The organism is Campylobacter sp. IFREMER_LSEM_CL2151, from assembly GCF_025771725.1.
Taxonomy (GTDB): domain Bacteria; phylum Campylobacterota; class Campylobacteria; order Campylobacterales; family Campylobacteraceae; genus Campylobacter_D; species Campylobacter_D lari_C.
Map to the genome: position 1 here is coordinate 1 of NZ_JAKMQT010000004.1, position 57,671 is coordinate 57,671.

Genomic DNA, 57,671 nt, shown 5'->3' on the forward strand with positions numbered 1-57,671 from the left:
AAATCTGCTTTGTCTGCGGTAAATTGATTCCATTTTGAAATTTCTTTAAAAACTTATATAAAAAGTAAATATAAAATTATTAAAATTAAATATAAAAGATAATAATAAATACTATAAACTAAAAAATATCCATAAAATGTCTTATATTTAGAAAATGAATATCAATATTCTAGCTTATTTTATATATTTTTATTGAAATTTAAAAAATTTAGAAAAATTTATGAAACTTTTATAAAAAATTGTTATATAATACTCATTAAGTTTATAAACAAAACTTAAATAAAACCCACAAGGAGTACATCATGGGAACAAGAAAAGAACACGACTTTATTGGTGAGTTGGAAATTTCTGACGAAGTTTATTATGGAGTGCAAACTTTTAGAGCACTAGAAAACTTCCATATGAGTGGTAGAAGATTACAAGATTATCCATATTTTGTAAAAGCTTTCGCTCAAGTTAAAAAAGCAGCTGCTCTTGCTAACAAAGAAGTTGGAGTTCTTGATGCTGACAAAGCTGATGCTATTGCTAAAGCTTGCGACAGATTAATTGCTGGTGAATTTTTAGATCAATTTGTAGTAGATATGATCCAAGGTGGTGCTGGTACTAGTACAAATATGAATACTAATGAGGTTATCACTAACATTGCTCTTGAAAGCATGGGGCACAAAAAAGGTGAATACCAATACCTTCATCCAAACGATCATACAAACTTAGGTCAATCTACAAATGATACTTATCCAAGTTCAATCAAAGTAGCAACCTATGCAAAACTTACTGATCTTTTAAAAGCTATGGAACTTTTAAAAACTGAATTAGAAGTTAAAGCTAAAGAATACAAAGATATCATCAAAATGGGTAGAACAGAGCTTGAAGATGCGGTTCCTACAACTTTAGGAAATACTTTCAACGCTTTTGCTAGCTATATTAAAAGTGATATTGAAAAAATCACAGCAGCTCGTGAGTCAATGAGTTATTTAAATCTTGGTGCAACAGCTATTGGTACAGGAATTAACTGCCACCCTGATTATAAATTTGTGGTTGAGAAAAAATTAAAAGAAATTACTGGTGTTGAATTTAAACCAGCTGAAGATTTTATTGCTGCTACTCAAGATACAGCTGATTTTGTACATGTAAGCGGTGCTTTAAAAACTGCAGCTGTAAGACTATCAAAAATCGCAAATGACTTAAGATTAATGAATTCAGGCCCAAGATGTGGTTTAGGCGAAATTAATCTACCAAAAATGCAACCAGGTAGCTCTATCATGCCAGGTAAAGTAAATCCAGTAATATGCGAAGCAGTAGGTGAAGCTTGCTATGAAGTTATAGGAAATGATGTTACTATCATGCTTTGCTCTGAAAGAGGAGAATTTGAACTTAATGCATTTGAACCAGGTATTGCTTATGGATTATTCAACTCTATAGTTTTACTTGAAAATGCAATGAAATCTCTAGCTGAAAAAGCTGTAAGAGGCTTAACAGCAAATCCTGAAGCATGCAAACAATCTGTACTTAACTCAATCGGTATTGTTACAGCATTTAACCCTGTTTTAGGATATGAAAAATCTGCAAGTATTGCTAAAGAAGCTTTAGAAACTGGTAAAGCAGTTGGCGATATTTGTCTTGAAAGAGGATATCTTCCAAAAGAAGAAATTGAAAGAATTTTAACACCAGAAAATATGTTAAATCCTCACATGACAGAAAAAAGAAAAGCGTAGTTTTTAGGAGTTTAAATCATGGATATTATGATTATTTTACAACTTGTTGTCTTTCTTGGGGCAATATTCATAGGTATCCGCCTTGGCGGCATAGCAATAGGCTATGCCGGAGGTTTGGGTGTTGTTATTTTAGGTCTTGTTTTAGGTATGAAGCCAGGTAATATTCCTTGGGATGTTATCTTAATCATCGCTGCAGCTATTGCTGCGATTTCTGCTATGCAACAAGCAGGTGGTTTGGATTATATGGTAAAAGTTACTGAAAGAATTTTACGTAAACATCCAAGATTTATCAATTACCTTGCACCAGCTTGCGGTTGGTTACTTACTATTTTAGCAGGTACTGGTAATGCAGTATTTTCATTAATGCCTGTTGTTATTGATGTTGCAAAATCACAAAACATTAAACCATCAGCTCCACTTTCATTAATGGTTGTTGCTTCACAAATTGGTATTACAGCTTCTCCAGTTAGTGCTGCTGTTGTTTATATGACTGGTGTATTAGAACCGCTTGGTTGGAATTATCCTGCATTAATTGGTATTTGGATTGTAACTACTTTTGCTGCTTGTATGATTACAGCTTTCATTGTAAGTTTAATCACTCCAATGGATCTTAGCAAAGACCCTGTATATCAAGAACGCTTAAAAGCTGGTCTTGTAAAAAGTGCTTCTGATGTTTTACAGAGCGAAGACAAACCAGGTGCGAAACTTTCAGTTGCTATTTTCTTATTCACAGTATTAGCAGTTGTTCTTTATGCTACAGCAATTTCTAACAATATCAAATGGATTGATCCAGTAGTTATCCCAAGAGATGCTGCGATTATGAGTTTCTTATTAACTGCTGCAACTTTAATCACAATCTTTTGTAAAGTTGAGCCTGCTAAAATTTTAGATACAAGTGTATTTAAATCAGGTATGACAGCTTGTGTGTGTGTATTTGGTGTTGCTTGGCTTGGAAATACTTTCGTTGCAGGTCATGAGGCAGGTATTAAAGAAGTAGCAGGTGAATGGGTTAAACAAACTCCAGCTATGCTTGCAGTTGCATTCTTCTTTGCTAGTATGCTTTTATACTCTCAGGCAGCTACTGCAAAAGCTATTGTTCCAGTTATCATTGCTGCATTAGGAATTTCAGCTACAAATCCTGCAGATTCTTATATGCTAGTTGCTTGTTTTGCTGCTGTTTCAGCACTTTTCGTTCTTCCAACTTACCCTACTTTATTAGGTGCGGTTCAAATGGATGATACAGGTACAACAAGAATTGGAAAATTCATATTTAACCACGCATTCTTTATTCCGGGTGTATTAGCTATAGTTATAGCTGTTGCTCTAGGTTTCTTAGCAGTAGGAATGCTTTAATACTCTAACTTTCCACTTTAAAAGTGGAAAGTTTTCTTCTTTATTTATTAACTAATTTTAAGTAGAATGTTTTTTTAATTTCAAAGAATCAAAATGACAAAATTAACTTTAGATAGAAAAAATATAAGAATTTTATTTATAGGTTATATTCTAGTAGCGCTTTTTGGCACTTTTATTCTAATGCTTCCTATTATGCACACTAAACCCATATCTTTTTTAGATGCATTTTTTACTAGTGCTTCAGCTGTAAGTATGACAGGACTTATTGTATTAAATACTTCATTAGATTTTAGCTTTTATGGACAACTTGTTATTTTATTGCTTATTCAAATAGGTGGCTTGGGCTATATGAGTATAGCTATGGCTTTGTATATTTTAGTACGCAAAAAAATGAGTTTTGGAGAAAAAAATCTTTTAAGAGAATCCTTGATTTATCCTGGCGCTGATGGGCTTGTAGGATTTTTAAAAAAGGTTTTATTTTTTGTATTTGCTATTGAGCTTATAGGTGCGGTATTATTATTTCTAAGGTTTAAGCTTGATATGAATTTAAGCGAGGCTCTATGGGCTAGTATTTTTCACTCTATTTCTGCTTTTAATAATGCAGGTTTTAGTATATTTGAAAGTGGTTTAATGCCTTATAGAGAAGATTTTTGGATTAATTTTATTATCACCTCTTTGATTATCATTGGAGGCTTGGGGTATTTTGTATTATTAGAATTATACTTTTTTTCTAAAAAGCGTTTTGCTAGTCTAAGTCTGCATACAAAACTTGTTTTAATTTCTACTATTATATTGATTATTTTTGCAAGCTTAGTGGTTTTTTTATTTGAATACCATAACCCAAAAAGCATAGGAGAATTTTCACTTTTTGATAAAATTATGAGTGCTTATTTTACAGCGGTAAATTACCGAACCGCAGGGTTTAACACTCTTGATCTTAGCACCTTTAAAGATGCAAGTTTATTTTTTGGATCTTTGTTTATGATTATAGGTGGTGCGCCTGGTGGAACTGCTGGGGGTATTAAGGTAACTACTATTGCTGTATTGTTAATCTATGCTTACTGGAGTATCAAAGATAGTAATGCAAGAATTTTTAACTTTGAAATTCCTACAGAAACTATTAATAAAGCTTTCATTATAGCGGTAAGTTCCATTGTATATATCATCACTTGTGTATTGCTTTTATCTTTAATCGAAGATGATAAAAGCTTTTTGCCTTTGCTTTTTGAAACAAGTTCAGCTTTTGCTACAGTAGGGGTTTCAGTAGGTGATGGTGGGACTTTATCGCTTAGCGCGCTTTTTAATTCTGAAAGTAAGTTAATTATCATTTTACTTATGCTTAGTGGTAGAGTGGGTGTGCTTGCATTTTTATTTAGTATATTTTTTAAAGAAAAAGAAAAATATTTAAATTATCCAAAAGGAAAAATCATACTATGAAAAAAGAAACTTATGGTATTATAGGACTTGGAAGGTTTGGTTCGGTTTTAGCAAAAGAGCTTATTGATCAAGGTAAAAGAGTTATTGTTTCAGATATTGATGAAGAAGCGGTTAAGGAATTACAAGATCATGCAGATTTTGCTTATATTTTAGATTCTACTCATACTATAGCTTTAAAAGAAGCAGGTTATGCAAATGCTGATGTTGTCATACTCAGTATAGGTGAAAATTTAGAATCAAGCATACTCACTTTCATGGCTTTAAAAGAAATAGGGGTAAAAAATATCATTGCCAAAGCAAATTCTTCTACACATGGACAAATTCTTTCAAAACTTGGGGTTAATAAAGTTATCTATCCTGAAAAAGAATCCGCAAAGCGTTTGGCTAAAATTCTTATTACTAACCCAAATTTTGAAATCATAGATCTTTCAGCTAATACCATCAAAGTAGCAAAACTTTTAATAGATGAAAATTTAGCAGGAAAAACTTTGCAATCCATTGGACAAAATTTAAAAGTTATTGCGCATAAACAGCACGATACTTGGAGTATTATGCCAAATTTAGAAACCACTGCTTATCTAAATGATATACTAATGCTACTTGGCACTCAAGAAGAACTAAATCAATACGAATATTAAAAAATCTAAAGCTTATTTTTAAGCTTTAGCCTTATATTTAAATCACCTTTCATTTTCCATTAAATATTTTATGTATTATTTTACCTATTGCCTAATTTATAAAAACACATAAACTATAATTAAATATATTTTTTTAATAAGTTATTTTAAGATTATAACAACTATTATCAAATTTATATAAAAACTCTATGTTTTAATTATCTAAAGAGCATAATAAGACATTTATACCCTTTATTTATTACCATATATAAGCTTAGTATTTATTATTTATATACTAAATATAACAAATACACTTTATATTCTTATATAAATACTATTTTACCATATCTACACATATATTAAACAAAACAACAAAGCATAAATATAAAAGATATCAAAGTCTATTTTTACATTATTTTAAAAAAGTAAATAAAAGTAATTTTTGATGATATGTAAATAATAATAAATCTATATGTATTTTTTTAATAAAAAATAAAAGTAATTTTGATTATAGTTTATAAATAATTATTATATTTGATAGTTTTTTGTCTATTTTTCAATATTTTTATAACTTTTTTATCACTTTTGTATTTTTTGTGTTATCATATTCTCATCACAAATCAAACTTTATGAAAGGATTTTGGAGGGAGGATATGAAAAAAACGCTTTTATTTGTTTTGCTCATTCACACTTTTCTTTTTTCTCAAATAATGATTTTAAAAAATCAAGATAAAATTGTTATTGAGAATAATCAAACAGCTACTGCTAAAAATAATGCAAGTTATGTTAAAAAACGTAGCAATATTGATCCAAGAGTTAAAAAGCTATTGGAGGAAAAACCAAATAAAGATTCTAATCTTAGTAAAGAAGATGAAGAATTATCTAATAAGGTTATTAGTGTTATTCAAACCATAGGTAATACATACAATGCCAAAGATGGCAAAGAAAGAGATGAGATTGTTAGAGATTTAGCAAGTAATTATTTAAGCCTACAAGCTAATACTTTAATCCAAGAATATTTACACTCTCTTAATCACTCTATCAACAGTGAGTTTAATTTAAACTATAAAAATACACTGGATGGAAAGGCTAAAGTTCTTATACCATTTACAGATAAAGATAATCCAAAAATATCTTATTTTTTACAAAGCGGTATAGGTGGATATGATAACAATAGAATCATAGGTCATTTTGGCGGCGGTATAAGATATTATCCTAATGCGCTAGCATTAGATAATTCAGGTAATATCATGCTAGGGTTAAATTTAGTTTATGATCATGATTTTAGTAGAGAACATAAAAGAATGTCTTTGGGCTTTGAAAGCATGTTGGATACACTCACTTTCCATGCTAATATTTATCAAAGATTAAGTGATTGGATTGATAGTTATGATTTTAAAAATACTAACAATGAAATAACTTTTCTAGAACGCCCTGCTAATGGTTGGGACATGGGTATTAAATATGCTTTCCCTGCTATGAACAATGTGGCTGTTTTTGCTAATATGAATAAATGGTATGGAGAAAAAGTAGCTCCATTTGGTAATGTAAGTTGCTATGAAGATTTAGAAAAAAATCCTTTAGTATATGAAGGAGGTATTACTTATTCACCTTGTCCAGCATTAAACTTTTCATTAAGCTACAAACAAAGCAATGAAAGTAACAAACAAGGCGCAAATATAGCTATGAATTTTAATATACCTTTAGATAAAGATGGATTTAAACATGCTTTTGATACAAAATTAGCAGGTATAAGTAATACCATTGAAGGATCTAGAACTAATTTTATAGATAGAGATTATTCTATGGTGCTTGAATACAAAGCTATTAATAACGCTTATCATATTTCTTATTGTGGAAATTTAGGAGATAATACTCATTGTATTATGCTTAAAAATGGTTTAAACCAAGCAGTTAAAAATGTTGCTATAAGCATAACTCCTGAACAAAAAAGTGTAATCTTAAAAGATGGGAATCATTATATTACTAATGATAGTGGAAAAGTTTTTGTTAAAATAGCCCACGCTTATGGAGTCCATCAAACTAATTTAATTGCAAAAGCAGGCAATGCTCAAGAAAGTTTTCCTATTACCATTATAGTTCCAAAAGGAGATTTTAAAGTATTTGCCAAACCTTCTAATATACAAAGACACGAGCAAACATTAATTACATTTGATGGTAGTGATTTAGCAAATGATTTAGATATAAATTGGAAGCTAAACGGCAAAGGAAGTTTGGAAAAAGTCCCAAATTCAGATAAAACCGATAAAGATGGAATTTCAAACATCATCTATAAGCCTGATACAAGCATGAAAGATAAAGAAAAGGCTGAAATTATTGCTAATGTATTAGGAATGACTTTAAAAACCTTTGTTCAAATAGCAGTTTATGGAGACAGTGATATTATCTTAGATAAAACCACTATAGGTAATAAAGAAAAAGCTCATGCAAGTTATAAAAACTTAAAAGCTAATTCTACAAAAGTTAAATGGAGTATACAAGGAGATAATGCTTTATTTATTGATAAAGATAAAACTACCAAAGAGCTTAATTTAATAGCTGATAAAAACGGTGAGAGCAATGTAGAAATCATAGGACTTAATGGAAATGAAAAAGTAAAAATCATTGCTAAGAATATGAGTGATGAATTAGTAAAAGAAAGAAGTAAAGATTTAGAGATCAAAAATTATACAGCTACTATGGAGCTTCCTACTGGAAAAGATCCTATTACTCATCAAGACTTTGAAAAAGGAATGATTGATTATAAAAGTGACTTTGAAGTAAAACTTAAAGGTTTAATACCAAAAACAAAAGTTTTATGGAAGGCTAAAGATATACAAAGCAATAAAACTTTAAGAATTAGCAATGATAAAGAAAGTATAGCTGATGATAAAGGTGAGAGCAAGGTAGTGTTTGAAGGTGTAGAAGATTTTAATATTAAAAAATTACAAATCATTGCCACTTATAATCAAAGCGCAGCTAATACTCAAGAAGTAAGCGGAGAAATCAAACTCCACCAATATACCCCAAGTATTAATCTTAGCAAAGATACTATCTATGCCTATGAAAGCGAAAACGATGATTATAGATTATTAAAAGATCCAAAGCCTGATCATGTTGAAGTAACTTTAAAAGACGGTAAACCTAATTCAAAAATAGAATGGAGTATAAGCGGAGATGCTAGCTTAAGCAATCAAGAAGCAGTATTTAATGATAATGGTGAAGCTAGAGCAACTATTACTTCTAAAGCTCCATTTAAAGCTAATCCTGTAATTAATATAAATGCTTTAGGCCAAAAGGTAGGTAAAGAGTTGCCTTATGATGTTAAAACTTACACCCCTAAAATAGAATATCCAAGATTTAGAGCTGAAGCAAAGTTAATTGAGTATGAAAAACCTTACGAAATTAAAGTAAGTAATCTTTTACCAAATTCAGTCATTGATGGAATTAGCGGAAGCAAAGGAGTAAAAGCAAAAAAAGATAGCTTTAGTGTTAATGATAGAGGGGAGGCTGTTTTAGAATTTGATGGTATTAGTGATTATAGTGTTAAAAATATTACTATCAAGTTTAATTATATTCAAAAGGGCAGTCAAAAAGCAGAATTAACCTTAGAGCCTATTTCGGTTTTTGATGAATATGATTTAATAATTGTGGGATATCCATTTACCATAAAAGCTATACCTAATGATAGTGTAGATGTTGCTTTAATACAAGGCCATCCTGGCTCAAAAGTAGAATGGAGTATAAGCGGAGATGCTACTTTAAGCAATCAAGACACAGTATTTAATGATGATGGTAAGGCTAGAGCAACTATTACTTCTAAAGCTCCATTTAAAACTGATCCTGTAATTAGTGTAAATGCCTTGGGTAGAAATCTAAGTGAAAAATTTTCTTACGAAACTGTTTACACCCCTGAAGTAGATTATCCTAGTCTTGAAGGACATGAAAAAATGGTTGACATTTTAGATGATTTTAACATAATAGTAAGAGGCTTGATGCCAAATTCAGAAATTAGTGATATTGTCGGATTTGCAGATTTGATAAAACCTGCACAAGAAAAATTTAAAGTTGATAATAAAGGTGAAGTTATTATAACAATGAAAGGAGTTGATATAGAAGATTATTATTCAGTGCCTCATGTAAATCTTCATTTTAGCTATATGAAAACAAAAACTATAAGAGAAAATTTTAATGCACTTGAAATATCTAAAAAGGAATATAAGCCAGAAGTTACTTGTGATAAAGATGCAATATATAATATGCCAGGTCAAGTAACTTGCAAAATAAAAGGAGGAAAAGCTAAATCTCTTATAAAATATGATCTTTCAGAAAAAGGAGATTTTACAGTACAAGCGGATGATCATTTTAATGATAATGGAGAGGCCACAATTAACATTCAAACACAAGCTCCATATGAAAAGAATTTTAACATGAAAATAACAGCAGCGACTGTTAATCCATTTCTACTGCATGGAAATGTATTTATTCGCTACGATCACTATGATCTTAATCCAAAAATGATGAATCCTCCAAGTTTTAAAGGACAAGAGAACACTATAGATTATGAAAGCGATGTTAATGGTATACAATTTTGTGGGTTCTGGCCTAATTCTACGGTAGTTTTTGATCAAGATCCTAGTCATTTAAGGGCAAAACAACTAGAACACAAAACAGACTCAGAAGGTTGTTTTACTGCTGATTTTTTTGGCTATCAAGTTTATTCTGAAAAGGAAGATCCTAAGGCTGAATTTAGATATACATATAATGATAGAACTGGAAAAAAAGATGTCATTGACCACTTTAACTTATATAAATATCATCCAGAAATGCATCTTAGCAAAGAAAAAAGCAGAAGAAATAAAAAAGAAGAAATTGTTGTTGCTATAGAAAATGGAAGACCACATTCTAAAGTTGAATGGGAAATAAATGGAGATTATCAACTTTTAGGCAAAGAGGATATGTTTAATGAAGATGGAAAAGCTCAACTTACCTTAATGACAAAAGAACCTTATCAAAATGATATTTTAATTAGCGCTACTACTTTAGGTCAAAAGTTTATAGGAAAAGTACATTATCTTGATGATACGGTTTATAAACCAGAATTTGATCTTCCTTTTACTGTTGATCCAAATGGCAAGATACGCTATCATTCAGCCTTATATCCTGAACCAGGCAAATATTTTCAAATATTTGAGTTACGTCCAAATTCTAAAATAAAAGTAGAGCCAAGTGATAATAGTATTTTTGTCGATGATGATACCCAAGTAGATGAAGAAGGTTGTATTAAAATTCATTTTATGACTAATAACCCCAAACCTAGGTTTTTTTATTTTACAATAACTTATGAATACCAAGAAGGCGAATTTACAACTATTCAAACACCTTCTATAGAACTAGTTTTTCCTCCAGTAGAACTTCAACATGAAGTTACCGCTTCTGGTTTTGGTGAAACATCAAACAGAATTTGGACAAAAATAAACTATAATGGAGACCCAAAAGGAAAATGTGTTCTAAAAAGCTTCAAACAAATTGAAGGACCGGCATTAACGGTTAAAAGTGGTGGTGGGATAGGTGACACTTATATCATATTTGCTTCTTCTAATATTTATGATAAAAAAGTCCATCTTGTTTTTTCGTGTTATGATGATGCAATGGAATATTCGACTGATTTTAAATTTGATGATTTTGGATGATTTTAAAACGAAAGACTATATAGTTTAAAAAATTAATTGAATTTTGATGGTGGGATGGGTGGGGGAGATAGATTATCATCAAACTAAAAAACTATGATTTCATGAGTAAATAAGCCAGATGGTGTCAAGGGGGAGACTTGAACTCCCGACCTCCGGCTTATGAGACCAGCGCTCTAGCCAGCTGAGCTACCCTGACATAAAAAGAAGTTAAAATTATACTTTATTTTGCTTAACATTTCATAAAATACTTATTTTGTAAATTTTATATATTTTTCAACTTTTTTGTGCTACAAATATAAAACTATATTAAAAAAGGATTTTAATGCAAATTAGCTCAAGTTATAGCAATGCCTTTTACACACAAAATCCTTATCAAAACAAAGACAAAGAACAAGCTAAAGAAAACATTTCAGAAAAAGAAAATCCACAGCAAACAAAAGAAAATAAAAACGATCAAGAAAAAGATGAAAAAACTCAAAAAGTCAATGGTAAAGACTTAAGCAACGAGGAAGTAAAACAAGTACGAGAACTTGAAAAAATCGACAGAGAAGTAAGAGCTCATGAGGCAGCCCACCAAGCAGCAGGTGGAGCTTTAGCCGGTGCTGCAAGTTTTGGTTATACAAGAGGCCCTGATAATAAAATGTATGCAGTTGAAGGAGAAGTGCCTATAAGAATGCAAAAAGGCAATACTCCAGAAGAAACTATAGCAAATGCTATGCAAGTAATTGCTGCAGCTATGGCACCAGCTGATCCTAGTCCGCAAGATTACAAAGTAGCGGCTAATGCTATGCAAATGCAAAATGACGCACGCGCCGAACAAGCTAAAATAAAAGCAGAAGAGCTAAAAGCACAAAATGAAAAAAGCGAAAATGAGAATGAGGAAAAAACAAATTCAAATTCCAAAGCCATAAAATCATACACACAAAATACATCACAAAATTACATAGGAAGTCAGTATAACAAAAGCGCATAGTGGCAGAGAGGAAGGGATTCGAACCCTCGGTGAGTTGCCCCACACACGCGTTCCAGGCGTGCTCCTTCGACCGCTCGGACACCTCTCTAAAAATGAAAATTATAACTTATTTTTTTAAATTTACACTAAAAAGGGAATTTATGAAGCTTTTTTACTCTTGTTTTTATTTTTTTATTTTACTTTTTTTAAGTGCTTGTTCAAATCATGCTAATGTTAATTTATCTTATGAAAAAGCCTTTATAAACAAACAATGCGATGAAAATACCCTAGCTTTAAAAAACGCAGATAAAGACACCATATATACAGGATTAAATTTAGCCTCTTTAGCAAGAGTTTGTAAAAACTATGAAAAAAGTAATGCATTTTTTGATAAAGCAGAAGAAGCTTATAAATATGATGTAGATTTACAAAACGAGCTTCAAAAAGCCACTAAAAATTTTAGTGAAATTTTACTTAATGATACCATCAATGACTATCAAGGTTATTTTTATGAAAGGATTATGCTAAATACTTACAAAGGTTTAAATTATATGAGCTTGGGTGATTTTGAAAACGCAAGAGTGGAATTTAACCGAGCTTTATACAGACAAGATAGAATGAAAGAATATTTTTATGATTATATACAAAAAGCTCAAGAAGAATACCAAAAAGAACTTCAAAAAGATAAAAAAATATATACAAGTTTTCAGCAAAATTTAAACCCTATCTATAAACAATATGACAATCTTCTTAGTGCATTTAACGCAAATAAAAACTATACTAATATCTATGCTAGCTATCTTAGTGCTTTATTTTTCTTTTTTGACAAAGATTATATTAAAGCTTATGATCTTTTAAAAGAAGTAGCCTTAAGCGATGTGAAAAACAAACAACTTCAAAAACAATTTCAAGTATTTGAAAAATTCACTCATTTAAAAACAACTTTCCCTCAACAAAAATACATTTTTATCATTTATGAAGATGGTTTTAGTGTTACAAAAGAAGAATTTAATCTTACTTTGCCATTTGTTTTTAATGATAATCTTGCAAATATTAGCGTAGCTTTTGCTTATTTAAAATCAAGAAATGCTTCTTATAAATTCTTGCAAAGCCAAGATGAAAAAACCCAAAATTTAATTTATTTTGATGATATTATAGCAAGTGAGTTTAAAACTCTTTTGCCTTCTATGGTGATGAAAACCTTAGCCTCAAGTGCGCTTAAAACTTCAATTAATTTAGCCATAGCTAATAATGATTCAAGTGGTTTTTTATCATTTATTAGCACTGTTAGTACTGCTTTAATTAACAAAGCAGATCTTAGAATGTGGCAAGCTTTACCAAAAAGTGCTAGTATTTTAATGCTAAAAAATGAAGGCTTAGTTAAAATTTATGATGATAAAGAAAAAATGATTTTTGAAGATGAGTTGGAAAAAGATAAAAATTATATTGTGCTTATAAGATCTTTTGCGCCAAATTCAAATATTATTTATAAAATCAAAGAACAATAAGGAGATAAAATGAAAAAAAGTTTATTTTTTATGGTTTTTGCGCTTTTAGTTTTCAGTGCTTGCTCTTCACAACCAAAATACACTGATGGTAAAGCTTCTCAAAAAGTTCAAGGCGATGCACTTACTTTGGGACTTGATAGAGAAGACTTTGAAAAAACCGCTGAAGATATGATACAAAGCTTACTTAGTGATTCTGCTTTTGCAAATTTAAATAGCTCTAATAGAAAAGTTGTTGCCATAGGAAAAATCATCAATGACACCCCGCAAAGAATAGACACAGACAAACTCACTTCAAAAATTACCATAGCATTAAGAAAATCTGGCAAATTTATACTAACAACCGCTGTGGCAGCAGGTGGAGCAAAAGATAGCTTATCTCATGATGTAAGAGATTTAAGAGACAATGAAGAATTTAATCAAAACTCCATAGCTAAAAAAGGCACACTTTTAGCCCCAAATTTCTCACTTTCTGGTAAAATCAGACAAGATACTGTTAAACTTTACAATGGCAAAATTCAAACCGAATATTTTTTTCATTTAATTCTTACGGATTTAACTAGTGGCTTAGCCTTTTGGGAAGATGAAAAAACCATCAACAAAACAGGCAAAGGCAAAAGTGTAACATGGTAAAAAAACTACTAATTCTTTTTTTAACCCTCTTTTGTCTTTGTCAAGCACAAAGTGCTTTAAACAAAGAAAGCTATGGCGAGGGTTTTGGAAATACAAGAAGCGAAGCAATAAAAAATGCCATCAATGAAGCTCTTGGGAAAATGGAAGGCTTAAAACAAGTTAAGCTTAAAAAATTTGAGTTTAATTTTAATGGAAATTTCAATATAGGCTATGATGAGGAAATTGATTTTGTTAGTAATGGGGTTTTTAATAGCTATGATATTAAATCTTTAACCCAAACAAATCAAAACGAATTTCATGCAAAAGTTGTAATTTATAAAAAACTCTATAGTGAAAAAAACCTTGAGGATAAAAGTTCGCTAATTATCATCAACAAAGTTAAAGATGAACTCTCAGCTAAATTTGAACAAGAACTTTTAAGTGTTTTACTCCAAAGTAAAAAATTTAGAATTTTAGATAGAGCAAATCTTGATCTTTATAATCAAGAAAAATCTTTACTTATAAAAAATGCAAGCGATGATGAACTCATTAAGCTTTACAATGTTTTAGGTGCTGATTTTTTACTCATTTTAAATCCTAAAATAGAACAAACTCAAAATGAAATTAGCACTCAAACTTATAATATTAACATTGATTATCGTTTGATAGAATTTGCTACAACTCAAATCAAAGCCTCTAATACTTTAGAGTTTAAAATGAGTTCTACAAGCAATTCAAGCAAACAAAAAGCTCTTAGGGGTATTGCTACAAAAATTACAGAAGATATTTTTAAACATTCTAAAGACGATCAAGAAGAAGAAACAGAGCAAGGTTTAGACGCAAACTATCAAATCAACAATGAAGGTGGGGTTAATTTAGGTTTTTAGCCTCTAAAAACTCACACCTTTTGCAAAGCTCGGCTTTTAAAATTCCTTGCTTAAATCCTTCTTTTAATTCCATATATAAAGACGAATTTAAAAGCTCATTAAAATCTTTTTCAAAACAATTTCCTAGTTTTATATCCCCTTTAGTATCCAAACAACAAGGCACTAAAGTTCCATCACTTAAAATAGCAATTTGCCCATTTAAAGCATGACAAAACCCCTTCTCTCTAACAACCTCATCTTTCAAAGAAGGCCATTTAAAAAGTTTAGCCTGATGTAAGATAATATGCCTTTCTAAGCGATTTTTAGCTTTTTGCTTTTGGATTTTTACTTTAAAAATTTGCTCTAAAAAATCATAGATTTTTTCATTTTCAAAAGGTGGGTTGAAATTTTTATCTAAATTCCAAAGTCTTAGGTTGATAAAAGAATTATTTTTATTTTCTAAGTATAAAAAAATAAGCTTCAAAATAGGCTCAAAGTATTCTTTTAAACTCATTCTACTTTGGGATAAAAAAGCACCTAAGGAAATATTAATTTGTCGGACGTTTTTAGAGTCTAAAATGAGTTTTATCTTCTCATCATTAAAATAAAACCCACTCGTAGTAAGCTCTATTTGCATATTAAATTTTAAAGCTATTTCTAAATATTCTTTTAAATTTAAAACCCTTAAAGGATCTCCAAGCACATGGAAAGTAAAAAGTTTGGCATGATTATGCACGATTTTGCAAATTTTTTCAAAGTTTTCAAGGCTCATTTGTCTTCTTTGGGCTTTTTGGCTAGGACAAAAATCACATTTTAGCCCACAAATATCACTTAATTCTATATAAATTTTCTCAAAATGCATAATCACTCTTTTTAAAAAGCTCAAATGCCTTTAAAGCAAGTTTTGAAAGCGTGATATACTCTAATTCTTTATAAGCAAAAGCTTTAGCTTGAAAGTCTTCAAAATCATCATCTTTTAAAAAATATACCTTAGCATTGATTTTGTACTTGGTATAAGAATGCTTAAATTCTCCTATAAATTTTGCTTTTTTTTGGTTTTTGTATTCTAAAAAATTATATAAATTAAAATACAACTTTTCTTGACTCTTAATGAGTAAAAACTGCTCGTTTTTTTGCACTATAAGTATTTTTAAAATAGTATTTTCGTATTGAATTTTTTTAGTTGGATTGAATTTTTCATATTCATTTTTTCCACTACAAAAGCTTTCTAAAGGACAAAGCTCACATTTTGCATTTTTAGGTAAGCAAACCAAAGCCCCTATATCTAGCAAAGCTTGATTGTGATCAAATGCATTATCATAGTTTAAAAATTCTCTTGCCTTTTGTGTTAAAAGTTTAGAGCTTGGATTTTGCAAACTATAAAATCTACTCAAAACTCTTTTTATATTTGCATCCACAAAAGACTTAGCTTGCAAAAAACCAAAGCAAGCTATAGCGCCAGCTGTATATTCTCCAATACCAGGAAGTTTTTGAAGCTCTTTAATATCAAATGGTAATTTTGCATTAAATTTTTGCACACAAATTTTTGCGCATTTGTGCATATTTCTCGCCCTAGTATAATACCCAAGCCCTTGCCAAGCTTTTAAAACCTCATCTTCACTTGCCATAGAAAGTGCTTTTAAAGAAGGAAATTTAGCTAAAAACTGAAAATAATAATTTTGCAAAACACTCTTTACCTGAGTTTGCTGAAGCATAATCTCACTAACATAAACAGCATAAGCAATATCAATATTTTTTAATTTTTCTAAATCATCTGCTTTAGCGTATTTTTTCCACTCATCATGCAAAATACGCCAAGGAAGACTTTTCCTACCATTTTGATCATACCATTTCAAAATATTTTCATGAATTTTTTGCATTAAAACTTTCTTTATTTTTAAAAAAATTATACAATCTATTCTTAAAGGCTTTATGTTAAAATAAAAAAATATTTTTAAAAAGGAGTAAAAATGAAAAGTTTTTTAAAAGGTTTAGGTTTAGGATTACTTTGTTTAGTATTATTTGTACTAGGAGTGGTTTTTAACACTGAATTTTTAGGCTTAAAAAATCATAATAAACAAAATATAGAATTTTCAAGAAATATAGAAGTATCCAATGAAATTATGCCAAATATCTTCAATGCTACTTTAAATTTTAGCGCTAGTGAAGAACTTAGTAAAAAAACCATTGTTTCTAGTGAAGAAAAAAATCATATTGCAAAAACATTTAAAGAAATCTCAGATCGTATTGCTAAAGAAAATTATTGCAAAGGCGGAAGTTATACTTTAGAGCCAAATTATAATTATTACCAAGGGGTAAAAACACTTAATGGATACAGATTGCACTCTAATTTTACTTGTCAAATTCCACAAAATAAAAGTAAAGACTATGAAAATCTTATAAAAGATATAGAAAATATTAGCGCTACTAATACTTTTATCTCTTTTAATACCAAAGCCTTGCAAGCTGGTTTTGATGAGGCTATTTTAGAAGCAAATAAAGAAGATTTATATGATCTTGCATTTAAAAAAGCTTTTGAAAAGGCTCAATATTATTCTAAAACTTTAGCAAAAACTTGCGTGATAAAAAACATTCATTTTGATAGTTGCAACATCAAACACAATGCTCCAAGTTTAGCAGCTAGTGCAGATAGTGTTGTATTGCCTATTATTAAAAGTGAAAAACAAAATTTAAGAGCTAATGTGCTTTTTATTTGTCAATAAATTTCATTTTGGCTTTATTTTGAGCTTTTATAATTTCTCATCATTAATTTAAAGGAGAAACAATGAAAAAAATTATAAGTTTATTTATCGTAAGTTCTTTGGCTGCTTCATTTGCTCTAGGAGCTGATTTTTCCAAAAAAAGCAATGATGAGATTTTAAATCTTGCAAAAACTGTTAGCGCACAAGATCAAGCTGATTTGGTTATAGAAATGAAAAAAAGAATGAATGAGATGAAATACAAAGACGCAAAAGTTTTTCATCAACAATTTAAAACTAATTTACGCGAAAACATCTCTAAGCTTTCTATACAAGAAAGAAACCAAAGAAGAGCTATCGTTCAAGAAGATATGCAAAATTTAACCGATGAAATGAGTGGTAAAGAAATAAGAGAATTAAATTTACATCAACATGGTAAAAATCCACATAGAATGCACAAAATGGATCATCAAAACCATGCAAATTGTCCAATGAGATAAAATGGCAGCAAAAATTCTGCTCTTAGAAGATGATTTAAGTTTAAATGAAATTATAAATGAAGCCTTAAGCGATGAAGGCTTTAAAGTCTCTTGTGTATATGATGCACAAGAGGCACTAGAAAAAGCTTATGAAGAAAATTTTGATCTTTGGATTTTTGATGTTAAAGTCCCAAAAGGCAACGGCTTTGAAGTTTTAAAAGAATTAAGAGAAAGTGCTAAAAACACCCCTGCTATATTTTTAACTTCTTTATCCATGCTTGATGATGTAAAACAAGGATTTTTATCAGGTTGTGATGATTATATTAAAAAGCCTTTTGATATAGATGAATTAATTATCCGTGTAAAAAATATCATTAAAAGAAATTTTAGCCACCAAAAAGAAGATTTGATTTTACTTAGCTCTTCAAAAAACATTTCTTTTGATCCGCTTAATAAAACCCTTTATCAAAATAAAACAATCATCAATCTTACCAACAAAGAAAAAGAACTCTTAGCCTTACTTTTAAAAAAACGTCCACATTTTGTAAGCATAGAAACCATTTTTGATGAAATTTGGAATTTAGATGAAGAGCCTGTAATTATGAGCCTTAGAGTTTATATAAAAAATTTAAGGAAAATTCTTGGCAAAGATCTTATTATCAATCAAAGAAATATAGGCTATGCCATTAGGCTAGAAAATGAAAAGTGAAAATTTTAATAATACTATTTTTAAAATTCTAGCCCTTTATATCATCACAAGTGGTGTATTTTTAACGATTTTTTTTATCACTTTTTATCAAAAAGAAGCTAGCTATATACGCTTAAATCAATTAACTCATATGTATACACACCATAATTACATCTTGCAAAATATTATAGAATCAAAACATAGTCAAATTGCATTAGAAAAAATCAACTTTGCAGAAATTTCTAACAAACTCAACACTTCCTTTGCTATTATCTTAGATCAAAAAGTAATTTTTAGCAATCTTTCATTTGACGCTATTAATATTTTAAGACACTTAGAACAAAATGACTTTATCTATAGTAGAAACAAAAGGCTATTCATAGAATTTTTAAAAATTCGCAATCTAGATGCTTATATAGATAGAACTGATATGAAAAAACCTAGACATTATTTTAAATTTTTAAAACACAGAAATATTCACATCATCATGGAAACTGATGATCTTGGTTTTAAAAAAGAACAATACCGTAAAGATAATTATAACAATCTAGATATCAACGATTTTTCCCACGAGCTTTGGAAATTAAAATTAAAAACTATTTTTTACACTCTTATATGTATTTTACTACTTGCTATAGTTGCTTATATACTCATTTTGCTTGTCTTTAAAAATATCAAAGAGCAATTTAAAGCACTTAATGATTTTATCAAAGATACCACGCATGAAATTAATACGCCTTTGAGCGTGATTTTAGCTAGTATTAAAAAATTTGATGATACAAATTTAAATCCAAATAATATAAAAAAACTAAATCATATCAAACTAGCAAGTAAAAATTTAAACCATATCTATCAAAATCTCATAGCCTTAAATTTTTTCTTGCAAAAAGAAAATACAAAAGAAGATATCAACCTAAAAGAGCTTTTAGAGCAAAGACTAGAATACTTTGAAACTTTAATCGCACAAAAAAATCTCATCATTGAAAAAAATCTTTTAGAGCAAGACTTTTATGCTAATAAAGAAGAAATGCAAATTTTAATCGATAATCTTTTAAGCAATGCCATAAAATACACCGATGCTCATAAAAAAATCTATATTTGCTTAAAAGAAAAAACACTTAGCATTAAAGATGAAGGTCAAGGAATGAGTGCTAAAGAAATAGCTCAAATTTTTACACGCTATAAGCGCTTTAATCAAGACCAAGGGGGTTTTGGCATAGGTTTAAACTTAGTCAAGCAAATAGCTGATAAAAACAATATCAATATTAAAGTTTTAAGCAAAGAAAATGAAGGAAGTGAGTTTATACTTTCTTGGTAAGGATAAAAATGGATATTTGTTTAGAAAAAATAAAAATGGAACAAACTTGGAAAGAATTTTTAAAAGATGAGTTTTTAAAACCTTATTTTTTAGAGATAAAAACTCATTATATCAACGCCTTAAACGAAGGAAAAACTATATATCCACCAGCAAATTTAATCTTTAATGCATTTAATCTAGCTCCCTTGCAAGATTTAAAAATCATACTTTTAGGACAAGATCCCTACCACAATCCTCATCAAGCTATGGGTTTAAGCTTTAGTGTGCCAATGGGAGTTAGAACTCCCCCATCTTTACTTAATATCTACAAAGAATTACAAGATGATTTAAATATCCCTATAGCAAAACATGGTGATTTAAGCAAATGGGCTAAACAAGGGATTTTACTTTTAAACTCTATATTAAGTGTAGAAGCAAACAAACCTGCTTCACACGCACATTTTGGTTGGCAAAAATTTACTGATGCGGTTATATCAAAACTTAGCAATGAAAAAGAAGGTTTGGTGTTTTTGCTTTGGGGAAATTATGCTAAAAACAAAAAGGTTTTAATCAATCCCCAAAAACACTTTATCCTAGAAGCAGCACATCCTTCACCTCTAGCAAGGAATGCTTTTTTAGGGTGCAAACATTTTTCAAAAAGCAATGAAATTTTATTAAAACTTGGCAAAAGTCCTATTGATTGGAACTTAAACTCATAATTTACTTTAAACCTATATACTTTAGGAAAATTTTTATAAAGGATAAATATGAATTGCCCAGTTTGTGCAAACACAGCTTTATTAATGAGTGAAAGAAATGGAGTTGAGATTGATTATTGTCCAAAATGCCGCGGTGTTTGGCTTGATCGTGGTGAACTTGATAAAATCATAGAAAGAAGCACCTCTCAAAGCGTACCACAACCATCTCATCAACAAAACTATAACCAACAAGCAAACTATCATCACAACAGTGGCTATAAATACAAGAAAAAAGAAAGTTGGCTTGGAGAATTATTTGACTTTTAAGCCAAGAGGCTTAAAAGTTTTACTTAAACTCTCATTTTTATTTCTATCTTCTTTTTATTTACAAAAAAACACTTTTTATTAATAATATATGTTACAATAAAATAATTTTTAACAAAAGGAGAGAAAATGAAAAAAATCATTCTAGGTTCTTTACTAGCATCAAGTTTTTTAATTGGAGCAAATTTGGAAAATTTTGATCCAAAAGCACAAAAAGATCATTTAGTTATCAAAATGGAAATTCTTGATAAAAATGCCAACAAAAACGCAGGTGAAGTTGTAGCAGTACAAACTCCTTATGGAGTAGCATTTTACCCAAATCTTCAAGGTTTAGAAAGTGGAATTCATGGTTTTCATGTTCATGCAAACGCTGATTGTGGAGCAACTGATAAAGGTTTAGGTATGAAAGCAGGTGGTCACTGGGATCCTGAAAAAACCGACGCACACTCAAGCCCATGGGATGATAAAGGCCACAGAGGTGATTTACCACCACTTTATGTAGAAAAAGACGGTAAAGCAACTAATCCTGTATTAGCGCCAAAAATCAAAACACTTAATGAACTTAAAAACCACTCTTTAATGATACATTTTGGAGGAGACAATCATAGCGATCATCCTGCAGCACTTGGCGGTGGCGGTGCTAGAATGGCTTGTGGGGTAATTAAATAAAACACATACTAAAGGCTTTTTGCCTTTAGTATTATTTAAAAAGCTTAGTAAAATCTAAATCATTCATAAAATCATGACTTGATCCGCCAAAACTTTGGCTAGGACTATAAGTAGCAATAGCCACTGCAAGCTCACTAAGCATAGAAGCTATTTCTTCCCTTTTATCTACTATATAAGCTTTCATACCCTCATAATCACTAGTTTCTAAAATTTTTAAAGGGTTATAAATTTCAAAAGCAAAAGCCTTTGAGCCTACATTTACATTATAATTATTATCAAATAAAGCATTGCCTAAAAATGAGCAATTATCTACTATTTTCAAACTTTCGCTTGCAATTAATACCTTATCTTGCACATCTTCATAATTTTTATCTTCTAAAAGTTTTGAAATTTTTTTCAACGAAGAATCTAAAATTTGTAAAGCACCAACAAAATCGTTTGCATCGGTAATATCTTCACTAAATTTTTGTGTTTGGTGTTTTAAATTCGCACCATCTATACTTAAACCTACTTGTCCTAAATGTTTTTGTAAGATTTCTAATTCATCTCTCATAATACACCTTCCTTGTTATTGCTATAACAAGAAAAGCATTTTTTATTCCAAATTTCGATCTATCCAAACTCTAAAATCTTTAGCAAAAAGCAAAAAAACCTCATCATAGTTTTGGATTAAAATTTTAGGATTATTATCATTTAATTCTTTTTCATAGTAAAAATACTTACTTGCTATAAGTTTTTTAGGGTTTATTTGCACTAAATTTAAATTAATGCCTAATTTTATTTTAGAATGCATCTCATCGCTAAAATCTTGCTCTAATACATCTACTTTGCTTTCTAAAACATAATCAGCACTAGCTAGACTATCTTGGTTTAAAACCGCTTTAAATGCTTCTAAATCTTGCAAATGAAATTCCAAAAAAGTTTTAATCATCAAAGCAGGATTTTCTTTCCAAAAATGATAAGCATAAGCATCAACAACATGATCTTTTTTATAAAAAATTTCATTAGTATAAGCCAAGCCCTTAGGCAAAGAAACTATAATAGTTGCGTTTTTTTTATTTTGACTTTGCTCTAGCTTTTCTAAATTAATACTAAAATATTTATTTGCAGGTAAAGTTTGACTTGGACTAATCAAAGAACAAGCACTAAAAAAAATAGCTACTAAACTAATATATAAAAATTTCATTTTATTCTCCTGGAGCATATTGAATGGCTTTATCTTTATAAATTACATCGGAAGGATTTTGCTTTAAATTTTTTAATAATTGCGTAAAATCTAAAAACAAAACTCTTAAAATATCTAAATTTTCATTCAAAAGCATTCTGCTTTTATTAAGCTCGTTAAGTTGGCCATTAGCATTGTTTAAAAAATTTGAAAAATCATCTGAACTTTTACCAAGTTTAGAGCTTGTTTTGTTTAAATTTTCTAAAAATGCTGGTGTATTAGCATTTAAATGTGCAAAAAGCTCTGATGAATTTTGTAAAATTTGCTCGATACTTTTTAAATTTTTATCACTTAAAAGATTTTCTAGTTTAAGCTTTGAGACATTAATAAGCTCTAAAAGATTATTTGCTTGCTTATCTATACTCGTAAAAAAACTTTCCTTTGATTTTATGATAGGATAAACATCATCATCTGCTTTTAAAACACTAGCTTCCTCACTACCCCCTGCAAGCTGAATAAACTTAAATCCTGTTATACCTTGAATTTGCAAGCTTGCATAAGTATCTGTTTTAACCGCTAAATTAGAATCAAGCTTGACTAAAATTTTTACCCTTAATTGATTGCTTGAACTATCTATGCTGATATTTTCAACACTTCCAACATCAACTCCTAAAAATTTAACCGGAGCTTTGACGCTAAGCCCTGCAACTGATTCTTCCATATAAATTTCATAATATTTAAAAGATTTCTCATCTTTTAAATTCCCATACCACACTATAAAAAACAAGCTGATAAAAAATAACACACAAACAAAAATTCCGATCAAAATATAATTTGCTTTATTTTCCATTATTGCATAAACCTCTCATAAAGTCTTGGATTTTGCTCTTGCAAAGCCTCAACATTTCCCAAAAAACCAACTTTTTTATTCTCTATAATCAAAAAGCGATTTAATACATTTTTCATACTTTCTTTATCATGAGTAATTAAAATCACACATAATTTAAAGCTTTGTTTTAAACTCAAAAGCAACTCATCAAATTCTCTTGAACTATAAGGATCAAGCCCTGAAGTTGGCTCATCTAAAAAAAGCAATTTAGAATCAAGTGCCAAAGCTCTAGCTATAGCCACTCTTTTTTTCATACCTCCGCTTAATTCACTTGGATAAAGCTTAGCTACACTCTCATCAAGCCCCACCATCTTAAGCTTCATCATGGCTATTTCTTTGATATCGTTTTTGCTAAGTTTTGTATATTCAACCAAAGGTATGCTAATGTTTTCAAGTATATTAAAAAAGCTAAATAATGCTCCATATTGAAAAACAACACCCCATTGTTTTTGCAAAAACAAAGCATCTTCATCGCTTATATTTTTTAATCTCTTGCCTAAAATTTCATACTCGCCCTTATCAAAATGCTCAAGCATTAGCATTTGTCTTAAAAGTACAGATTTACCACTACCACTGCCACCTAAAATGCCAAAAATTTCATTATCTTGTACTTCAAAACTAATATCCTCATGCACACATTTACTTCCAAAATAAGTGCTGATATTTTTAGCCTTTATAATCAAAGTCCAGCCTTTGTTAAAAATACAGAAAAAATCGCATCAAAAGCTATCACCCAAAAAATAGCATTTACCACGCTTTTTGTCGTGTAAACACCTATACTTTCGGTAGTTTTTTGCACAAAAAATCCTCTAAAACAAGCAATAGAAGCAATCAAAAACCCAAAAATAGGTGCCTTTATAAGCCCTATGATGATATGTTTTAACTCCACTGCTTCTTTAAAGCGACTCATAAACTCACTCATGCTAATTTCTAAACTAAACCAAGCAACTACAATTCCACCTATAATGCTTAAAATATCCGCCACTATTACCACCAAAGGCATGGCAAGTGCTAAGGCTAAAACTCTAGGTAAAATGATAAACTCACTTTCTTTAAAACCCATAGTTTTCATCGCATCAATTTCATCAGTGAGCTTCATTACTCCAATTTGAGCTGTATAAGAACTCGCACTCCTACCAGCTATAACAATAGCACTAATTAATGGTGCAAGTTCTCTAGTAGCAGAAATTCCCATTAAATCGACAATGTAAATATTAGCTCCAAATTGTGCAAGCTGATACGCAGCTTGATAAGCAAGCACTACACCCACAAGCAATGAAGTTAGCATAATAATAGGCAAAGCATTAATAGCACTATTTTCTACATGATATAAAAATGCCTTAAAGCGAAGTTTTTTAGGATTTAAAAGTGTTTTAAAACAAGTATAAATAATAAGTCCTATGAAATTTAAAAACTGTACCAAAAGCGTAAAAGATTCAACAACCTTTTTTCCTAAATTTTCAAAAAAATCTTTAAGTGTTTTTTTATTTTCATGAGAATTATGAAAACTTTTATAGTGTTTTTGACAAAGTTCAAAAAGCTTAGCATGTTCGCTTTTAAGATTTATCCTACTAAACTCAAAACCTTTTTGCTTAAGTTCATTTTCTAAAGCTAGAAAATACCTAATCCCAGCAGTGTCTATAAAATCTAAATTTGCAAAATCAAAAATAATATTTTTTTGAGTAGGAAAATCTAATTTTTCTAATTTTCCTACGCTAGTTTTATCCCATATACCAAAAACACTAAAAACACATTCTTGGTTTTTAATGTCTTTGATGATTTTATTTTTCATTACATAAACTTAAAACATATGAGCTTAATTTTTCCTCACTAAATCCAAAATGCTCAAATACATCTTTATCTTTACCACTCTCACCAAAACTTTCTATACCATAAAGCTCATCACAAATTCTATAAAGCTCGTTTGAATTTGCAGCTTCCACGCCTATAACCTTACCTTGTAAAATTCTTTCTTTATAAGATTTTTCTTGAGCGATAAATAGTTCATAACAAGGCATAGAAACTACATTAGCAATCACACCTTTTTCTTTTAAAATCTTAGCTACTTTTAAACACAATGACACTTCACTACCACTTGCTAAAAGTGTAAATTGCGCATTTGCGTTTTCTTCTAATAAATAAGCCCCATTTTCCACATCTCCAAAAACAGGCTCACTTAAAGCGCTTAATTTTTGACGCGATAAAACAAAAACACTTGGCATATTAGTTTTAAGTGCAATCTGCCATGCTTTGACATTTTCAACCCCATCAGCTACTCTAAATGTTAATGAATTTGGCATAGCTCTAAAAGTGCTAAGTTGCTCTATAGGTTGGTGTGTTGGACCATCTTCGCCCACACCTATGCTATCATGAGTAAAAATGAAAAAATGTTTAGCCCTCATCAAAGCTGCTATTCTTGCAGCAGGTTTTAAATACTCACTAAATATAAAAAAGGTAGCACAATAAGGCAAAAACAAACCATATCTAGCAAAAGCATTTGATATAGCAGCCATTGCATGCTCTCTTATGCCATAGTGGATATTTTTTCCATTTGGAAAATCGCCCATATCTTTGAGTTCAGTTTTATTTGATGGGCCTAAATCTGCACTACCACCTAAAAACCCTGGTAAAGCTTTAGCAATAGCATTTAAAATCATACCATTGCTATCTCTAGTAGCTAGATCTTTTCCTTTAAAATCAGGAAATTGTATTTTTGAAAAATCAGGCTCTAAAAGCTCTTTTAGCAATGCTTGTCTTTCTGCATTTAAATTTTGTACTTTTTGGTTCCACTTAGCTTGTGCTAAATCTCCAAGTTCTATTGCGGCATTAAAGCGAATTTTAACTTCTTCTGGAATTTCAAAAGTTTTTTGTGGATCAAAACCTAAAGCCTCTTTTGCCTTTTTAATAAGCTCTTCACCCAAAGGTGCTCCGTGAGAATGATGGCTTCCTTCAAGCTCTAAAGCTCCTTTAGCTATGGTAGTATGAGCGATGATTAAACAAGGCTTTTTGCTTTCTTTAGCTGTTTTTAATGCTAAATCAATTTGCTCAAAATCATGCCCATCTATCTCAAGCACTTCAAAATTTTGCGCTCTAAAACGCTCTTTTACATTTTCATTAAAGGCAATAGCCACATCACCTTCGATTGAAATATTATTACTATCATAAATGATGATTAAATTATCAAGTTTGTGAAGCCCTGCTAAAGAACAAGCTTCATAAGAAATTCCTTCTTGCAAATCTCCATCACCACATAAACAATATACTTTGTGATTAATAATATCCTCGCCCAAAAGCAAACTTGCTTTTTTAGCTGCCATAGCAAAGCCAACCGCATTTGCAATGCCTTGTCCTAAAGGTCCTGTAGCAATTTCAACGCCTGGAGTGAAAATTTCAGGATGACCTGGAGTTTTAGAGTGTAATTGACGGAAATTTTTTAAATCCTCTAAACTTACATCATAACCACTCAAATGTAAAAAGCTATAAAGTAAAGCACTAGCATGACCACCTGAAAAGACCAATCTATCGCGGTTTAACCATGTAGGATCTTTTGGATTATGTACTAAATGAGTACTTAAAACACTCATAATATCTGCTAAACCCATAGGTGCACCTGGATGGCCTGAATTTGCCTTTTGTATCATATCCGCACATAAAAATCTTATAGTGTTGGCTTGTTTTTGTAACATTGTTTAACCTTTTAAATATTTATCAATCAAAATTTGAAGCTCATTAGCAAGCTTAGAGTCTAAATTTTTCATTTTTTCTTCGCATAATGCAATTTTATCATCTTTTGCCTTTTTGGCACCTTCTAAACCCAAAAGTTTTACAAAAGAATTTTTATGCAAATCATTATGAGTTGGTTTTCCTGCTTCTTGGGTATCTAAAGTCGCATCGATAATATCATCTTTGATTTGAAAAACTAATCCTATCAAAAGCCCTATTTCATAAATTTGCTCGCATTCTTTTTCATCTAACTCACAAATTTCACAACCCATTTTTAAAGCTGCCGCAATTAATCTTGCAGTTTTATGAATATGTAAAAACTCAACTTGTTCTAAATTTAAAGGTGTATCTTCAAAATAACAATCAATAGCCTGTCCAATAATCATACCATTAAGCCCTGCATTAAAAGCTAAAGTTTCTATGAGTTTTAATCTAACATTTTCTTTTAAATCAAGTCTTGAAAGTAGTAAAAAAGCTTCAGTATTTAAAGCATCGCCTACTAAAATAGCTGTGGTTTCATCATATTTTTTATGCAAGGTTTGCTTTCCTCTGCGTAAAGAAGCATCATCCATAGCGGGTAAATCATCATGTATTAAAGAGTAAGTATGGATAAATTCCAAAGCCAAAGCTGCATTTAAAGCCTTTTCAAACAAAGCAGGATTTTTAGCATTAACTATACCCAAAAGCAGTTGGGCTCTAAAATGCTTCCCACCAGCTTCTAACATCCATTTTAAAGCTTCATTAAAAAATGGATGAAAGCTTTGAGTTTTAGGAAAATTTTGCTCTAAATGCTGTTTGAATTTTTCTAAAATCACTTATTTAGCCTTATAAAAAAGTCAAAGTATCCTTTATTAAAATGCTCAAAATCATTATTTTTCGCTGAAGGGATATTACTTGCTTGTCTTGAAACTAAAACATCAAAAGTATTAGCTTGAGTTAATATGGCTTGAAGTTCATTGAAATTGTTGATTTTTTGGTTATTAATTCTTAAAATTTTATCCCCTTTTAAAAATCCAACCATTTGCGCTTTAGAATTTGGAGTTACCTCTGTAACATTCATTTTTGTATCTACGCGTAATCCTAGATTACTATAAAAAGAAGTCGGTTTAGTTTGAACTACTTTTTTAGGTTTAGCAAATATACCCAAATCTTTATCAAAAACTGTCGTAGAAATATTGACATCTTTGTTGTCTCTTAGCATATTAAAATACAAAGTTGCACCACGATCAGCAAATAAAATTTTCTCATTCAATTTTCTTATATCATCATACACTTGCCCATCTACACTCACAAGCTCATCATTAAGTAAAAATTGTCCGTTTTTGCGTACATTTTTTACATAAATTTTACCATCACGCATATCAAAATCCACACCTATATCACCCCAATAAACATCAGGATATTTTGCAAAGTGTTTTAAATAGCGATTACCTATAAGCTTACCATCTTCTAAGCTTATACCAAGCATTTTACAACATGGCGAATTAAGTTCTCCGATTTTAGAAGTAAAATCAAGCTGATCACGTTCTGTTAAACTTTGTCCAAAATACTTCAAATGCCCTATATAGCTTTTATTGCTATCTAAAATTCCCACCCAGCTATTGCGTGTTAATTCTTCTTCATTTCCCATAGGCGCAGGGATTAAACTAAAATCTGTTTTTACCAAATATAAATTTAAAAAAGGATCATACTTAGTATAACTGTTTAATTTTGCATTTTTAGTTTTAACTACTGCTAGGGTGTTTTCATTTAAAGCAAAAGCAGGCAAGCCCTCATAAATTAACATACTAGCTTTGTTTTTTTCATAACAACCCAAAAAATCATTAAAAGTCGGTCTTGGCACAGCAAAAAGCACACAAGTTATACCCAAAATACAAAGTAAAATTCTCATAGCATTCCCATTCCGCTAAATAAATTACTAGCCATTGATTTTTTATTTTGTTCTACCATTTTCATCACATCATTCATCGCTGCTATTAATAAAATTTGCATAGATTCTTTATCTTCAAGCAAAGAATCATCAATATTTATATCGATAATTTCACCTTTTCCATTAGCGCTAACTTTTACTAAACCACCGCCACTTTTTGCGCTAAATTCTTTTTTTAAAGCTTCTTGCTCTAATTCATTTGCTTTTTCTTGAGCCTTAGTTAAAAGCTCGCCCATTTTAGAAAAATCCATATTTTCAAACATTTATTTTCCTTCTTTTAATATCTCTAATACTACTTCTTTATCATTAAAAGGATATTTTACACCCTTAATCTCTTGATAAGTTTCATCGCCCTTGCCTAAAATCACTACAAAATCATTTTTCGTTTTAAGCTCTAATGCTTTTTTTATCGCTTCTTTTCTATCGCATTCTATAAAAACGCTCTCATCTTTTTCTATACCACTTAAAATATCATTAATGATATCCATAGGCTCTTCTGAGCGTGGATTATCACTTGTGATGATGAGTTTTTTGGCATAGTGTTTGGCAATTTTAGCCATTAATGGACGCTTAGTTTTATCCCTATCTCCCCCTGCTCCAAAAACCACAATCAAATCACGATATTTTAAAGCATCTAAAACCTTTTCTATGCCATCAGGCGTATGAGCAAAATCTACAATCACATCTTTTGCAACCACTTGCATTCTACCCTCAATGCCACCAAAATTACTAATAGCCTTTTCAAGTTCTTTTAAATTTGGCTTAACAAGTTCATTCACACAAGCACTTGCAGCTAAAAGATTATAAAGATTAAAAAGCCCTACTAAAGAAGAGTCAATCATAAAGGTTTCTTTACCAAAATTTACCACAGCTTCAATACCATTTTTTAAAGCATAAGCTTTGATATGATAATAACTTGGATTTTCCACTCCATAAGTAAAAGCACCTTTGACATTAAAATTTATAGCTTTTGCGTCTTTATTAATAAATTTCATACACTCATCGGTAAAAAAACTTTCTTTTGCCACTTGGTAGTTTTGAAAGTTTCCATGAAAATCTAAATGATCTTGAGTGATATTAGTAAAAATTTTAGCCTTAAACTCAAGCCCTTCGATACGGTTTTGTACCAAAGCATGTGAGCTTACTTCCATAATTAAAAATTCACATTTTTCCTTACTTGCTAAAGATAAAAGCTCTAAGGTTTGCAAAATAGGAGCAGTAGTTAAGCCTTTTGGAGTGATATTTTTATCATTTATAAAACTACCCCTAGTTCCCATCAAGGCACATTTATAACCTAAATCAAGCAATATAGAGTAAATAGCCCCCGCAGTAGTTGTCTTACCATTTGTGCCTGTAATGCCTATGATTTTTATATTTTCATCTATATTTAAAAGTTTCTTACACTCAGTTATATTTATAATTTTTGCTTGTTTTTCTAAAGCTTGATGAATAAATTTTTCATTTTGAGCGGTTTTTAAGAAAAAACAATCTTTTTCGCATTCATTAGAATTATCACAAATGAAAGTATTTTCAATCTTTACTATCATAATTTAATTCCTTGATTTTCTCACTAAGCTTGATAAATCTATAATTAGAATAAAAATGCACCGAAACATCTTCCATATAAGCTACAAGCATATCTTTATAACCATGCTCTAAAAGTTTTTCTAAAAAATCCACAAAATCTTCTTTATCATTAATGATAAGTTTATTTGATATTATAACATTTTCCAAAGCTTGTTTAAACCCAACTTTTGCTTCACTAAGTAAAAAATCTTGATAACTCAAACCCTCAAAGTCTTCACTTTCTTCTTCAAACTGCACACTTTGGCTAAGATTAATAAGTTTTTCTAAGTCTTTATCTACTTTAGTATTTTTATAATTTTGCATAAAAAACTCAAAAAACACAAAGGCTTCTTCAGGGCTTTTTAACGCCAAATCGCAAATATTAATAAAAGTTAAAAGTCTTTTATTTTTACGCTTTTCATAAGCAAGAGAAAAATACATCTTAGCATTTTTAAAATCTTTTTTATAAAAGCATTCTATGGCTATTTTTTTATAATTTTGCAAATTCGCTTTCTCCACCTGCTAAATTTACTATAGTGATATCTGGGTGTATGTCGATTTTAAGCTGTTTTTCTAAGCCGTATTTTAAAGTCGTTCCACTTGAAGGACAACCATGACAAGCTCCGGTTAATTTCACATAAACCACACCATTTTTAACTCCTAAAAAATCAAGCCCACCACCATCATTTTCTAAAATATGCATAGTTTTAGCCAAGCTTGCTTTTACAGGTTCGACTAATTCCTCATCACTAAAAGGCATATTCATAACTTTTCCTTGATTATTTTTTAGTTTAATTTTATCTTATTTGCCTTTAAAAAATGTAAATTATTGTTTATTTTAGACTTTTTGCTATACAATGGTAAAAATATTTTAGGATTTTTTATGCAAAAACGCACTCAAATAAAAGGTTTTGAAAAACTCAAACTCATTTTTATATTAGGCTTTTTATCTGCTATAGCACCACTTTCAACTGATATGTATTTACCTGCTTTAAATGAAGTAGAAAAAAGCTTTCAAACAAATTCTTTTTATACTCAACTTTCTCTTGCAAGTTTTTTCATAGCCTTTTCTTTAGGTCAGCTTTTTTATGGGCCATTAAGTGATGTATATGGCAGAAAAAAACCTTTATATATAGGACTTTTTCTTTTTATTTCTTCAAGTATTGCTTGTGTTTTAGTTGATTCCATTCATGCTTTTATAGCTTTGCGTTTTTTTGAAGCTTTGGGAGGTTGTGTGGGTGTAGTTGTAGCAAGAGCTATAGTAAATGATGTTTTTGAGCTTAAAGAAGCAGCAGGAGTTTATGCTTTAATGATGGTTTTTACTTCTTTAGCTCCTATGCTCTCTCCTACTTTTGGTGGGATTTTGCTTGAGTTTTTTTCTTGGCGTAGTATATTTTTGACATTATTTATCTTAGGTTTTATTTTATTTTTACTTGTTATTTTTGCTCTAAAAGAAAGCAACCTCAACACCCAAGGTAAAAAATTTAATCACAAAGAAGTTGCAAAAAGTTACAAAAAAATCTTAAAAGATCGTCGTTTTGTGGTGTATTTGCTTTGTGGGAATTTAATCTTTGCAGGATTTTTTGCTTATTTAACTGGCTCATCTTTTGTTTTTACGCGTGTTTTTGAACTCAGCCCTCAACAATACGCAGCCCTTTTTGGAGCCCATGCTTTAAGTTTTGTTATATGTGCTAATATAAACGCAAGAATAGTTCTTAAACTCTCGCCTTATTATGTTTTACCAAGAGCGCTTATGATGATTACTTTTTTAACCTTTTTACTCATTTTAGGGGCAACTTTTGATCTAGGTTTTTGGGCTTTTGAAATTCCTTTATGTTTAATCATAGCAAGTTTGGGTTTTATCCTGCCAAATACCACCACTTTAGCTATGGCAAGATCAAAACAAAATGCAGGTAGTGCTTCAGCAATCTTAGGGGCAGCACAATTTGCTATGGCAGGAGTAATGGCATTTTTAGTAAGTCTTTTAAATGCTAATACACCTATATTTTTATCGCTTATTTTAGGAACATGTACATTTTTATCTTTGATTTCTTATCTAAGTTTAATCAATAAAAGAAAGTTAAATAAAATCAAAAAGAAGTTAAGCGTGATTTCTCACGCTTAATTAAGCAATATTTTTGAAAAGATTCACTGACTATATCGAACCTTTTTCAAAAAACTTTATATTTATTTTCAAAACACTTATAAACAATTTATGTTAAAATTTCTCATCAATCAATAAAGGCTTTATTAATGAAAAAAATAGCTACTATTTTTGCAGGTGTTAATGGATCTGGAAAAACTACCTTGTATTATAATGAACTTGAAAAAAACAAAGACTTTGGACTTAGAATCAACATCGATGAAATCGTAAGTAGCTTTGGCGACTGGAAAAATCAAGAAGATCAATTTAGAGCTTCAAGGATAGCCATTAAAATGCGTGAAAACTATATCAAAAAAGCTTATGATTTTAACCAAGAAACCACACTTTGTGGCACTAGCATTTTATCTTTATTCAAAAAACTACAGAAAAATTCTTATACTATAAATCTTTACTACATCGGACTAGACTCTCCAAGTACGGCAAAGCAAAGAGTTAAAATTCGCGTAGCTAAAGGCGGTCATGATATAAAAGAAGAACTTATAGAAAAAAGATACTATGAGTCTTTACAAAATTTTAACACCGTTGCTAAATTTTGTAATCACATTACTATTTTTGACAATACTCAAAATTATAAAAAACTCTTAGAATTTAAAAACAGCAAGCTAGAAGTATTTGAAACTACCAAATGGCTAGAACCATTAATGATAAATTTTAAAAATCCAAGTTTATAAATTTTTATTTTAACTTGTCGATATGCAAATCATGCTACTCACTCCTTAAGGCAAAAAAGAAGTGAGTTAGCAATAGATTGAAGGCTTCAAGGCTATCAAGTATTACAAGGCTACCTCGATAACCTTGTAAAGCTTGATCCCAAGGTTTTAAAACCTTGGGTTAAAATTATTGTTTTAATTGAAGCAAGGTATTTAAAAGCTGATCGCTTGTGGTAATCGTTTTTGAGTTTGCTTGATAACCCCTTTGGATTACGATAAGCTCAGTTAATGCACGACTTAAATCCACATTTGACATTTCTATAGCTGAGCCTTTTAAGCCCCCTCTACCACCTTCACCAGCATGACCTATAGTAGGTGTTCCTGAGTTTGCTGTCGCTTTGAAAAGGTTATTACCCATTTCTTCAAGACCCATATTATTTGGGAAAGTAGCTAGAGCAACCTTAGCTAAAGCTAGAGTTTTACCATTTGTAAATTCTCCATAGATATAACCATTCTCATCAGTTCTTAATGCATCTGGCTTTAAGTTACCTCCTGTGTAACCATCAGTTTCTTGTTTAGTTGTAGCTGAGTCTTTATCATAGCTTGTTAAACCATCAAAACCACCTGTTGTTCCAAAGTCAAGTTTTATAACTTGATCAGGTTTTGAGCCATTATTTCCGGTAAAGTTTAATACATTTGGCGTATAGCTTTGTAAAGAGCCATCATTACCAAATCTTAAATTTCCTACTACTATGTTTCCTGGAGCTCCATCACCACTAAAATTTATCTCTGCAGGCTCAGGCACTGAGATGATGATAGACCATTCAGCCCCACCATCTGCTGTTTTACTTTGCTTAGTAAATTGCACAGTTAGCTCATGTCTAGTTCCTAATGAATCAAAAATTTCTATACTAGCAGTATGAGCTGAAAGATACATGTCTTGAGAATATTTTTCATTATTACCTGCATTGAAATTTCCATCTAAGGCACTAAACATCGCTGTGAATTTATCATTTGTGGCGATTTTATTAGCCTCATTAGAATAACCTGTAACTTTAAAAGTCATATCTTTAGATTCTGTTGTTTTTGGATTTGTGATTTTAAATCTACCATCACTTTCAACTACTACTTCTACAGCAGCATTTGCATCCTCTTTTGATCCTTGACCTCCATTAGCCCAATTTTCTATAGTTCCATCTCCATCATAATCCACCGCCCATCTTGCATCTCTTTGCAAAAGCTCTCTTAAGTCTTCGGTTGTATGAAAAGTTCTTTGACCATTAGCACTAGGCATATTTGCTTGTTCCTTAGTAGCTGCGTCTGGGTTAGGATTTGGTCCTATATCTACACTATTTGGACTATATATATACTCATGAGCAGTAATTACTTGTACTTTATCTTTAACAGCACTACCTGGCTGTCCATCAGTAGTTCCAAGCCAAGCTCTACGAGCTGTTCCATCAAGTGTTAAAATTTGATTCAAATTAGTCTGTTTAGTGTCTACCTTAATTTGCCCACCTGCTGTAGTATCATTATGTACTACAATATCCAAATTTTTAGATTTAGCTGTAGTTCCTGTGCTATTATCGTTTGTAAAAGTGATTTGTCCATTTACTACTGAAGCTACTACGCCAGTTTCAGCTGTCTTAGCATTAATAGCGTTGATAAAAGTTTCTTGCCCTACACCTTCTGCTTGAATATTTACACCATTAATGGTAATATTCAATTTTGCTGTATGGGTGGTGTCACCATCTTTAAAACCCCAATAAGTAAAATCTCCATCAGTCCATTTTGATCTATCTTGAGGCAGGTCAGGTCTCATTGTAATATTAGAAGTATGTTTGGCATCAGCATAACTTACCCATATACCTTGACCACTTCTTAAGTTTAAACCTTCACCTTGAGCATTAAACACTACGCCCATATCTACACCTTTTTCAGTTACTTGGGCTCCACTTTTTGAAGTAGTGTAAAACTCAGTATGGCCAGTATCATTTTCATCTATAGCCGTTCCTGTATCAGCTCTAAAACCGTGTTGAGAATCAAGAGCATAGATAGGACGCTTAGCAGAAGCATTCATACCCAAAGTATTACCACTATCTAAATTTGCTGTAAGACTTACTGAAGTACTTGGTTTAGCAGGCATACTCATACCAGGTGGGATCACGATATCTGTTACTGATTTAGAAGAGTCAATTTGGCCTGTTTCTTGATTATAATTCCAACCTTGAACGGTATAGCCGTTATTATCTACGAAATTTCCTACCGCGTCTGTTTTAAAGTCCCCTGCACGAGTAAAAAACTGTGTTGTGCCACCATCATTTGAAACGATGAAAAATCCATCCCCGTTAATAGCCATATCGGTGTTTTTGTCTGTAGTTTGGATATTACCTTGAGAGTGAATTCTAGTCGTAGAATTTACACCCGCACCAAGTCCAACTTGCATAGGGTTTTTACCACCTAGGTTGCCATCTGGAGCTGTAGCTATCTTAGAAGTTTGGCTCATAAGCGTTGAGAAATCCGCACGAGAATACTTAAAACCAAATGTATTAACATTTGCTATGTTGTTACCTTCTACATCCATTGCGTATTGGTGTGCTTGGAGTCCTGAAACCCCAGCCCAAAGAGATCTCATCATAATTAAATCCTTTAAAAAATATTGCTTTGTGAATATCTCACAATATTCTATTGCTTAGCCAAGATAAAGCAATAAGTGTTCCAAAAATACAAATAAAATGAAATTAAAAAGTAGAAAATAAATCAAAAATTAGGTTTTAAAGTGTAAAGTTTTTTTAAAATTACTCGATATAGTCAGTGAATCTTTTCAAAAATATTGCTTAATTAAGCGTGAGAAATCACGCTTAACTTTTATTTCTTTCTTTTAGTTTAGCAATCACATCATTTAAACTCAAATCCGCATCAGCTAATAACACTTCTAAATGATAAAGTAAATCAGCTGCTTCATTTATAAGCTCATCTTTGTCTTTAATAGTAGCAGCTAAAGCCGTTTCAACGCCTTCTTCGCCTACTTTTTGTGCTATGCGTTTAGTGCCTTTTGAAAAAAGCTCAGCTGTGTAAGAAGAACTTGCACAAGTGTTTTTACGAGAATTAATCAGCCTTTCAAGACGCGATAAAAATACAAAATCAGCCTTTTTAGAAAGTGTTTCAAAACAAGAAGTATCACCCGTGTGACAAGTAGCTCCGCTAGGTTTAACTAAAATCAAAATACAATCTCTATCGCAATCAAGTCCCATATCTATGATATGTAAAAAATTCCCACTTTGCTCCCCTTTCATCCACAAACGCTCTTTAGTGCGTGAGTAAAACACAACCTTTTGGTGCTTAAAACTCTCTCTTAATGCCTCTTCATTCATAAAACCTTGCATTAAAACTTCACAAGAATGATAATCTTGAATAATCACAGGAACAAGGTTATTAACCTTTTGCCAGTTAATGCTTTTTATGAATTCTTCTTCATTTATCTTCATAGCTTTTCCTTTTAAATACGAATTTGTATGCCTTGGTCTTTTAAAAATAGTTTTAATTCTTTAATATCTATAAGTTTTTTATGAAAAATAGAAGCTGCCAAAGCTCCATCAACACCAAGTTTAAAAGCGTCTAAAAAATGCTCTTTAGCTCCTGCACCACCACTTGCTACTAAAGGCACAGGGCAAATTTGTCTAACTTTAGCAAGTTGATCAAGATCATAACCCTTTCTCATACCATCTTGATTCATCATATTTAGCACGATTTCACCGGCTCCTAGCTCACATACTTGCTTTACCCACTCTAGTGTTTTTTTACCACTATGATGAGATTTGCTCTCATCTCCGGTGTATTTATAGACTAAAAGTTCGTTGTTTTCATCTTTAAAAGTATCTATACCTACGACTACACATTGCACTCCAAAGCTTTTTGCAAGGCGTGAGATTAAATCAGGATCATTTAAAGCAGGGGAATTAATAGAAATTTTATCAGCACCATTTGCTAAAAGTTCTTTCGCGTCATCTTCGCTTTTTATACCTCCTGCAACGCAAAATGGTATAGAGATATTTTGTGCTACCTTGCTTACCCAAGTTCTATCAATGCGCTCATTTTTAGCTGAAGCGGTTATATCATAAAACACAAGCTCATCAATGCCATTTTGTGAGTAAAATTTAGCAAGCTCGATGATATCGCCCATATCTTCATGGTTTTTAAACTGTACCCCTTTAACTACTCTACCATCTTTTACATCTAAACATGCGATTATGCGTTTTGCAAGCATTCTTTAGCCTCCTTTATGCTAAATTCTTTATCAAGCAAGGCTTTGCCTACGATGATACCACTTACTATGCCATTTAACTTTTTAAAATCTTCTAAACCTGCCACGCCTCCACTTGCTTGGGTTTGCAAATGCGGGAATTTCTCATGCAAAGTTTTATATAAAGTGATATTTGCTCCACTCATCGTGCCATCTTTAGAAATATCTGTGCATAAAATATGCTTTACATCTTTATAAAAATTTAAAAGATCAAATAATTTTTCATCGCTTGTTTTACTCCATGCATCAACAGCCACAAAAAACTCATCTTTAACGCAAATACTATCAAGCGCTAAGACTATATTTTCTACACCAAATTCATTTAAAAGCTCTTGTGTAAAAGCTTTGTTTTTAACTGCTAAAGAGCCTATAACTACGCGTTTAACACCGCTATCAAACAAAGCTTTAATCTCATCTTTATTGCGAATTCCCCCACCTACTTGAAGATTTACTTTGATTTTAGAAGCTAGGTTTTCTATGAGTTTTAGTTGTCTTTTACTAGGATCTTTTGCACCGCTTAAATCCACCAAATGAAGCCAAGCAATGCCTTGAGCCTCATACTCTTGAAATTTAGCCAAAGGATCAAAGCTGTATTCTTGCTTTTTAGTATAATCTCCTTTATAAAGCCTTACTACTTTGCCATCTATTAAGTCTAATGCTGGAATGATTTGAGTTTGCATTTTTACCTACATATTTATGAAATTTTTTAATAATACTTCGCCCGCTTCGCCACTTCTTTCAGGGTGAAACTGCACGCCATAAAAATTGTCTTTGTTTAAACTTGCACTAAATTTAGTAGAGTACTCACACTCTGCGATGGTGTATTCATTTAAACTCACACAATAACTATGCACAAAATAAAAATAAGCCCCATCTAAGCCTTTAAAAAGCTCATGCGAGCTAAAGACTTGATTCCACCCCATATGCGGGAAAGTAAAATTTACTTTTTCTTGGAATTTTTGTGTATCAAAAGGCATAATGCCAAGTGTTTTTTGGTGTAATTCTTCTGAAAATTTACCCAAAATTTGCATACCAAGACAAATACCTAAAAGTGGTTTTGTGGTAGTTTGGATAAAATTTTCTAAATTAAGTGCTTGTAAATTAGCCATTGCTTTAGCTGCTGTGCCAACCCCGGGAAGCAAAAGCTTATCTGCTTGTGAGAGTTCTTTTAAATCATGTGTGATGATACTTTTTTGCCCTAAACGCTCGAGTGCAAAAGCAAGTGAAGCTAAATTCGCACAACCTGTATCTATAATAGCTAGTTTCATATCATTCTCTCTTGAAATAAATTTGCTTTTGTTAAAACTTTCAAGTCGTTAATCTTGTTTTTAATCATTTGAAAATTTTTCTCTAACTCTATTTTACGATTTACAGAAATTTTAATAAATTCATCTTCTTTTTCAAAACCTATAAATTTTCTATTTAATAAATTAGCTGCAATCCCTGTAGTCGAACTTCCACTAAACGGATCGCAAATTAACGAATTTTCATTACTTGCCATTAAAATTAATCTAACAAGTAAGGGTAGTGGCTTTTGGGTGGGGTGTTTGCCATTATTTTTTTCCCACGGAGCTATAGCGCTAAATTGCCACACATCTCGCATTTGCTTATTTTCATTTAATTTTTTCATCAACCCATAATTAAATATATGTTTATGTTTAGGACTTTTTCTAGCCCATATAATTTGTTCTGTAGAATGAGTTAAGTATCTACAGGAAAAATTAGGCGGTGGGTTAGTTTTTTGCCAAGTAATAATATTTAAAATTTTAAAATCAAGTTTTTGTAAAATTCTGCCAAGAGAGAAAATATTATGATAAGTTCCGCTTATTAAAATACTTCCAGTATCTTTAAGTGCTATTTTTGCATTTGAAAGCCATTTTAAGTTAAACTCATCTATTTTTTCAATATCATCACCTTTATCCCATTGCCCCTTATTTACACTTACTATTTTACCACTTTGGATACTCAAACCATCATTAGACAAAAAATAAGGTGGATCTGCAAAGATTAGATCAATTTGATTTTCAAATTGAGGTAATAATTTATTACAATCATTTTGATAAAGCTGAAAAAGTTTATCTTTACTTGTAAAAATAGACTTAGACATTTTTTACCTTTAAGATAAAATCATTAATATTAGAAAGATTATAAATTTCTACTTTTTTATAAGCTTCTTCAAGTTTATTTTTAGCTTTTAACCAACCTTGACCATCTGTTATCCATATAAATTCATATTGAGAAAACTGATCAAATTTAGGAGCTAGTTCTTGATAAGCTCTGGCAACTTCATTTAATTTACTTCCCGCACCTGCATAAAAATTACATTCTATAAAATAAGTTTTTTTAGAAGAAAAAATTACAAAATCAAATTTTTTTATATCTTCACCAAAAGCTTTATGAAGTTCAGGAAATTTTTTAATATTTACCTGCTCTTCAAATTTTAAACAATGTGGAGTAAAAATTTCTTTTAATTGCATTTCCATTATTTTACCACTACGATTTTTTCTCGCATTAGTATCAAGTCCCACTTCTATTCCGAATACATAATCATTTAAATTTTTAATCTCATGAGTAGAAAAAATTTCTAACAAGCCTGTTTCGCAAATAAAATTATAAACACTATCTGAATTTTTAAAATACCCTTCCAAAGATACAAAATTTGAAAATTGATTTATAATAATGTCCTTTTTATCTTTATCTCTAACCGCAATTAATACATTTAAAACATTAAAAGCCTTTGGATATTCTTCAAAAAGTTCTTCTATAGATTGCCTTAATTCATTTTTGCTTTTTCCTAGTAGAAAATTTAAATGATTAAGATAGATGCTAATTTTATTTTTATTTCTTAAGCATTTTTCCCAATCTACATAAAAATCTAAATGTCTATTTGTAGCTTGCAAACTATTTATAAATTTTTCAAAACTAAGTTTATTTTTCATATCACTCCTTTAGAGCTTGCTAGGTTTTCATTTTCTATTTTTATAGCCATTTTTAAAGCTCTTGCAAAGGCTTTAAAAAGTCCTTCGGCTTTGTGATGATCGTTTTTGCCTTTAACTTTTAAATGCAAACTCGCACCCATAGCATAGCTTAGTGAGTAGAAAAAATGCTCTATCATTTCTGTGCTTAATTCTCCAAGCTTTTCTTTTTTAAACTTAGCCTTATAAACTAAATGCGGTCTATTACAAAAGTCAATCGCACAACTTGCCAAGCACTCATCCATAGGCAAAACAAAGCCATATCTTGCAATGCCTATTTTTTGATCAAGTGCATTTTTAATAGCCTCGCCCAAAGCAAGTGCAACATCTTCTACGCTGTGATGTTCATCAACTTCTAAATCTCCCTTGCATTTTATCTCTAAAGATATATTTGCATGCGTAGCAATTTGCTCTAACATATGATCAAAAAATGCGATATTTGTTTTTATATCAGCTTTTGCTTTTTCATTAAAAGCTATTTTAACTTGAATTTGAGTTTCTTTGGTATTACGCTCTATACAAGCACTGCGGTAATTTTGCAAGATAAAATCAGCGATTTGCTCCCAATTAAAATCATTTTTATCATATTTTAAACCTTGAATTTCAAGATTTTGCGCTAAAAGCATATCGCTGTCTCTATCGCCTATGACAAAACTTTTATTTTTATCATAAAGTTTATTTTTGATATAGTTTTCAAGCATGGCAGTTTTTGGCTTCCTACAGGCACAATTTTCATGCTCAAAATGTGGACATATAAAAATATCTTCAAATTCTATGCCGCAACTTTGAAAAACACTTAGCATTTTTTCATGAGCCTTGTCAAAATTTTCCTTAGGAAAAGAATTTGTGCCTAGGCCGTCTTGATTACTTACCATAACAAATTTAAAACCAAAATTTTTTAACTTTAAAAGTGCATTGATGGCACCTTTTTCAAACTCAAGTTTTTCTAAAGAATCGATTTGAAAATCATCTTTTGGCTCATCAATGAGCGTGCCATCTCTATCAATAAATAAAATTTTTGCACTCATTTTAGACTTTCTAATCTTAAACTCACGGCATTTTTATGCCCATCAAGCCCTTCAGCTGCTGCTAAAATTTCCACCACAGGCCCAAGTTTTTTAAAGCCTTCTTTGCTAAGTTCTTGTACAGTCATTCTTTTCATAAAATCAGCAAGCCCTAAAGAAGAATAAGACTTAGTAAAACCATAAGTTGGTAATACATGATTTGTCCCACTTGCATAATCTCCCATAGATTCTGGAGAATACTCACCTAAAAATACCGAACCTGCATGCATAATATCATCAAGCAAGCTAGATGGATTTTGTGTATGAATGATCAAATGCTCGGGTGCATAGTCATTTGAAATACTTATGGCATGTTTTATATCTTTTGCAAGAATGATTTTAGAGTGTGCTAAAGATTTTGAAGCAATTTCTTTACGCGAGAGTTTTTCAAGCTGTAAAGCAACTTCACTATCTACTTCTTTGGCTAATTTTTCACTTGTGCAAACTAAAATCGCTTGAGAATCTGCTCCATGCTCAGCTTGTGAGAGTAAATCCGAAGCTATAAATTTAGCATTAGCAAACTCATCTGCTAAAACTAATACCTCTGAAGGTCCTGCTTGCATATCAATAGCTACTCCATGATTATTAACTTGCTTTTTGGCTTCAGTTACAAAGGCATTTCCTGGGCCAAAAATTTTATCTACTTTTTGTACACTTTGCGTTCCATAAGCAAGTGCTGCTATAGCCCCTGCTCCGCCTATTTGATACACTGCATCAACCTCACAAAGTTTTGCTACAAAAGCAATGGCAGGATGTAGTGGTGCTGGGGAAGCTAAGGCTATAAATTTACATTTTGCAATTTTAGCTGGGATAGCTAGCATGAGTGCAGTTGAAAAAAGTGGCGCTAAACCTCCTGGTATATAAAGCCCTACTTTTTCAATGGCTCTTGTTAGTACCTTGCAAGTTACCCCTTCAAAGGTTTGAACCTCTATGGTTTGACTTTCTTGAGCTTTGTGGAATTTATAGATATTTTCATAAGCTATTTTGATAGCTTGTTTTAACTCATCATCAATTTGCTCTGCTAAATTACTAAGCTCTTCATTGCTTAGTTTGATGGAATTTAACTCTACTTTATCAAATTTTATAGCCATTTGCTTTAAAGCTTCATCGCCATTTGTTTTAACATCTTCAATGATTTGTTCTACTATGGTTTTAACCTGTGCATTAGCGCTTATAGCAGGACGCTTGAGTGCTAATTCTTGTTCGCTTTGGTTTAGTTTTTCAAAATCAAGTATTTGCATTTTTATCCTTTAAGAGAGCATTTTTTCAATAGGTAAAACTAAAATCGCACTTGCACCTTCTTTTTTTAAAGCTTCCATAGTTTCCCAAAATAAATTTTCTTGACTTACCATATGTAGCGCCACTCTAGCTTTATCATTTTCTAAAGGTAAAATCGTAGGTTTTTCAACACCTGGTAATAAAGCTGTGATTTTTTCTAGCTTTTCAATAGGAGCATGCAACATGATGTATTTTGACTCTCTTGCTTGCATAACTCCATGAATTCTAATGAGTAATTTATCGATTAATTCTTGTTTATGTGAAGCTAAACTTTCTTTTCTTTGGATAATACAAGCTTTTGATTTATAAATTACCATAACTTCTTTAAGTCCATTTGCTTTTAAAGTAGCACCACTTGAAACTAAATCACAAATTCCATCAGCTAAATTTGCACTTGGTGCTACTTCAACTGAGCCTGTTAGCATACAAGTTTTATAAGGAATGTTATTTTCTTCCATAAAACGCTTTAAAAGCTGTGGATAAGAAGTTGCTATGCGTAAATTTTTAAAACTTTCTATACCTTTATACTCGCTATTTTCTGGCAATGCTAAAGACAAACGACACCCACCAAAATCAAGCTTTTTAAGCATTATAAAATCTGCATTTTCGTTTTTTGATTTTCTTTCTAACTCATTTTCTTCTAAAACATTTTCTCCGACTATGCCAAGATCTACTACCCCATCAAAAATTAATCCTGGTATATCATCATCTCTTACTCTAAGTAAATCAATAGGTAAATTTGTAGAAAAAGCAATCAAGCTTTGATCGTGTATGCGAAGTTTTACGCCTATAGACTCAAGCAAGGCGATAGAATCTTTGCTTAAACGACCTGATTTTTGTATAGCTATGCGTAATCTTGAATTTTCTTGCATTTTTTTCCTTTTTTGTAGTTAAAAAGATTAATAGTAGCAAAAAATGGATAAAAATACAAAAAATAGTAAGTAAATAAATAAAAATAAGAAGTTTTTAGCCTTTAAAAAGGCTAAAAATTAAGCTACGAATTCGATAAAAGCCATTTCTGCAGCATCGCCACGGCGAATTCTTGTTTTAATAATTCTTGTATAACCACCGTTTCTATCTGCAAATTTAGGTGCGATTTCTGTTACAAGTTTATTTGTAGCTTCTTTATCTTGCAAGCTAGCAAAAACTGCTCTGTGAGCATTGAAATCACCTTTTCTTGCACGAGTGATCAATCTTTCAACATAACCTCTTAATTCTTTTGCTTTAGGTAATGTTGTTTCTATTTTACCTGCTTTAATAATAGCAATGGTAAGGTTTTTTAATAAGGCTGCACGATGAGTAGAAGTGCGTCCTAACTTTCTATATCCATGTCTATGTCTCATTGATTATCCTTCATTTTGTGCTTTTAATTCTGTAATTTTTTTCTTTAGCGTTTCTTTTGCACTATCACTGAGTTTTGAATTTCCTATAGGGAAACCTATAGATTCCATTACGCTTTTAATCTCATCTAAAGATTTTTTACCAAGATTTTTTAAATCTGCAAGTTCGCTAACACTCATTAAAGCAAGCTCACCGATATAAACTACATTTGCTTTTTCTAAGCAGTTAAAGCTTCTTGCACTTAAATTTAACTCAGTTATATTTTGAAGTAATTTTACATGCTCTACTTCATTATTTTGTGTTTGGCTTCTTACAACGCTTTGAGCATTAGTGATTTTATCAAACACTGATAATTGTTTATACATTGCTTCTAAAGCATTTTTAAAAGCATCACTTGGTGAAATTTGACCATCAGTTGTGATTGTAAAAACAACTTTTTCATAATCTGGGTTATCTTCAAAAAGCACTTTTTCTATATCATAAACTGCATGTTTTACTGGAGTAAAGAATGCATCAAGTGCTATAAATTCAGGATCTAAGAAATTTTGCACTTCTTCAGAAGGTACATAACCTATACCTTTTTCAATGATTAAGGTAAATTCTAAATCTGCATCTTCATTGATCGTTGCAAGATAGCTATCTGCGTTCACAACCTCAACAACATCGTTATCTAAGTCTTTTCCGCAAATTTCTTTTGGTCCTTTAAAACTAAAAGTTATAACTTCTTTTTCAGAATCTGTTTTTAGTTTAAATCTTAATTTTTTTAGATTGATAATAAACAATGCTACATCTTCAAGCATACCACGCATACTATCAAATTCATGTGCTACGCCTTTGATTTTAACTCCTGTTGGAGCAAAACCTACTGTGCTTGAATAAAGCAAACGACGCAAAGGATGCGCCAAAGTAATAGCATAGCCAATTTCAAAAGGCCATGCACTTACTTTTGCTACTGTATCACTGATATTTTCAATACTAAACTCTGTCGGTGTATAAGCAGAAGTTGTAATATGTCTCATATCAAAAACCTTTATTATTTAGAGTACAACTCAACGATATATCTTTCCTCAACTGGAATGATAACTTCTTCTCTTTCAGGTTTTCTTGTAAAAATTCCAAATCTTTTATCTTTTTCTACATCAACCCAAGCAACTATACCAGTTTGAGCAGTAAGTTCGATCGCTCTTGAAATTTGAGGATTGTTTTTGCTTTTTTCAATCACTTCGATTTTTTGACCTGCTTCTACTCTATAACTAGGAATATCTACTCTTTTACCATTTACTAAAATATGTCCATGAGTTACAAGTTGTCTAGCAAAACGGCGTGTTGTAGCAAAACCCATTCTATAAACAACATTATCAAGTCTTTGTTCTAAAAGCTGGATTAAAAGCGCACCGGTGTTGCCATCTTTTCTAGCAGCTTCGCTAAATAATCTTCTAAATTGTTTTTCGCTAACTCCATACATAAATTTAGCTTTTTGTTTTTCTCTTAATTGAAGTCCGTATTCGCTGATTTTAGCTTTTCTTTGTCCATGCTGACCTGGTGCGTAAGGGCGTTTATCTAAAGCACTTTTACCTGCTAATCTTCTTTCGCCTTTCATTGCCAAGCTTACGCCAAGTCGTCTTTCTAATTTCTCTACTGGTCCTCTATATCTTGCCATTATAATTCTCCTAAATCTTATATCTTATTCTTAGACACGACGACGTTTTGGTGGTCTACAACCATTATGAGCTAATGGGGTAATATCTTTTAAGAAAGTTACTTTAATACCTTCCATAGCACCTACACTCTTAACCGCTGTCTCACGACCACTTCCTGGTCCTTGTACTTTAATACCTACTTCTTTAATACCATGTTCTTTTGCTTTATTTAAAGCATCTTCTACTGCTTGTTGTGCTGCGTAAGGAGTTGATTTTTTAGAACCTTTAAATCCTAAACCACCTGCACTACTCCAAGCGATAGCATTTCCCATTTCATCAGTTACAGTAACCATAGTATTATTAAATGTTGCACTGATATAAACTATACCTTTAGCTATATTTTTTTTAACTACTTTTTTCTTAACTACTTTTCTTTTTGCCATTTTCTATCCTTATGATTTTGCACCAACGGTTTTTCTCTTACCTTTTCTAGTTCTGGCATTTGTTTTTGTTTTTTGACCACGAACCGGTAAGCCTTTTCTATGTCTTAAGCCTCTAAAGCTTCCTAGATCCATTAATGCTTTGATATCCATAGCAACTTGTTTTCTAAGATCACCCTCAACCATATAGTTTTCTTGAATTTCTTTACGGATAGCCGCTGCTTCATCTTCACTTAGTTCATGAACTCTTTTATCATAAGAAATTCCTGTTTTATCTAAGATTTTTCTTGAAGTATGCAAACCTATACCATAAATATAAGTCAAACCATATTCAATTCTTTTTTTCTTTGGTAAATCCACACCTGCAATACGAGCCATAAATTATCCTTGTCTTTGTTTGTGTTTTGGATTTTCGCAAATAATGCGAACTACGCCTTTACGACGAACTACTTTGCATTTGTCACACATCTTTTTAACAGATGGTCTAACTTTCATGCTTTACTCCTGTTATTGTAAATTCCACTTTTTTTACAACTGCACCAGGTTTTTAGAGCAACCAACTATTTTCAAAATAAGTGGTGATTTTGAAAATACTTCTTCATACAGTTTTATTGCAATTTCTGCAAAAGTGCTAATTATACTTTACTTTTGCTTTTAAACAACTTAGACTTATTTGTATCTAAATGTAATACGACCCTTATCAAGGCTATAAGGTGTTAGTTCCACTTTAACTCTATCGCCAGGCATAATCCTAATATAATGCATGCGCATCTTACCTGCAATATGACAAAGTATCACATGTTTATTATCTAATTCAACTTTAAAAGTTGCATTAGGTAAAGCTTCGATTACATTACCATCAATTTCGATAATATCATCTTTTGCCAATGCTTTTCTCCTTTCTACAAAATACAAAACTATTATTTTATCACAATTTTTCTTTTTAAATTTTTAATATTTTTTTACAAACTACGGCATTTTTTATTATAATTATCAAAACACTATATAAGAAAGTATTTAAATGCTAAAAAGTTTAAAAAGAAAAGATTATAAAACACTTTCCTTATCTTCTTTGGGAGGAGCTTTAGAATTTTATGATTTTGTGATTTTTGTCTTTTTTGCTAATTATATTTCAAGAAATTTTTTTCCAAGCGATATGAGTGATTTTTGGAAACTTTTAAATACTTATGGAACCTTTGCAGCAGGATATTTAGCTAGGCCACTTGGTGGTATAGTTATGGCGCATTTTGGTGATAAATTTGGCCGTAAAAAAATGTTTATGCTAAGCATATTACTCATGGTGCTTCCAACTTTTTCTTTAGCTTTTATACCTACTTTTGAAAGCATAGGTTATCTAGCTCCGGTATTTTTATTACTTGTTAGAATAGCTCAAGGTGTAGCCATAGGCGGAGAATTACCTGGTGCTTGGGTTTTTGTAAAAGAACATGCACCCGATGGAAAAGATAGTTTTTATATTAGCGCTATTAATGCTTCTATGGCTTTTGGTATTCTTTTAGGATGTGTTGTTGCGCTAGTAATTAATCATTGTTTTGATCAAGAATCAATTTATGATTATGCTTGGCGTATTCCTTTTGCTATTGGTGGATTTTTTGGCATTATTTCTATATATCTTAGAAAATTTCTAGAAGAAACACCGATTTTTCAAAAAATGCACCAAGAAAATAATTTAGAAAAATTTCCGCTAAAGACACTTTTTAAAGAAAAAAATATTTTTTTAGACATCGTCGCCTCTATGCTTTTAACATGGATGCTTACAGCTTGCGTGATCATACTCATTTTACTTATGCCAAATTTTATACCTGAGGTTTTAGTTCTTGATAAAACAGATGCTATTTTAATACAAATGATTGCGATAATAATTTTATCTTGTGGAACTTTGCTTGCTGGAATTTGGGTAGATAAATTTGGCTTTTTAATCACTAGTTTGATTTTTACAATAGGTTTTAGTCTTTCTTGCTTTTTTTATTTTTATTTTTTCTATGCTCAAATTCTACATTTAAGTATATATTTTTATTTTATTGCATGTTTTTTTGGCGGCATTAATGCCTTAGCGCCTATTTTAATGTGTAAAATTTTTAAACCAAGTATTCGCTTTAGTGGAATTTCTTTTTCTTATAATATAGCTTATGCTATAGCGGGTGGTTTTACACCTCAGCTTGTATTTATGTTGCATTCTTTAGCTATAAGACCTGAGAATCCTTTTGTTTATGGAATTTTTATTTATATTTTATTTTTATCACTTATAACACTTCTAACCACTATATTTACTTATAAAAGATTAAGATTTTAGTGCTATAATTAAGAAAAATTATTAATTAAAAATTTATAAAAATAAGGAAAATGATTATGAAAACTTTTATTATTTTAATATTTTCTTTACTACCACTTTTAGCACTTGAAATGATTACCCCTTTGCCTGAAAGTGTTCCTTATGATAAAGAAAAAGCTATTTTAGGTAAAAAACTTTACATGGATACAAGTTTATCAAAAGATAAAAAAGTATCTTGTAACACTTGTCATGATATTACAAAATTTGGAGTAGATAATAAAACTTTTTCAACGGGTATTAATGGCATAATAGATGAGCCATTTCATACACCTACAAATTTCAATGCTATTTTTAATCTATCTCAATTTTGGAGAGGCAATGCAAAAGACTTGCAAGATCAAGCCAAACATCCTTTATTAAATCCCAAAGAAATGGGCTTAAAAGATGAAAGTGAAGTAGTACAAATTGTAAAAGCTAACCCAATTTATGAAAAAGAATTTAAAAAACTTTATGGAGGAATTAGCTTTGAAAATATAACACACGCTTTAGCTGAGTTTCAAAAAACCTTACTCACTCCAAATTCTCCTTTTGATCGCTACTTAAAAGGTGATAAAAATGCAATAAGCGAGCAAGCAAAAAGAGGTTATGATGCTTTTTTGTCAAATGGTTGTATAGCATGCCATCAAGGTCAAAATATAGGTGGCAATATGTATCAAAAAATGGGAGTATTTGTACCTTATGATAATGGAACAAACTGGAAAGGGCGCTATGAGATCACCCAAGATCCTCATGATCAATTTGTAGTAAAAGTACCAAGCCTTAGAAATATAGCTAAAACTGCTCCTTATTTTCATGATGGCTCCATGCCAACACTTGATGCTTGCGTGCAATTTATGGCTTATTATCAACTTGGTAAATTTTTAGAACAAGATGTGGTTGATGATATAGTTGCTTTTTTAAATTCTTTAACAGGAGAATACCATGACCCACTCAAATAAAAAATCTTTTTCTTTTTTAAAACAATTCATAACTTTATCCATAGTGGTTTTGGTACTACTTTTAATTTTGACCTTATTTATCTTTAATACCTACAACACCACAAAGAGAAATTCACTCATCATGGGTTCTTTTCAAAAATTAGAAATTCTAGATACCAAAATAGATGAGATTTTTAAAAACAAACTCAATTTGCAAAATTATGACACTAGTGTTGCTTTAATACAAGATTTTGAAAATACTTTAGCAATTTTAAAAGCCAATAAAATAGACACGAAAAAAATACAAACGATTTTTGAGAAAAAAAATGCCCAATTACAGCATTTTAAATCAGCTAATTCTATTGCTATAAATTCAAAACTTTATCTTTATGAAATTCAACAAGAAATCATTAAACAAACAAACAAGCTAGCACTTACTACTCAAGAAGCTAGACAAATAGAATCTATCGGGGATATATTAAGCATCATAGGAACTATGGATATACTAGAGCCTTTAGCACAAAATCGTCTCCAAAGTTTAGTAGCAAATTTAAACACAAACGATCCACAGCTTCCACAAGAATTATTTGAACTTTTTAGCACACATTGTAAAATGATACTAAGTCAGATTAAAATTTTAAAAGATAATTCTCAAAGTTTTCTTGATCAAGAATTACAAAAAGAAATTCTAGCACATCAAAATTTAATCGCACAAGAAATTAATCTTAATAACAAATATAATCTTTACACTGCTATAGGAATTTTCTTATTCACCTTAGCTGTATTGATTTTCTTCATACTTTTAACATTAAAAAAAGTAATCATACCTATATCTTTACTTGAAAAACTAAGTGCAAACTTAGCTGGCGAGCATGCGAATTTAAGCGCAAGATTAGATATTGATAAAAAAAGTGAATTGGCTACAAGTGCTGGTTATATAAACTCTTTTATACAAATAGTACAAAATTCAGTTTTAGAAGCTATACAAACTGCAAATTCAAGCCATAAAAGCTCGCAAAAACTTTCTCAAAATGCTGAAGTTTTACAGCAAAGCTCACTTTTACAGCATGAGCAAATTTCTAATGTACATGAAATAAGCTCTATCTTAGAAAGCCATATAGACTTAACACAAAATTTAGCTAAAAATACCATAAATGATATGTATGATATGCAAGAAGTGATGGGGGAGGTTGAAACAACACTTAAAGAATTAGTAGAGCTTATATTATTAAGTGGTGAAAAAGAACAAAGTGTTTTAAGTGCTATGGATATGCTAGTACAAAGTGCTGACAGCATAGTAGAAGTCACCACAACCATAAAAGATATAGCCGATCAAACCAACTTACTAGCACTAAATGCAGCTATTGAAGCAGCGCGTGCAGGTGAGCATGGACGTGGCTTTGCTGTGGTTGCAGATGAAGTTAGAAATCTAGCTGATAAAACCACAAAATCTTTAGTCGCCATAGAAACAACCGTAAGAACTATAGTACAACAAATCAATGATAATAAAAGCTTGATGGATGGAATTCATCAATCCATGAATGATACCTCTAACAAAGCTAATATCTTACAAGGTGAGGTTGGAACTTCTATAGGAAAATTAAAAACAAGTATTCATTCTACTAAAATCATGGAAGAAAAAAGCGATGAATCAAAAGCTAAAATGAATGAGCTAGAACAAAATATAGAAAAAGTAACCGAACTTGCAAATTGTGTTAAAAACTACTCCCTTGATTTAACACAAATTTCACAAGATGTTTTAGAAAATGCTTCTAAACTTTCAGAAAAACTAAAAACATTCGAGTAAGAAAGATTAAACTTTCTTACTTAGATAAAATATCTGCCTTACCATTTATAATAGCAACACAATGCTCATAATGAGCTGCATTTAAACCATCTTTGCTTCCTGCTTCCCAATTACCTTTTAAATGCACTGGTGTGCCATCTTTTTGACACACCATAGGCTCTATGCAAAATACCATGCCATTTTTGATTTTAGGGCCACTTTTTGCACTAGCTCCTGGTTCTAAATAATTTGGAATTTCAGGCTCACCGTGTGGCTTTTTACCTATACCATGACCACAATAACCTTTCAAAGGTACAAAACCTCTTTTAGTAATAAACTCACCAAGCTCATAAGAAAGTTCTTTAAAACGCATGCCCTCTTTGATAATATCTATAGCATAATACAAAGCATCTTTAGCACAAGCAATTAACGCCTCATCAGTAGCTGAAATTTTACCTATAGGTATAGTCCTTGCTGCATCTCCATAATATCCATCTATGCAAGTACCCACATCAAGCCCTAAAATATCGCCTTCTTTTAAAATACGCTCATCGCCTACACCATGAATGCAAGCTTGATTAAGCGAGATACAAATACTGCCTGGAAAACCATACAAACCTTTAAAAGATGGTTTTGCACCATGATCAAGTATAAATTCTTCTGCTTTAATATCAATTTCTTTTAAACTCATACCCGGAACTATGATAGTTTCTAGATAATCAAGCGTTCTAGCTACAAGCTCATTTGCTTTGCGTAATTTTTCTATTTCTGCTGGTTTTTTGATTTCTATCATTTATATTTTCCTTAAAATTTTTAAAAATTTAGCATTTATGCGCTTTTAAAAGCTTTAAGGAAAAAACCTTAAGTTCTAAAACTTAAGGTTTTAACATACACTTGTAAGATTAGTAGCTAAGCCACCTAAAGAAGTTTCTTTGTATTTTGAGTTCATATCCTTGCCGGTTTCATACATGGTTTTTATAACCTCATCAAGACTTACTTTTGGAGTAGATTTTCTACTCATTGCCATTCTAGCAGCTGAAATAGCTTTAATTGCTCCAAAGGCATTTCTTTCTATACAAGGAATTTGCACTAAACCACTTACTGGATCACAAGTTAAACCTAAATGATGTTCCATTGCAATTTCAGCAGCGTTGCAAGCTATCTTTGCATCAAAACCCATCACAGTAGCCATAGCTCCTGCTGCCATAGAACTTGCACTACCAATTTCAGCTTGACAGCCAGCTTCAGCGCCACTTATGCTTGCATTTTTCTTATAAAAAGAGCCTATTAACATAGCAGTTAGTAAAAAATTAATAGCCTTTTCATCATTAAAACCAACCGTATGATTTTTAAGATAAAGCATTACAGCAGGCACAACAGCGCAAGCTCCATTAGTTGGAGCAGTTACCACTCTAGCTCCGCTTGCATTTTCCTCTGCAATAGCAATAGCATATAAAGAAATAAAATCAATAATCCCCAAAGGATCGCTTGTCATAGCCAAACGCTCATTAAGCCCTTTAGCACGGCGTTTTAAGTGTAAATTTCCTGGAAGGAAATCTGAGCTTGGGTGAATACCATTATAATAAACCTCTTGCATTACTTCCCAAATTTCTAAACAATAAGCTCTAATTTCTTCTTTAGTATGAAATTGAAGCTCATATTCATAAGAAAGTTTTGCTAGATCCCATGATTTTTCTTCACAAATTTTTAAAGCATCGCTTGCATTGTTAATATCAAGTTCTAATTTAGTATGTTTTTGCTCACAAGCTCCGTCTTTGTGTTTTTGAAGCTCAACTTCACTCATAACAAAACCACCACCTACTGAATAATAAATTTCTTCAGCAATGATTTCTCCATTTTCATCATAAGCACTTACTTTCAACCCATTTTCATGTAAAGGTAAAAAGTCTTTTTCAAAAATCAAATCTTTATCATAGTCAAAATTTAATTCTTTTTGAGCATTTAAAACCAAAATTTTATCTTGTAAAATTTTATTAAACACACGATCTTGCAAAGCAGCATTAAGCTCTTTTGCCTTTAATCCACTCAAACCCCATATAATAGCCTTATCACTTAAATGGCCTTTACCAGTAAGCGATAAAGAGCCATAAAGTTTGATTTGAATTTTTGTAATTTGTGTGATTTTATCTTTGATTTTTTCACAAAACATATTCCCTGCTAGCATTGGTCCTAAGGTATGAGAAGATGAAGGACCAACACCAACTTTAAATATACTTAAATTACTACTCATTCATTAACACCTTAAAAAGTATAGATTACAGTGATGATTGTCAAAATACCTGTGATAAATACAAACGCATCTAAAGCTTTGTTTTGGAATTTTTTCATTTTAGAAACAGTGTAAATTGCAATCATAGGCATTAAGAATAAAATCGCAGCAATAATTGGTCCACCTAAGCTTTCAATAAAGCCTAAAATACTTGGATTTACATAAGCAGTGATTAACATAATAATATACATTACCAAAGTTGAATAAACTGCGATTTTTTTCAAATCAGGATTTTCATTGCCTGCTAATTTGCAGCATTTTCTAACTATACCATAAGCACCTTCTCTAGCACCAAAATAATGTCCAAAGAATGAACTAGAAATTGCTAAAAACGCAATTAATGGACCACCATAAGAAATAAATGGATTATCAAGTTTGTTAGCAAAATAAGAAAGTACAGGTATGTTTTGTGCTCTTGCTTCAGCAAGTTCTGCAGGAGTTAAAGAAAGCACGCAAGATACCACAAAAAACATAACAAAAGCAAGTAACATTACAGAAGTTCTAAATAATACTTGATTTGCTTTTTGTACTGAATTTTCAGGATATTGTCTTTTTACACTTAAAGAAAAAGTAGAAATCGCTGGTGAGTGATTAAATGAAAACACTAAAACCGGTAAAGTTAGCCATACTATAGTAATAAATTCTTTTGTTCCTGGAATAGCGCTAAAACTTTCAAATGACCATTGTGGGATAAGATATAAAGAAAATAAAAATAAAATAGCACACAAAGGATATACAAGCCACTCACATACTTTAGTGATCAATTCTTCACTAAAAAGCATAATAAGCATAAAAATACTTACCAAAACAAAAGCAAAAAGCGCTCTATAAAAAGGAAGTAAATTAGCTATAGTTTTTCCTTGCTCATTAACACTTGTTTGATACATAGCACTAATTGCACTTGCAAAAGAACCATTTGGATCTAAAAGTGGTAAGAATTGATTATAAATAAAACTCTCAAAAGTATTAGTTATACCTACACAATATGCTAAACAAATTGGGAAAATTGCAAAGAAATAAAGCACAGAAATAAAAATACTTACTTTTCTACCAAAATACTCTTCAGCCGCATGAGTAATGTCTTTATCATTACCATTTGCTTGGCATACAAAACGACTTAAAGCTCTATGGCTTAAATATACCATTGGAAAAATAATCAAAGCCATTACAACAACTGGCCAAAAACCACCAACACCTGCCTTAATAGGTAAAAATAAAATCCCCGCACCAACTGCAGTCCCAAAAAGAGAAAGCATCCAACGCGTATCAAAAGAATTCCACTTAAGATTATCCACATTTTCTCCTTGTAAAAAATAATAAAAAAAGCTTTTACCTAAAAAAACTTTTTGTATTATTTTACAAATATGCTCTAGAGTAATTTGGCATAATTTTTTCTCTTTCATTTAAAGCAACTGCGGCTTCATTTGCAAAATTTGGATTTCTTAGTAATTTTCTACCATAACAAATCAAATCACACACCTCGCCCAAAAGCAAGGCTTCGCCTTCGCTAGCGCTATTTATAAGACCCACACAAGATATAGGAATTTTAACAACTTCTTTTAAGGCCTTAGCATAAGGAGCTTGGTAAAGTGGTGCTAAGTTTGGCACCAAAGAAGGTTTATTGATATTTCCTCCTGCTGAAACATCTAGCATATCAATGCCTAATTTTTCTAAAATCAAGGCAAGTTTTTTACTATCTTCTAAATTCCAACCACCCTCTTGCCATTCTGTAGCTGAAATTCTTACAAATAAAGCAATATCAACTTCTTTTTTTATACGCTTAATGATATTACACAAAAGACGCGTTCTATTTTCAAAACTGCCACCATATTCATCATCTCTTTGATTTGATAAAGGCGATAAAAACGAACTAAGCAAATACCCATGAGCACTATGAAGCTCTACTGCGTCATAACCTGCTTCTTTAGCTCTTTTAGCACTTTGAATAAATTCTTGCTCTATTTGTAAAATTTCATCTTTGCTTAAAACATGAAGTTTGGAAAATTTTTCACTAAAAGCTATATTACTTGGAGCTTTTAATATAGCCTCTTTACATGAGTTTTTACGGCCACTGTGGTTTAACTGAATGGCAATTTTAGCTCCAAAATGATGGCAAAGCTCAACAAGTTCTTTGTGTCCTTGAATTTGAAAATCTCCCCAAAGACCTATATCATTATCAGCTATTTTTGCATTTTCATTAATTGCACAAGCTTGAATTATAATAAGCCCAACACCACCCAAAGCTCTAGCTCCATAATGTATCAAGTGAAATTGATTAATCTTACCATCTAAAACTTGCGTTTCATACATATCCATAGGGGGCATTACAATGCGATTTTTTACATAAAAATTTCCAATCTTTAACCCACTTAAAAGTAAAGACATAATACCCCTTGAAATATTTTTATATTACTATAATAGAAAAAAATTAATTTTTCTTAAAACATATAGCAATTTTAACTAATATTATTATTTTTAATAAATAATTATTAAAAAAATATTTTTTGACTATATTTTTTTATCTTAATAATAATATTTCAAATATTAAAACATTCTATTATTTTTAAAAGAAAGTAAAATTCAAAATACAAAAGTGTAAAAATCACACAATTTAATCAAATAAACTTTTCTCAAAACACTTTAACATAAAGCTTTTGCGGTGTAAGGGCGAATAACCAAATGCTTTAATCTTTTCTATATGAGCTTTTGTACCATAACCTTTGTGTTTATCAAAATCATAATGATTATATAATTTAGAAAAATAACACATTTTTTGATCACGACTTACCTTGGCTAATATACTAGCTGCTGAAACTTCTTGTACTTTCATATCAGCTTTAATCATGGTTTTTATGCCTAAAACTCCATAATTTAAATTTCCATCATACAAAATCTCATCTTGGTTAAAATGCTTTTTTATGATTTTTAAAGCTAGTTGCAAACACTGACTAAGCCCTAAAGTATCAATCTGCAAAGGCGAAAAAGCAAGGATTAAAAAATTTGAGTTAGAAAGAATTTGCTCATATAGTTCTTCTCTTTTTTTTGCACTTAATTTTTTAGAATCAGCCAAACCATCAATATTTTTTAAAAGCTTACAAGCTCCTATGTGCATATCTCCAGCCAAAGCCCCGCGCCCAGCCTCATCTACTCCAACTAAAGCCATTATTTTTCCTTTATAATGCTATATTTTTCTACTAAATTTTCTAAAGAATAATTCATATTAGCAGGAGAACTTGAAGGAAGTTCAAAAAATTCTTGCTCAGGATAAAATTTAGCAAAATATTTACTTGCAACTTTACCTAAAACACAAATTTTTTCTATATTTGCTTTATCTAAAATAATATTTATATCATTTGCTTTAGCATAAGAAATAGTTTTATCATCTGAATTTTTTATCTTACAACTTGCTATAACATCCCAAAGTGCTATATGATTTGCTTTTAAAAAAGCTTTTTGATCTTGTACTGTTTTTAACTCACACTCAAATAATATTTCAAAAATACGCCAAAAACGATTTTTGCTATGTTGATAATAAAAATTTTCTTCTCTTGACTTGATAGATGGAAAAGAACCTAGTATTAAAACTTTTGAGTTTT

At 30.9% G+C, this 57,671-nt stretch carries 58 protein-coding genes and 2 tRNA genes (1 of these 60 running past the window's edge); 21 read left to right on the plus strand and 39 right to left on the minus strand.

Features of this window, described 5'->3' with window-relative positions:
• Positions 1-302 precede the first annotated feature (302 nt).
• From L8V82_RS03805 to L8V82_RS03825, 5 genes are all read left to right on the plus strand, one after another.
• A complete protein-coding gene (locus L8V82_RS03805) occupies positions 303-1,715 on the plus strand; it encodes an aspartate ammonia-lyase (RefSeq protein ID WP_263675606.1) in 1,413 nt (470 codons plus the stop codon).
• A gap of 18 nt (positions 1,716-1,733) precedes the next feature.
• Positions 1,734-3,068 (plus strand): anaerobic C4-dicarboxylate transporter, encoded by a 1,335-nt coding sequence (locus L8V82_RS03810; protein ID WP_263664326.1) that lies wholly within the window; start codon positions 1,734-1,736, stop codon positions 3,066-3,068.
• Positions 3,069-3,161: 93 nt separating this feature from the next.
• Positions 3,162-4,505, plus strand: coding sequence for a TrkH family potassium uptake protein (locus tag L8V82_RS03815; protein WP_263724078.1), 1,344 nt, complete (start codon positions 3,162-3,164; stop codon positions 4,503-4,505).
• Positions 4,502-5,143 (plus strand): potassium channel family protein, encoded by a 642-nt coding sequence (locus tag L8V82_RS03820; protein ID WP_263675611.1) that lies wholly within the window; start codon positions 4,502-4,504, stop codon positions 5,141-5,143. Before L8V82_RS03815 ends, L8V82_RS03820 begins: the two co-directional genes overlap by 4 nt.
• A 632-nt stretch (positions 5,144-5,775) precedes the next feature.
• Positions 5,776-10,815, plus strand: a complete 5,040-nt coding sequence (locus L8V82_RS03825; protein ID WP_263724080.1) for an inverse autotransporter beta domain-containing protein — start codon at positions 5,776-5,778, stop codon at positions 10,813-10,815.
• A gap of 119 nt (positions 10,816-10,934) precedes the next feature.
• Here the strand turns inward: L8V82_RS03825 and L8V82_RS03830 are convergent.
• Positions 10,935-11,011: transfer RNA gene (locus L8V82_RS03830), tRNA-Met, on the minus strand.
• 126 nt (positions 11,012-11,137) lie between these two features.
• Here L8V82_RS03830 and L8V82_RS03835 point away from each other — a divergent pair.
• Positions 11,138-11,788, plus strand: a complete 651-nt coding sequence (locus L8V82_RS03835; RefSeq protein WP_263724081.1) for a putative metalloprotease CJM1_0395 family protein — start codon at positions 11,138-11,140, stop codon at positions 11,786-11,788.
• Here L8V82_RS03835 and L8V82_RS03840 read toward each other — a convergent pair.
• Positions 11,789-11,876, minus strand: a tRNA-Ser gene (locus L8V82_RS03840).
• Between the two features lie 52 nt (positions 11,877-11,928).
• Between L8V82_RS03840 and L8V82_RS03845 the strand changes: the two genes are divergently transcribed.
• Genes L8V82_RS03845 through L8V82_RS03855 form a run of 3 tightly spaced genes read left to right on the plus strand, consistent with a single transcriptional unit; the run spans position 11,929 to position 14,771 of the window.
• Complete coding sequence (locus tag L8V82_RS03845; protein ID WP_263724082.1) at positions 11,929-13,275, plus strand: hypothetical protein; 1,347 nt, start codon at positions 11,929-11,931, stop codon at positions 13,273-13,275.
• Positions 13,276-13,284: 9 nt separating this feature from the next.
• Positions 13,285-13,905: a penicillin-binding protein activator LpoB gene (lpoB, locus tag L8V82_RS03850; RefSeq protein ID WP_263724084.1), complete on the plus strand. Its 621-nt coding sequence runs from the start codon at positions 13,285-13,287 to the stop codon at positions 13,903-13,905.
• Positions 13,899-14,771 carry a hypothetical protein gene (locus L8V82_RS03855; protein WP_263724085.1) on the plus strand — a complete coding sequence of 291 codons (873 nt, stop codon included), beginning with the start codon at positions 13,899-13,901 and terminating at the stop codon, positions 14,769-14,771. The genes lpoB and L8V82_RS03855 overlap by 7 nt, the downstream gene beginning before the upstream one ends.
• Here the strand turns inward: L8V82_RS03855 and L8V82_RS03860 are convergent.
• Together L8V82_RS03860 and mutY are read right to left on the minus strand one after the other, a co-directional pair.
• Positions 14,755-15,612: a radical SAM/SPASM domain-containing protein gene (locus tag L8V82_RS03860; RefSeq protein WP_263724086.1), complete on the minus strand. Its 858-nt coding sequence runs from the start codon at positions 15,610-15,612 to the stop codon at positions 14,755-14,757. The genes L8V82_RS03855 and L8V82_RS03860 overlap by 17 nt on opposite strands.
• On the minus strand, positions 15,602-16,645 hold the full coding sequence (gene mutY / locus L8V82_RS03865) for an A/G-specific adenine glycosylase (protein ID WP_263724169.1): 1,044 nt from the start codon (positions 16,643-16,645) through the stop codon (positions 15,602-15,604). The genes L8V82_RS03860 and mutY overlap by 11 nt, the downstream gene beginning before the upstream one ends.
• A 75-nt stretch (positions 16,646-16,720) precedes the next feature.
• On the opposite strand from mutY, the gene L8V82_RS03870 reads away from it, so the two are divergent.
• From L8V82_RS03870 to L8V82_RS03900, 7 genes are all read left to right on the plus strand, one after another.
• Positions 16,721-17,473: an SIMPL domain-containing protein gene (locus tag L8V82_RS03870; protein ID WP_263724087.1), complete on the plus strand. Its 753-nt coding sequence runs from the start codon at positions 16,721-16,723 to the stop codon at positions 17,471-17,473.
• A gap of 62 nt (positions 17,474-17,535) precedes the next feature.
• On the plus strand, positions 17,536-17,949 hold the full coding sequence (locus L8V82_RS03875; protein ID WP_263724088.1) for a DUF1104 domain-containing protein: 414 nt from the start codon (positions 17,536-17,538) through the stop codon (positions 17,947-17,949).
• A gap of 1 nt (position 17,950) precedes the next feature.
• On the plus strand, positions 17,951-18,637 hold the full coding sequence (locus L8V82_RS03880) for a response regulator transcription factor (protein ID WP_263724089.1): 687 nt from the start codon (positions 17,951-17,953) through the stop codon (positions 18,635-18,637).
• The gene (locus L8V82_RS03885) at positions 18,627-19,934 is read left to right on the plus strand and encodes a sensor histidine kinase (RefSeq protein WP_263724091.1); all 1,308 of its coding nucleotides are present in this window, start codon (positions 18,627-18,629) and stop codon (positions 19,932-19,934) included. The genes L8V82_RS03880 and L8V82_RS03885 overlap by 11 nt, the downstream gene beginning before the upstream one ends.
• A gap of 8 nt (positions 19,935-19,942) precedes the next feature.
• Positions 19,943-20,632, plus strand: a complete 690-nt coding sequence (ung, locus tag L8V82_RS03890) for a uracil-DNA glycosylase (protein WP_263724092.1) — start codon at positions 19,943-19,945, stop codon at positions 20,630-20,632.
• A gap of 48 nt (positions 20,633-20,680) precedes the next feature.
• On the plus strand, positions 20,681-20,938 hold the full coding sequence (locus L8V82_RS03895; protein ID WP_263724093.1) for a zf-TFIIB domain-containing protein: 258 nt from the start codon (positions 20,681-20,683) through the stop codon (positions 20,936-20,938).
• A 126-nt stretch (positions 20,939-21,064) separates the two neighbouring features.
• The gene (locus L8V82_RS03900; protein WP_263675564.1) at positions 21,065-21,604 is read left to right on the plus strand and encodes a superoxide dismutase family protein; all 540 of its coding nucleotides are present in this window, start codon (positions 21,065-21,067) and stop codon (positions 21,602-21,604) included.
• Between the two features lie 31 nt (positions 21,605-21,635).
• Here the strand turns inward: L8V82_RS03900 and L8V82_RS03905 are convergent, their stop codons facing one another.
• From L8V82_RS03905 to L8V82_RS03960, 12 genes are read right to left on the minus strand one after another with little or no spacing between them, the layout of a single operon-like run.
• Positions 21,636-22,157, minus strand: a complete 522-nt coding sequence (locus L8V82_RS03905; protein ID WP_263724094.1) for a flagellar FLiS export co-chaperone — start codon at positions 22,155-22,157, stop codon at positions 21,636-21,638.
• A 42-nt stretch (positions 22,158-22,199) separates the two neighbouring features.
• Complete coding sequence (locus L8V82_RS03910) at positions 22,200-22,790, minus strand: hypothetical protein (protein ID WP_263724095.1); 591 nt, start codon at positions 22,788-22,790, stop codon at positions 22,200-22,202.
• 1 nt (position 22,791) lies between these two features.
• Positions 22,792-23,619, minus strand: a complete 828-nt coding sequence (locus L8V82_RS03915) for an MlaD family protein (RefSeq protein WP_263724096.1) — start codon at positions 23,617-23,619, stop codon at positions 22,792-22,794.
• Positions 23,619-24,341 carry an ABC transporter ATP-binding protein gene (locus L8V82_RS03920; RefSeq protein WP_087691076.1) on the minus strand — a complete coding sequence of 241 codons (723 nt, stop codon included), beginning with the start codon at positions 24,339-24,341 and terminating at the stop codon, positions 23,619-23,621. The genes L8V82_RS03915 and L8V82_RS03920 overlap by 1 nt, the downstream gene beginning before the upstream one ends.
• On the minus strand, positions 24,338-25,438 hold the full coding sequence (locus tag L8V82_RS03925; protein ID WP_412175311.1) for an MlaE family lipid ABC transporter permease subunit: 1,101 nt from the start codon (positions 25,436-25,438) through the stop codon (positions 24,338-24,340). The genes L8V82_RS03920 and L8V82_RS03925 overlap by 4 nt, the downstream gene beginning before the upstream one ends.
• A gap of 1 nt (position 25,439) precedes the next feature.
• Entirely contained in the window at positions 25,440-27,344 is a 1,905-nt protein-coding gene (gene tkt / locus L8V82_RS03930; RefSeq protein ID WP_263724098.1) for a transketolase, read from the minus strand.
• Between the two features lie 3 nt (positions 27,345-27,347).
• Positions 27,348-28,193: a polyprenyl synthetase family protein gene (locus tag L8V82_RS03935; RefSeq protein WP_263724170.1), complete on the minus strand. Its 846-nt coding sequence runs from the start codon at positions 28,191-28,193 to the stop codon at positions 27,348-27,350.
• Entirely contained in the window at positions 28,193-29,272 is a 1,080-nt protein-coding gene (locus L8V82_RS03940) for a PDZ domain-containing protein (protein WP_263724099.1), read from the minus strand. Before L8V82_RS03940 ends, L8V82_RS03935 begins: the two co-directional genes overlap by 1 nt.
• A complete protein-coding gene (locus L8V82_RS03945) occupies positions 29,269-29,574 on the minus strand; it encodes a YbaB/EbfC family nucleoid-associated protein (protein ID WP_039617208.1) in 306 nt (101 codons plus the stop codon). The genes L8V82_RS03940 and L8V82_RS03945 overlap by 4 nt, the downstream gene beginning before the upstream one ends.
• On the minus strand, positions 29,575-30,858 hold the full coding sequence (locus tag L8V82_RS03950; RefSeq protein WP_263724100.1) for a UDP-N-acetylmuramoyl-L-alanyl-D-glutamate--2,6-diaminopimelate ligase: 1,284 nt from the start codon (positions 30,856-30,858) through the stop codon (positions 29,575-29,577).
• Positions 30,842-31,381: a hypothetical protein gene (locus L8V82_RS03955; RefSeq protein WP_012660862.1), complete on the minus strand. Its 540-nt coding sequence runs from the start codon at positions 31,379-31,381 to the stop codon at positions 30,842-30,844. Before L8V82_RS03955 ends, L8V82_RS03950 begins: the two co-directional genes overlap by 17 nt.
• The gene (locus L8V82_RS03960; protein WP_039669003.1) at positions 31,368-31,637 is read right to left on the minus strand and encodes an iron-sulfur cluster biogenesis protein NfuA; all 270 of its coding nucleotides are present in this window, start codon (positions 31,635-31,637) and stop codon (positions 31,368-31,370) included. The genes L8V82_RS03955 and L8V82_RS03960 overlap by 14 nt, the downstream gene beginning before the upstream one ends.
• A 123-nt stretch (positions 31,638-31,760) precedes the next feature.
• Here L8V82_RS03960 and L8V82_RS03965 point away from each other — a divergent pair, with 123 nt between their 5' ends.
• Together L8V82_RS03965 and L8V82_RS03970 are read left to right on the plus strand one after the other, a co-directional pair.
• On the plus strand, positions 31,761-33,002 hold the full coding sequence (locus tag L8V82_RS03965; protein WP_263724101.1) for a multidrug effflux MFS transporter: 1,242 nt from the start codon (positions 31,761-31,763) through the stop codon (positions 33,000-33,002).
• Positions 33,003-33,130: 128 nt separating this feature from the next.
• Entirely contained in the window at positions 33,131-33,712 is a 582-nt protein-coding gene (locus tag L8V82_RS03970) for a zeta toxin family protein (RefSeq protein ID WP_263724102.1), read from the plus strand.
• 166 nt (positions 33,713-33,878) lie between these two features.
• Here L8V82_RS03970 and flgE read toward each other — a convergent pair whose 3' ends face one another.
• The 17 genes from flgE to infA all read right to left on the minus strand — a co-directional run bounded on the left by flgE (position 33,879) and on the right by infA (position 47,620).
• Positions 33,879-36,329, minus strand: a complete 2,451-nt coding sequence (flgE, locus tag L8V82_RS03975; RefSeq protein WP_263724103.1) for a flagellar hook protein FlgE — start codon at positions 36,327-36,329, stop codon at positions 33,879-33,881.
• A 223-nt stretch (positions 36,330-36,552) separates the two neighbouring features.
• Positions 36,553-37,179, minus strand: coding sequence for a bifunctional phosphoribosyl-AMP cyclohydrolase/phosphoribosyl-ATP diphosphatase HisIE (gene hisIE, locus L8V82_RS03980; RefSeq protein ID WP_087700818.1), 627 nt, complete (start codon positions 37,177-37,179; stop codon positions 36,553-36,555).
• 11 nt (positions 37,180-37,190) lie between these two features.
• On the minus strand, positions 37,191-37,958 hold the full coding sequence (gene hisF, locus L8V82_RS03985; protein WP_263702428.1) for an imidazole glycerol phosphate synthase subunit HisF: 768 nt from the start codon (positions 37,956-37,958) through the stop codon (positions 37,191-37,193).
• Positions 37,940-38,674: a 1-(5-phosphoribosyl)-5-[(5-phosphoribosylamino)methylideneamino]imidazole-4-carboxamide isomerase gene (gene hisA / locus L8V82_RS03990; protein ID WP_263724104.1), complete on the minus strand. Its 735-nt coding sequence runs from the start codon at positions 38,672-38,674 to the stop codon at positions 37,940-37,942. The genes hisF and hisA overlap by 19 nt, the downstream gene beginning before the upstream one ends.
• 6 nt (positions 38,675-38,680) lie before the next feature.
• Positions 38,681-39,262 carry an imidazole glycerol phosphate synthase subunit HisH gene (hisH, locus tag L8V82_RS03995; RefSeq protein ID WP_263724105.1) on the minus strand — a complete coding sequence of 194 codons (582 nt, stop codon included), beginning with the start codon at positions 39,260-39,262 and terminating at the stop codon, positions 38,681-38,683.
• Positions 39,259-40,101: a DNA-methyltransferase gene (locus L8V82_RS04000; RefSeq protein ID WP_263675545.1), complete on the minus strand. Its 843-nt coding sequence runs from the start codon at positions 40,099-40,101 to the stop codon at positions 39,259-39,261. The genes hisH and L8V82_RS04000 overlap by 4 nt, the downstream gene beginning before the upstream one ends.
• On the minus strand, positions 40,094-40,933 hold the full coding sequence (locus tag L8V82_RS04005; RefSeq protein ID WP_263724106.1) for a type II restriction endonuclease: 840 nt from the start codon (positions 40,931-40,933) through the stop codon (positions 40,094-40,096). Before L8V82_RS04005 ends, L8V82_RS04000 begins: the two co-directional genes overlap by 8 nt.
• On the minus strand, positions 40,930-41,997 hold the full coding sequence (gene hisB, locus L8V82_RS04010) for a bifunctional histidinol-phosphatase/imidazoleglycerol-phosphate dehydratase HisB (protein ID WP_214135749.1): 1,068 nt from the start codon (positions 41,995-41,997) through the stop codon (positions 40,930-40,932). Before hisB ends, L8V82_RS04005 begins: the two co-directional genes overlap by 4 nt.
• Positions 41,994-43,274, minus strand: coding sequence for a histidinol dehydrogenase (gene hisD / locus L8V82_RS04015; protein WP_263724107.1), 1,281 nt, complete (start codon positions 43,272-43,274; stop codon positions 41,994-41,996). Before hisD ends, hisB begins: the two co-directional genes overlap by 4 nt.
• Before the next feature lie 9 nt (positions 43,275-43,283).
• Positions 43,284-44,183 (minus strand): ATP phosphoribosyltransferase, encoded by a 900-nt coding sequence (gene hisG, locus L8V82_RS04020; protein WP_133319147.1) that lies wholly within the window; start codon positions 44,181-44,183, stop codon positions 43,284-43,286.
• Positions 44,184-44,300: 117 nt separating this feature from the next.
• Entirely contained in the window at positions 44,301-44,654 is a 354-nt protein-coding gene (rplQ, locus tag L8V82_RS04025; protein WP_012660847.1) for a 50S ribosomal protein L17, read from the minus strand.
• 3 nt (positions 44,655-44,657) lie between these two features.
• Positions 44,658-45,671: a DNA-directed RNA polymerase subunit alpha gene (locus tag L8V82_RS04030; protein ID WP_263724108.1), complete on the minus strand. Its 1,014-nt coding sequence runs from the start codon at positions 45,669-45,671 to the stop codon at positions 44,658-44,660.
• A gap of 14 nt (positions 45,672-45,685) precedes the next feature.
• A complete protein-coding gene (rpsD, locus tag L8V82_RS04035; protein ID WP_039617184.1) occupies positions 45,686-46,312 on the minus strand; it encodes a 30S ribosomal protein S4 in 627 nt (208 codons plus the stop codon).
• A 30-nt stretch (positions 46,313-46,342) separates the two neighbouring features.
• Positions 46,343-46,735, minus strand: coding sequence for a 30S ribosomal protein S11 (rpsK, locus tag L8V82_RS04040; RefSeq protein WP_012660844.1), 393 nt, complete (start codon positions 46,733-46,735; stop codon positions 46,343-46,345).
• 9 nt (positions 46,736-46,744) lie between these two features.
• Entirely contained in the window at positions 46,745-47,110 is a 366-nt protein-coding gene (gene rpsM, locus L8V82_RS04045) for a 30S ribosomal protein S13 (RefSeq protein WP_012660843.1), read from the minus strand.
• 3 nt (positions 47,111-47,113) lie between these two features.
• Entirely contained in the window at positions 47,114-47,227 is a 114-nt protein-coding gene (gene rpmJ / locus L8V82_RS04050; RefSeq protein WP_002781429.1) for a 50S ribosomal protein L36, read from the minus strand.
• 174 nt (positions 47,228-47,401) lie between these two features.
• The gene (gene infA, locus L8V82_RS04055) at positions 47,402-47,620 is read right to left on the minus strand and encodes a translation initiation factor IF-1 (RefSeq protein WP_012660842.1); all 219 of its coding nucleotides are present in this window, start codon (positions 47,618-47,620) and stop codon (positions 47,402-47,404) included.
• Between the two features lie 133 nt (positions 47,621-47,753).
• Here infA and L8V82_RS04060 point away from each other — a divergent pair, with 133 nt between their 5' ends.
• The 3 genes from L8V82_RS04060 to L8V82_RS04070 are packed head-to-tail and all read left to right on the plus strand — an operon-like array spanning position 47,754 to position 51,806.
• Entirely contained in the window at positions 47,754-49,043 is a 1,290-nt protein-coding gene (locus L8V82_RS04060; protein ID WP_263724109.1) for an MFS transporter, read from the plus strand.
• Between the two features lie 53 nt (positions 49,044-49,096).
• Positions 49,097-50,020 carry a cytochrome-c peroxidase gene (locus tag L8V82_RS04065; RefSeq protein WP_412175312.1) on the plus strand — a complete coding sequence of 308 codons (924 nt, stop codon included), beginning with the start codon at positions 49,097-49,099 and terminating at the stop codon, positions 50,018-50,020.
• Positions 50,004-51,806, plus strand: coding sequence for a methyl-accepting chemotaxis protein (locus tag L8V82_RS04070; RefSeq protein ID WP_263724112.1), 1,803 nt, complete (start codon positions 50,004-50,006; stop codon positions 51,804-51,806). Before L8V82_RS04065 ends, L8V82_RS04070 begins: the two co-directional genes overlap by 17 nt.
• A gap of 16 nt (positions 51,807-51,822) precedes the next feature.
• On the opposite strand, the gene map is transcribed toward L8V82_RS04070, so the two are convergent.
• From map to L8V82_RS04100, 6 genes are all read right to left on the minus strand, one after another.
• On the minus strand, positions 51,823-52,578 hold the full coding sequence (map, locus tag L8V82_RS04075; protein ID WP_257928259.1) for a type I methionyl aminopeptidase: 756 nt from the start codon (positions 52,576-52,578) through the stop codon (positions 51,823-51,825).
• A 90-nt stretch (positions 52,579-52,668) separates the two neighbouring features.
• Positions 52,669-54,036 carry an L-serine ammonia-lyase gene (locus L8V82_RS04080; RefSeq protein WP_257395850.1) on the minus strand — a complete coding sequence of 456 codons (1,368 nt, stop codon included), beginning with the start codon at positions 54,034-54,036 and terminating at the stop codon, positions 52,669-52,671.
• An 11-nt stretch (positions 54,037-54,047) separates the two neighbouring features.
• Positions 54,048-55,331: an aromatic amino acid transport family protein gene (locus tag L8V82_RS04085; RefSeq protein ID WP_373416664.1), complete on the minus strand. Its 1,284-nt coding sequence runs from the start codon at positions 55,329-55,331 to the stop codon at positions 54,048-54,050.
• A gap of 100 nt (positions 55,332-55,431) precedes the next feature.
• Positions 55,432-56,460 carry a tRNA-dihydrouridine synthase gene (locus tag L8V82_RS04090; protein ID WP_263724113.1) on the minus strand — a complete coding sequence of 343 codons (1,029 nt, stop codon included), beginning with the start codon at positions 56,458-56,460 and terminating at the stop codon, positions 55,432-55,434.
• 226 nt (positions 56,461-56,686) lie between these two features.
• Complete coding sequence (locus L8V82_RS04095; RefSeq protein ID WP_263663722.1) at positions 56,687-57,238, minus strand: ribonuclease HII; 552 nt, start codon at positions 57,236-57,238, stop codon at positions 56,687-56,689.
• A protein-coding gene (locus L8V82_RS04100; RefSeq protein WP_263693857.1) for a DNA-deoxyinosine glycosylase crosses the window boundary here: on the minus strand, positions 57,238-57,671 show its 3' portion. 40 nt of this gene lie beyond the right edge of the window; 434 of the gene's 474 nt are visible here — the last part of the coding sequence; its start codon lies beyond the right edge, outside the window; its stop codon occupies positions 57,238-57,240. The genes L8V82_RS04095 and L8V82_RS04100 overlap by 1 nt, the downstream gene beginning before the upstream one ends.

What these genes read in the sequence shown, in the direction of transcription:
- L8V82_RS03805 (WP_263675606.1), top strand. Translation starts at nt 303, where the DNA reads ATGGGAACAAGAAAAGAACACGACTTTATTGGTGAGTTGGAAATTTCT.
- L8V82_RS03810 (WP_263664326.1), top strand. Translation starts at nt 1,734, where the DNA reads ATGGATATTATGATTATTTTACAACTTGTTGTCTTTCTTGGGGCAATA.
- L8V82_RS03815 (WP_263724078.1), top strand. Translation starts at nt 3,162, where the DNA reads ATGACAAAATTAACTTTAGATAGAAAAAATATAAGAATTTTATTTATA.
- L8V82_RS03820 (WP_263675611.1), top strand. Translation starts at nt 4,502, where the DNA reads ATGAAAAAAGAAACTTATGGTATTATAGGACTTGGAAGGTTTGGTTCG.
- L8V82_RS03825 (WP_263724080.1), top strand. Translation starts at nt 5,776, where the DNA reads ATGAAAAAAACGCTTTTATTTGTTTTGCTCATTCACACTTTTCTTTTT.
- L8V82_RS03835 (WP_263724081.1), top strand. Translation starts at nt 11,138, where the DNA reads ATGCAAATTAGCTCAAGTTATAGCAATGCCTTTTACACACAAAATCCT.
- L8V82_RS03845 (WP_263724082.1), top strand. Translation starts at nt 11,929, where the DNA reads ATGAAGCTTTTTTACTCTTGTTTTTATTTTTTTATTTTACTTTTTTTA.
- lpoB (WP_263724084.1), top strand. Translation starts at nt 13,285, where the DNA reads ATGAAAAAAAGTTTATTTTTTATGGTTTTTGCGCTTTTAGTTTTCAGT.
- L8V82_RS03855 (WP_263724085.1), top strand. Translation starts at nt 13,899, where the DNA reads ATGGTAAAAAAACTACTAATTCTTTTTTTAACCCTCTTTTGTCTTTGT.
- L8V82_RS03860 (WP_263724086.1), bottom strand. Translation starts at nt 15,612, where the DNA reads ATGCATTTTGAGAAAATTTATATAGAATTAAGTGATATTTGTGGGCTA.
- L8V82_RS03870 (WP_263724087.1), top strand. Translation starts at nt 16,721, where the DNA reads ATGAAAAGTTTTTTAAAAGGTTTAGGTTTAGGATTACTTTGTTTAGTA.
- L8V82_RS03875 (WP_263724088.1), top strand. Translation starts at nt 17,536, where the DNA reads ATGAAAAAAATTATAAGTTTATTTATCGTAAGTTCTTTGGCTGCTTCA.
- L8V82_RS03880 (WP_263724089.1), top strand. Translation starts at nt 17,951, where the DNA reads ATGGCAGCAAAAATTCTGCTCTTAGAAGATGATTTAAGTTTAAATGAA.
- L8V82_RS03885 (WP_263724091.1), top strand. Translation starts at nt 18,627, where the DNA reads ATGAAAAGTGAAAATTTTAATAATACTATTTTTAAAATTCTAGCCCTT.
- ung (WP_263724092.1), top strand. Translation starts at nt 19,943, where the DNA reads ATGGATATTTGTTTAGAAAAAATAAAAATGGAACAAACTTGGAAAGAA.
- L8V82_RS03895 (WP_263724093.1), top strand. Translation starts at nt 20,681, where the DNA reads ATGAATTGCCCAGTTTGTGCAAACACAGCTTTATTAATGAGTGAAAGA.
- L8V82_RS03900 (WP_263675564.1), top strand. Translation starts at nt 21,065, where the DNA reads ATGAAAAAAATCATTCTAGGTTCTTTACTAGCATCAAGTTTTTTAATT.
- L8V82_RS03905 (WP_263724094.1), bottom strand. Translation starts at nt 22,157, where the DNA reads ATGAGAGATGAATTAGAAATCTTACAAAAACATTTAGGACAAGTAGGT.
- L8V82_RS03910 (WP_263724095.1), bottom strand. Translation starts at nt 22,790, where the DNA reads ATGAAATTTTTATATATTAGTTTAGTAGCTATTTTTTTTAGTGCTTGT.
- L8V82_RS03915 (WP_263724096.1), bottom strand. Translation starts at nt 23,619, where the DNA reads ATGGAAAATAAAGCAAATTATATTTTGATCGGAATTTTTGTTTGTGTG.
- tkt (WP_263724098.1), bottom strand. Translation starts at nt 27,344, where the DNA reads ATGTTACAAAAACAAGCCAACACTATAAGATTTTTATGTGCGGATATG.
- L8V82_RS03940 (WP_263724099.1), bottom strand. Translation starts at nt 29,272, where the DNA reads ATGAGAATTTTACTTTGTATTTTGGGTATAACTTGTGTGCTTTTTGCT.
- L8V82_RS03945 (WP_039617208.1), bottom strand. Translation starts at nt 29,574, where the DNA reads ATGTTTGAAAATATGGATTTTTCTAAAATGGGCGAGCTTTTAACTAAG.
- L8V82_RS03950 (WP_263724100.1), bottom strand. Translation starts at nt 30,858, where the DNA reads ATGATAGTAAAGATTGAAAATACTTTCATTTGTGATAATTCTAATGAA.
- L8V82_RS03960 (WP_039669003.1), bottom strand. Translation starts at nt 31,637, where the DNA reads ATGCCTTTTAGTGATGAGGAATTAGTCGAACCTGTAAAAGCAAGCTTG.
- L8V82_RS03965 (WP_263724101.1), top strand. Translation starts at nt 31,761, where the DNA reads ATGCAAAAACGCACTCAAATAAAAGGTTTTGAAAAACTCAAACTCATT.
- L8V82_RS03970 (WP_263724102.1), top strand. Translation starts at nt 33,131, where the DNA reads ATGAAAAAAATAGCTACTATTTTTGCAGGTGTTAATGGATCTGGAAAA.
- flgE (WP_263724103.1), bottom strand. Translation starts at nt 36,329, where the DNA reads ATGATGAGATCTCTTTGGGCTGGGGTTTCAGGACTCCAAGCACACCAA.
- hisIE (WP_087700818.1), bottom strand. Translation starts at nt 37,179, where the DNA reads ATGAAGATAAATGAAGAAGAATTCATAAAAAGCATTAACTGGCAAAAG.
- hisF (WP_263702428.1), bottom strand. Translation starts at nt 37,958, where the DNA reads ATGCTTGCAAAACGCATAATCGCATGTTTAGATGTAAAAGATGGTAGA.
- hisA (WP_263724104.1), bottom strand. Translation starts at nt 38,674, where the DNA reads ATGCAAACTCAAATCATTCCAGCATTAGACTTAATAGATGGCAAAGTA.
- hisH (WP_263724105.1), bottom strand. Translation starts at nt 39,262, where the DNA reads ATGAAACTAGCTATTATAGATACAGGTTGTGCGAATTTAGCTTCACTT.
- L8V82_RS04000 (WP_263675545.1), bottom strand. Translation starts at nt 40,101, where the DNA reads ATGTCTAAGTCTATTTTTACAAGTAAAGATAAACTTTTTCAGCTTTAT.
- L8V82_RS04005 (WP_263724106.1), bottom strand. Translation starts at nt 40,933, where the DNA reads ATGAAAAATAAACTTAGTTTTGAAAAATTTATAAATAGTTTGCAAGCT.
- hisB (WP_214135749.1), bottom strand. Translation starts at nt 41,997, where the DNA reads ATGAGTGCAAAAATTTTATTTATTGATAGAGATGGCACGCTCATTGAT.
- hisD (WP_263724107.1), bottom strand. Translation starts at nt 43,274, where the DNA reads ATGCAAATACTTGATTTTGAAAAACTAAACCAAAGCGAACAAGAATTA.
- hisG (WP_133319147.1), bottom strand. Translation starts at nt 44,183, where the DNA reads ATGCAAGAAAATTCAAGATTACGCATAGCTATACAAAAATCAGGTCGT.
- rplQ (WP_012660847.1), bottom strand. Translation starts at nt 44,654, where the DNA reads ATGAGACATAGACATGGATATAGAAAGTTAGGACGCACTTCTACTCAT.
- L8V82_RS04030 (WP_263724108.1), bottom strand. Translation starts at nt 45,671, where the DNA reads ATGAGACATATTACAACTTCTGCTTATACACCGACAGAGTTTAGTATT.
- rpsD (WP_039617184.1), bottom strand. Translation starts at nt 46,312, where the DNA reads ATGGCAAGATATAGAGGACCAGTAGAGAAATTAGAAAGACGACTTGGC.
- rpsK (WP_012660844.1), bottom strand. Translation starts at nt 46,735, where the DNA reads ATGGCAAAAAGAAAAGTAGTTAAGAAAAAAGTAGTTAAAAAAAATATA.
- rpsM (WP_012660843.1), bottom strand. Translation starts at nt 47,110, where the DNA reads ATGGCTCGTATTGCAGGTGTGGATTTACCAAAGAAAAAAAGAATTGAA.
- rpmJ (WP_002781429.1), bottom strand. Translation starts at nt 47,227, where the DNA reads ATGAAAGTTAGACCATCTGTTAAAAAGATGTGTGACAAATGCAAAGTA.
- L8V82_RS04060 (WP_263724109.1), top strand. Translation starts at nt 47,754, where the DNA reads ATGCTAAAAAGTTTAAAAAGAAAAGATTATAAAACACTTTCCTTATCT.
- L8V82_RS04070 (WP_263724112.1), top strand. Translation starts at nt 50,004, where the DNA reads ATGACCCACTCAAATAAAAAATCTTTTTCTTTTTTAAAACAATTCATA.
- map (WP_257928259.1), bottom strand. Translation starts at nt 52,578, where the DNA reads ATGATAGAAATCAAAAAACCAGCAGAAATAGAAAAATTACGCAAAGCA.
- L8V82_RS04080 (WP_257395850.1), bottom strand. Translation starts at nt 54,036, where the DNA reads ATGAGTAGTAATTTAAGTATATTTAAAGTTGGTGTTGGTCCTTCATCT.
- L8V82_RS04085 (WP_373416664.1), bottom strand. Translation starts at nt 55,331, where the DNA reads ATGCTTTCTCTTTTTGGGACTGCAGTTGGTGCGGGGATTTTATTTTTA.
- L8V82_RS04090 (WP_263724113.1), bottom strand. Translation starts at nt 56,460, where the DNA reads ATGTCTTTACTTTTAAGTGGGTTAAAGATTGGAAATTTTTATGTAAAA.
- L8V82_RS04095 (WP_263663722.1), bottom strand. Translation starts at nt 57,238, where the DNA reads ATGGCTTTAGTTGGAGTAGATGAGGCTGGGCGCGGGGCTTTGGCTGGA.